Source organism: Aestuariibius violaceus (assembly GCF_040779325.2).
In the GTDB taxonomy this organism is placed as follows: Bacteria; Pseudomonadota; Alphaproteobacteria; order Rhodobacterales; family Rhodobacteraceae; genus Aestuariibius; species Aestuariibius violaceus.
In genome coordinates this window covers 1-53,624 of the sequence record NZ_JBFONT020000012.1, presented here as the reverse complement: position 1 = coordinate 53,624, position 53,624 = coordinate 1, and the positions used below count along the sequence as shown (strand labels likewise).

The 53,624-nt window shown below is 60.0% G+C and carries 62 protein-coding genes and 3 pseudogenes (1 of these 65 running past the window's edge); 26 read left to right on the top strand and 39 right to left on the bottom strand.

Annotation, left to right across the window (positions count from 1 at the left end; all coding sequences use genetic code 11):
* The 14 genes from AADZ90_RS20600 to AADZ90_RS20535 form a co-directional block, all read right to left on the bottom strand.
* Positions 1-681 carry the 5' portion of an amidohydrolase family protein gene (locus AADZ90_RS20600; protein WP_367312427.1) on the bottom strand. Its footprint begins 51 nt before the window's first position, so only the first 681 of its 732 coding nucleotides appear in the window; its start codon is at positions 679-681; the stop codon falls past the left edge of the window.
* Entirely contained in the window at positions 678-1,688 is a 1,011-nt protein-coding gene (locus AADZ90_RS20595) for an ABC transporter ATP-binding protein (RefSeq protein ID WP_367312428.1), read from the bottom strand. The genes AADZ90_RS20600 and AADZ90_RS20595 overlap by 4 nt, the downstream gene beginning before the upstream one ends.
* The gene (locus AADZ90_RS20590) at positions 1,685-2,656 is read right to left on the bottom strand and encodes an ABC transporter ATP-binding protein (protein WP_367312429.1); all 972 of its coding nucleotides are present in this window, start codon (positions 2,654-2,656) and stop codon (positions 1,685-1,687) included. Before AADZ90_RS20590 ends, AADZ90_RS20595 begins: the two co-directional genes overlap by 4 nt.
* A complete protein-coding gene (locus AADZ90_RS20585) occupies positions 2,653-3,666 on the bottom strand; it encodes an ABC transporter permease (RefSeq protein WP_367312430.1) in 1,014 nt (337 codons plus the stop codon). The genes AADZ90_RS20590 and AADZ90_RS20585 overlap by 4 nt, the downstream gene beginning before the upstream one ends.
* Positions 3,663-4,532, bottom strand: a complete 870-nt coding sequence (locus tag AADZ90_RS20580; RefSeq protein WP_367312431.1) for an ABC transporter permease — start codon at positions 4,530-4,532, stop codon at positions 3,663-3,665. The genes AADZ90_RS20585 and AADZ90_RS20580 overlap by 4 nt, the downstream gene beginning before the upstream one ends.
* Positions 4,533-4,595: 63 nt before the next feature.
* Complete coding sequence (locus tag AADZ90_RS20575; RefSeq protein ID WP_367312432.1) at positions 4,596-6,206, bottom strand: ABC transporter substrate-binding protein; 1,611 nt, start codon at positions 6,204-6,206, stop codon at positions 4,596-4,598.
* A gap of 87 nt (positions 6,207-6,293) precedes the next feature.
* Complete coding sequence (gene hpxZ / locus AADZ90_RS20570; protein ID WP_367312433.1) at positions 6,294-6,689, bottom strand: oxalurate catabolism protein HpxZ; 396 nt, start codon at positions 6,687-6,689, stop codon at positions 6,294-6,296.
* The gene (locus tag AADZ90_RS20565; protein ID WP_367312434.1) at positions 6,682-8,067 is read right to left on the bottom strand and encodes an AtzE family amidohydrolase; all 1,386 of its coding nucleotides are present in this window, start codon (positions 8,065-8,067) and stop codon (positions 6,682-6,684) included. Before AADZ90_RS20565 ends, hpxZ begins: the two co-directional genes overlap by 8 nt.
* Positions 8,064-8,282 carry a DUF4089 domain-containing protein gene (locus AADZ90_RS20560; protein WP_367312435.1) on the bottom strand — a complete coding sequence of 73 codons (219 nt, stop codon included), beginning with the start codon at positions 8,280-8,282 and terminating at the stop codon, positions 8,064-8,066. Before AADZ90_RS20560 ends, AADZ90_RS20565 begins: the two co-directional genes overlap by 4 nt.
* Positions 8,283-8,286: 4 nt before the next feature.
* Complete coding sequence (locus tag AADZ90_RS20555) at positions 8,287-10,065, bottom strand: gamma-glutamyltransferase family protein (RefSeq protein WP_367312436.1); 1,779 nt, start codon at positions 10,063-10,065, stop codon at positions 8,287-8,289.
* Positions 10,062-10,772, bottom strand: a complete 711-nt coding sequence (locus tag AADZ90_RS20550) for an SDR family NAD(P)-dependent oxidoreductase (RefSeq protein WP_367312437.1) — start codon at positions 10,770-10,772, stop codon at positions 10,062-10,064. Before AADZ90_RS20550 ends, AADZ90_RS20555 begins: the two co-directional genes overlap by 4 nt.
* Positions 10,772-11,797, bottom strand: a complete 1,026-nt coding sequence (locus AADZ90_RS20545) for an alpha-ketoacid dehydrogenase subunit beta (protein WP_367312438.1) — start codon at positions 11,795-11,797, stop codon at positions 10,772-10,774. The genes AADZ90_RS20550 and AADZ90_RS20545 overlap by 1 nt, the downstream gene beginning before the upstream one ends.
* Positions 11,794-12,765, bottom strand: a complete 972-nt coding sequence (locus AADZ90_RS20540; RefSeq protein ID WP_367312439.1) for a thiamine pyrophosphate-dependent dehydrogenase E1 component subunit alpha — start codon at positions 12,763-12,765, stop codon at positions 11,794-11,796. The genes AADZ90_RS20545 and AADZ90_RS20540 overlap by 4 nt, the downstream gene beginning before the upstream one ends.
* Positions 12,765-13,187 (bottom strand): VOC family protein, encoded by a 423-nt coding sequence (locus tag AADZ90_RS20535; protein WP_367312440.1) that lies wholly within the window; start codon positions 13,185-13,187, stop codon positions 12,765-12,767. The genes AADZ90_RS20540 and AADZ90_RS20535 overlap by 1 nt, the downstream gene beginning before the upstream one ends.
* A gap of 194 nt (positions 13,188-13,381) precedes the next feature.
* Here AADZ90_RS20535 and AADZ90_RS20530 point away from each other — a divergent pair, with 194 nt between their 5' ends.
* Together AADZ90_RS20530 and AADZ90_RS20525 are read left to right on the top strand one after the other, a co-directional pair.
* The gene (locus tag AADZ90_RS20530; RefSeq protein WP_367312441.1) at positions 13,382-14,050 is read left to right on the top strand and encodes a GntR family transcriptional regulator; all 669 of its coding nucleotides are present in this window, start codon (positions 13,382-13,384) and stop codon (positions 14,048-14,050) included.
* A gap of 516 nt (positions 14,051-14,566) precedes the next feature.
* On the top strand, positions 14,567-15,061 hold the full coding sequence (locus AADZ90_RS20525) for a terminase small subunit (protein WP_367312442.1): 495 nt from the start codon (positions 14,567-14,569) through the stop codon (positions 15,059-15,061).
* A 395-nt stretch (positions 15,062-15,456) separates the two neighbouring features.
* On the opposite strand, the gene AADZ90_RS20520 is transcribed toward AADZ90_RS20525, so the two are convergent.
* The 3 genes from AADZ90_RS20520 to AADZ90_RS20510 are packed head-to-tail and all read right to left on the bottom strand — an operon-like array spanning position 15,457 to position 18,464.
* Positions 15,457-16,692 (bottom strand): DUF6522 family protein, encoded by a 1,236-nt coding sequence (locus AADZ90_RS20520; protein WP_367312443.1) that lies wholly within the window; start codon positions 16,690-16,692, stop codon positions 15,457-15,459.
* Positions 16,685-17,851: a P-loop NTPase gene (locus AADZ90_RS20515; RefSeq protein ID WP_367312444.1), complete on the bottom strand. Its 1,167-nt coding sequence runs from the start codon at positions 17,849-17,851 to the stop codon at positions 16,685-16,687. Before AADZ90_RS20515 ends, AADZ90_RS20520 begins: the two co-directional genes overlap by 8 nt.
* Positions 17,838-18,464 (bottom strand): MarR family winged helix-turn-helix transcriptional regulator, encoded by a 627-nt coding sequence (locus AADZ90_RS20510; protein ID WP_411997126.1) that lies wholly within the window; start codon positions 18,462-18,464, stop codon positions 17,838-17,840. The genes AADZ90_RS20515 and AADZ90_RS20510 overlap by 14 nt, the downstream gene beginning before the upstream one ends.
* Before the next feature lie 57 nt (positions 18,465-18,521).
* Here AADZ90_RS20510 and AADZ90_RS20505 point away from each other — a divergent pair, with 57 nt between their 5' ends.
* Positions 18,522-19,382 carry a sigma-70 family RNA polymerase sigma factor gene (locus tag AADZ90_RS20505; protein ID WP_367312446.1) on the top strand — a complete coding sequence of 287 codons (861 nt, stop codon included), beginning with the start codon at positions 18,522-18,524 and terminating at the stop codon, positions 19,380-19,382.
* 38 nt (positions 19,383-19,420) lie between these two features.
* Here AADZ90_RS20505 and AADZ90_RS20500 read toward each other — a convergent pair whose 3' ends face one another.
* From AADZ90_RS20500 to AADZ90_RS20465, 8 genes are all read right to left on the bottom strand, one after another.
* Positions 19,421-20,161 (bottom strand): energy-coupling factor transporter transmembrane component T family protein, encoded by a 741-nt coding sequence (locus tag AADZ90_RS20500; RefSeq protein WP_411997125.1) that lies wholly within the window; start codon positions 20,159-20,161, stop codon positions 19,421-19,423.
* On the bottom strand, positions 20,155-21,750 hold the full coding sequence (locus AADZ90_RS20495; RefSeq protein WP_367312448.1) for an ABC transporter ATP-binding protein: 1,596 nt from the start codon (positions 21,748-21,750) through the stop codon (positions 20,155-20,157). The genes AADZ90_RS20500 and AADZ90_RS20495 overlap by 7 nt, the downstream gene beginning before the upstream one ends.
* Positions 21,719-22,303 carry an ECF transporter S component gene (locus tag AADZ90_RS20490; RefSeq protein WP_367312449.1) on the bottom strand — a complete coding sequence of 195 codons (585 nt, stop codon included), beginning with the start codon at positions 22,301-22,303 and terminating at the stop codon, positions 21,719-21,721. The genes AADZ90_RS20495 and AADZ90_RS20490 overlap by 32 nt, the downstream gene beginning before the upstream one ends.
* Positions 22,304-22,363: 60 nt before the next feature.
* A complete protein-coding gene (locus AADZ90_RS20485; RefSeq protein WP_367312487.1) occupies positions 22,364-22,972 on the bottom strand; it encodes a YkoF family thiamine/hydroxymethylpyrimidine-binding protein in 609 nt (202 codons plus the stop codon).
* Positions 22,973-23,447: 475 nt separating this feature from the next.
* A complete protein-coding gene (locus AADZ90_RS20480; protein WP_367312450.1) occupies positions 23,448-24,068 on the bottom strand; it encodes a LysE family translocator in 621 nt (206 codons plus the stop codon).
* Between the two features lie 17 nt (positions 24,069-24,085).
* Positions 24,086-25,012, bottom strand: coding sequence for a DMT family transporter (locus AADZ90_RS20475; RefSeq protein WP_367312451.1), 927 nt, complete (start codon positions 25,010-25,012; stop codon positions 24,086-24,088).
* Positions 25,013-25,139: 127 nt separating this feature from the next.
* A complete protein-coding gene (locus tag AADZ90_RS20470) occupies positions 25,140-25,601 on the bottom strand; it encodes an MOSC domain-containing protein (protein WP_367312452.1) in 462 nt (153 codons plus the stop codon).
* Positions 25,602-25,611: 10 nt separating this feature from the next.
* Positions 25,612-26,556, bottom strand: a complete 945-nt coding sequence (locus tag AADZ90_RS20465) for a DMT family transporter (RefSeq protein ID WP_367312453.1) — start codon at positions 26,554-26,556, stop codon at positions 25,612-25,614.
* A 97-nt stretch (positions 26,557-26,653) separates the two neighbouring features.
* Here AADZ90_RS20465 and AADZ90_RS20460 point away from each other — a divergent pair.
* The 3 genes and pseudogenes from AADZ90_RS20460 to AADZ90_RS20450 form a co-directional block, all read left to right on the top strand.
* A pseudogene (locus AADZ90_RS20460) lies at positions 26,654-26,836 on the top strand (LysR family transcriptional regulator); the annotation flags it as partial.
* 15 nt (positions 26,837-26,851) lie between these two features.
* Entirely contained in the window at positions 26,852-27,544 is a 693-nt protein-coding gene (locus AADZ90_RS20455) for a LysR substrate-binding domain-containing protein (RefSeq protein ID WP_367312488.1), read from the top strand.
* Between the two features lie 117 nt (positions 27,545-27,661).
* Entirely contained in the window at positions 27,662-28,150 is a 489-nt protein-coding gene (locus tag AADZ90_RS20450) for a GNAT family N-acetyltransferase (protein WP_411997124.1), read from the top strand.
* 140 nt (positions 28,151-28,290) lie between these two features.
* Here AADZ90_RS20450 and AADZ90_RS20445 read toward each other — a convergent pair whose 3' ends face one another.
* The 3 genes from AADZ90_RS20445 to AADZ90_RS20435 form a co-directional block, all read right to left on the bottom strand.
* On the bottom strand, positions 28,291-28,803 hold the full coding sequence (locus AADZ90_RS20445; RefSeq protein WP_367312455.1) for a GIY-YIG nuclease family protein: 513 nt from the start codon (positions 28,801-28,803) through the stop codon (positions 28,291-28,293).
* A 139-nt stretch (positions 28,804-28,942) separates the two neighbouring features.
* Positions 28,943-29,716, bottom strand: coding sequence for a DUF3800 domain-containing protein (locus AADZ90_RS20440; protein WP_367312456.1), 774 nt, complete (start codon positions 29,714-29,716; stop codon positions 28,943-28,945).
* 316 nt (positions 29,717-30,032) lie between these two features.
* Positions 30,033-31,106 carry a GlxA family transcriptional regulator gene (locus AADZ90_RS20435; RefSeq protein WP_411997123.1) on the bottom strand — a complete coding sequence of 358 codons (1,074 nt, stop codon included), beginning with the start codon at positions 31,104-31,106 and terminating at the stop codon, positions 30,033-30,035.
* Between the two features lie 5 nt (positions 31,107-31,111).
* Here AADZ90_RS20435 and AADZ90_RS20430 point away from each other — a divergent pair, with 5 nt between their 5' ends.
* Genes AADZ90_RS20430 through AADZ90_RS20420 form a run of 3 tightly spaced genes read left to right on the top strand, consistent with a single transcriptional unit; the run spans position 31,112 to position 32,213 of the window.
* On the top strand, positions 31,112-31,480 hold the full coding sequence (locus AADZ90_RS20430; protein WP_367312458.1) for a RidA family protein: 369 nt from the start codon (positions 31,112-31,114) through the stop codon (positions 31,478-31,480).
* Positions 31,477-32,079 (top strand): LOG family protein, encoded by a 603-nt coding sequence (locus tag AADZ90_RS20425; RefSeq protein ID WP_367312459.1) that lies wholly within the window; start codon positions 31,477-31,479, stop codon positions 32,077-32,079. The genes AADZ90_RS20430 and AADZ90_RS20425 overlap by 4 nt, the downstream gene beginning before the upstream one ends.
* A complete protein-coding gene (locus tag AADZ90_RS20420; RefSeq protein WP_367312460.1) occupies positions 32,079-32,213 on the top strand; it encodes a hypothetical protein in 135 nt (44 codons plus the stop codon). Before AADZ90_RS20425 ends, AADZ90_RS20420 begins: the two co-directional genes overlap by 1 nt.
* A gap of 68 nt (positions 32,214-32,281) precedes the next feature.
* On the opposite strand, the gene AADZ90_RS20415 is transcribed toward AADZ90_RS20420, so the two are convergent.
* On the bottom strand, positions 32,282-32,779 hold the full coding sequence (locus AADZ90_RS20415) for a DUF2938 domain-containing protein (protein ID WP_367312461.1): 498 nt from the start codon (positions 32,777-32,779) through the stop codon (positions 32,282-32,284).
* Between the two features lie 73 nt (positions 32,780-32,852).
* On the opposite strand from AADZ90_RS20415, the gene AADZ90_RS20410 reads away from it, so the two are divergent.
* Together AADZ90_RS20410 and AADZ90_RS20405 are read left to right on the top strand one after the other, a co-directional pair.
* The gene (locus AADZ90_RS20410) at positions 32,853-33,266 is read left to right on the top strand and encodes a helix-turn-helix domain-containing protein (RefSeq protein WP_367312462.1); all 414 of its coding nucleotides are present in this window, start codon (positions 32,853-32,855) and stop codon (positions 33,264-33,266) included.
* A gap of 151 nt (positions 33,267-33,417) precedes the next feature.
* Positions 33,418-34,314, top strand: a complete 897-nt coding sequence (locus tag AADZ90_RS20405) for an NAD-dependent epimerase/dehydratase family protein (protein ID WP_367312463.1) — start codon at positions 33,418-33,420, stop codon at positions 34,312-34,314.
* 166 nt (positions 34,315-34,480) lie between these two features.
* Here the strand turns inward: AADZ90_RS20405 and AADZ90_RS20400 are convergent, their stop codons facing one another.
* The 3 genes from AADZ90_RS20400 to AADZ90_RS20390 all read right to left on the bottom strand — a co-directional run bounded on the left by AADZ90_RS20400 (position 34,481) and on the right by AADZ90_RS20390 (position 37,089).
* The gene (locus AADZ90_RS20400; RefSeq protein ID WP_367312464.1) at positions 34,481-35,113 is read right to left on the bottom strand and encodes a tyrosine-type recombinase/integrase; all 633 of its coding nucleotides are present in this window, start codon (positions 35,111-35,113) and stop codon (positions 34,481-34,483) included.
* 476 nt (positions 35,114-35,589) lie between these two features.
* Positions 35,590-36,081 (bottom strand): TSUP family transporter, encoded by a 492-nt coding sequence (locus AADZ90_RS20395; protein WP_367312465.1) that lies wholly within the window; start codon positions 36,079-36,081, stop codon positions 35,590-35,592.
* A 117-nt stretch (positions 36,082-36,198) separates the two neighbouring features.
* Complete coding sequence (locus AADZ90_RS20390) at positions 36,199-37,089, bottom strand: LysR family transcriptional regulator (protein WP_367312466.1); 891 nt, start codon at positions 37,087-37,089, stop codon at positions 36,199-36,201.
* A gap of 201 nt (positions 37,090-37,290) precedes the next feature.
* Between AADZ90_RS20390 and AADZ90_RS20385 the strand changes: the two genes are divergently transcribed.
* The 3 genes from AADZ90_RS20385 (at position 37,291) to AADZ90_RS20375 (ending at position 39,746) form a co-directional block, all read left to right on the top strand.
* Positions 37,291-38,094: a DMT family transporter gene (locus AADZ90_RS20385; protein WP_367312467.1), complete on the top strand. Its 804-nt coding sequence runs from the start codon at positions 37,291-37,293 to the stop codon at positions 38,092-38,094.
* Positions 38,087-38,722: a LysE family translocator gene (locus AADZ90_RS20380; protein WP_367312468.1), complete on the top strand. Its 636-nt coding sequence runs from the start codon at positions 38,087-38,089 to the stop codon at positions 38,720-38,722. The genes AADZ90_RS20385 and AADZ90_RS20380 overlap by 8 nt, the downstream gene beginning before the upstream one ends.
* 391 nt (positions 38,723-39,113) lie before the next feature.
* The gene (locus tag AADZ90_RS20375; RefSeq protein WP_367312469.1) at positions 39,114-39,746 is read left to right on the top strand and encodes a LysE family translocator; all 633 of its coding nucleotides are present in this window, start codon (positions 39,114-39,116) and stop codon (positions 39,744-39,746) included.
* 442 nt (positions 39,747-40,188) lie between these two features.
* Here AADZ90_RS20375 and AADZ90_RS20370 read toward each other — a convergent pair whose 3' ends face one another.
* Positions 40,189-40,473, bottom strand: a complete 285-nt coding sequence (locus AADZ90_RS20370; protein WP_411997131.1) for a winged helix-turn-helix transcriptional regulator — start codon at positions 40,471-40,473, stop codon at positions 40,189-40,191.
* A 190-nt stretch (positions 40,474-40,663) separates the two neighbouring features.
* On the opposite strand from AADZ90_RS20370, the gene AADZ90_RS20365 reads away from it, so the two are divergent.
* A complete protein-coding gene (locus AADZ90_RS20365) occupies positions 40,664-40,948 on the top strand; it encodes a CBU_0592 family membrane protein (protein ID WP_367312471.1) in 285 nt (94 codons plus the stop codon).
* A gap of 28 nt (positions 40,949-40,976) precedes the next feature.
* Entirely contained in the window at positions 40,977-41,609 is a 633-nt protein-coding gene (locus tag AADZ90_RS20360; RefSeq protein ID WP_367312472.1) for a LysE family translocator, read from the top strand.
* 310 nt (positions 41,610-41,919) lie between these two features.
* On the opposite strand, the gene AADZ90_RS20355 is transcribed toward AADZ90_RS20360, so the two are convergent.
* Positions 41,920-43,548, bottom strand: coding sequence for a putative ABC exporter domain-containing protein (locus AADZ90_RS20355; RefSeq protein ID WP_367312473.1), 1,629 nt, complete (start codon positions 43,546-43,548; stop codon positions 41,920-41,922).
* A gap of 3 nt (positions 43,549-43,551) precedes the next feature.
* On the bottom strand, positions 43,552-44,304 hold the full coding sequence (locus tag AADZ90_RS20350) for an ABC transporter ATP-binding protein (RefSeq protein WP_367312474.1): 753 nt from the start codon (positions 44,302-44,304) through the stop codon (positions 43,552-43,554).
* Between the two features lie 452 nt (positions 44,305-44,756).
* Between AADZ90_RS20350 and AADZ90_RS20345 the strand changes: the two genes are divergently transcribed.
* Positions 44,757-45,386 carry a glutathione S-transferase family protein gene (locus AADZ90_RS20345; protein WP_367312475.1) on the top strand — a complete coding sequence of 210 codons (630 nt, stop codon included), beginning with the start codon at positions 44,757-44,759 and terminating at the stop codon, positions 45,384-45,386.
* Positions 45,387-45,428: 42 nt separating this feature from the next.
* On the opposite strand, the pseudogene AADZ90_RS20340 reads toward AADZ90_RS20345, so the two are convergent.
* Positions 45,429-45,518, bottom strand: a pseudogene (locus tag AADZ90_RS20340) (transposase); the annotation flags it as partial.
* A 106-nt stretch (positions 45,519-45,624) separates the two neighbouring features.
* Between AADZ90_RS20340 and AADZ90_RS20335 the strand changes: the two are divergent.
* The gene (locus AADZ90_RS20335; protein ID WP_411997122.1) at positions 45,625-46,215 is read left to right on the top strand and encodes a helix-turn-helix domain-containing protein; all 591 of its coding nucleotides are present in this window, start codon (positions 45,625-45,627) and stop codon (positions 46,213-46,215) included.
* Positions 46,216-46,270: 55 nt separating this feature from the next.
* A complete protein-coding gene (locus AADZ90_RS20330) occupies positions 46,271-47,440 on the top strand; it encodes an MFS transporter (RefSeq protein ID WP_367312478.1) in 1,170 nt (389 codons plus the stop codon).
* An 88-nt stretch (positions 47,441-47,528) separates the two neighbouring features.
* Here the strand turns inward: AADZ90_RS20330 and AADZ90_RS20325 are convergent, their stop codons facing one another.
* Positions 47,529-47,855 carry an Lrp/AsnC family transcriptional regulator gene (locus AADZ90_RS20325; protein ID WP_411997130.1) on the bottom strand — a complete coding sequence of 109 codons (327 nt, stop codon included), beginning with the start codon at positions 47,853-47,855 and terminating at the stop codon, positions 47,529-47,531.
* A gap of 6 nt (positions 47,856-47,861) precedes the next feature.
* A pseudogene (locus tag AADZ90_RS20320) lies at positions 47,862-47,990 on the bottom strand (Lrp/AsnC family transcriptional regulator); the annotation flags it as partial.
* A gap of 161 nt (positions 47,991-48,151) precedes the next feature.
* On the opposite strand from AADZ90_RS20320, the gene AADZ90_RS20315 reads away from it, so the two are divergent.
* The 7 genes from AADZ90_RS20315 to AADZ90_RS20285 all read left to right on the top strand — a co-directional run bounded on the left by AADZ90_RS20315 (position 48,152) and on the right by AADZ90_RS20285 (position 53,284).
* Positions 48,152-48,472 (top strand): hypothetical protein, encoded by a 321-nt coding sequence (locus AADZ90_RS20315; protein WP_367312480.1) that lies wholly within the window; start codon positions 48,152-48,154, stop codon positions 48,470-48,472.
* Between the two features lie 101 nt (positions 48,473-48,573).
* A complete protein-coding gene (locus tag AADZ90_RS20310) occupies positions 48,574-49,209 on the top strand; it encodes a class I SAM-dependent methyltransferase (RefSeq protein ID WP_367312481.1) in 636 nt (211 codons plus the stop codon).
* Positions 49,210-49,273: 64 nt separating this feature from the next.
* Complete coding sequence (locus AADZ90_RS20305) at positions 49,274-49,792, top strand: GNAT family N-acetyltransferase (protein ID WP_367312482.1); 519 nt, start codon at positions 49,274-49,276, stop codon at positions 49,790-49,792.
* 234 nt (positions 49,793-50,026) lie between these two features.
* On the top strand, positions 50,027-50,875 hold the full coding sequence (locus tag AADZ90_RS20300; RefSeq protein ID WP_367312483.1) for an alpha/beta fold hydrolase: 849 nt from the start codon (positions 50,027-50,029) through the stop codon (positions 50,873-50,875).
* Complete coding sequence (locus AADZ90_RS20295) at positions 50,872-52,059, top strand: MFS transporter (protein ID WP_367312484.1); 1,188 nt, start codon at positions 50,872-50,874, stop codon at positions 52,057-52,059. Before AADZ90_RS20300 ends, AADZ90_RS20295 begins: the two co-directional genes overlap by 4 nt.
* Positions 52,060-52,521: 462 nt before the next feature.
* Complete coding sequence (locus tag AADZ90_RS20290) at positions 52,522-52,815, top strand: ArsR/SmtB family transcription factor (RefSeq protein ID WP_367312485.1); 294 nt, start codon at positions 52,522-52,524, stop codon at positions 52,813-52,815.
* Positions 52,816-52,819: 4 nt separating this feature from the next.
* Entirely contained in the window at positions 52,820-53,284 is a 465-nt protein-coding gene (locus AADZ90_RS20285) for an SRPBCC domain-containing protein (protein WP_367312486.1), read from the top strand.
* Positions 53,285-53,500: 216 nt separating this feature from the next.
* Here the strand turns inward: AADZ90_RS20285 and AADZ90_RS20280 are convergent, their stop codons facing one another.
* The gene (locus tag AADZ90_RS20280) at positions 53,501-53,623 is read right to left on the bottom strand and encodes an integrase core domain-containing protein (protein ID WP_411997129.1); all 123 of its coding nucleotides are present in this window, start codon (positions 53,621-53,623) and stop codon (positions 53,501-53,503) included.
* Position 53,624 lies beyond the last annotated feature (1 nt).

Sequence of the window (53,624 nt, the reverse complement as noted above, 5' to 3'; positions counted from 1 at the left end):
GGCCGGGTCTTGGACGGATTTGGCGATCTTAAGCCGCTCCATCTCGAAATCGCTGCCCGGCCAGTCGGTGCCCATGATGATCTTTTCCGGGCCGAGATCGCGATATGCCATGCGCACCTCGATCAGCTGGGTAGAGGAGGTTTCAAGGTAGATGTTGGGCGTCCGCTTGGCCACGAGGATCGCCTCACCCACGTTCCAGACGGTGCCCATATGGGCGATCAGGGTCGGGACGGTCGGGTAGTGCTTAGCGATCTCCTCGATCCCCAACGGGTGGATGAAGGCATCGTCGAGCGCGTTGAAGAGAATCATGATCCCCCGCTCGGCGCAGGCTTCGTAGATTGGGTCGAGAAGGCCGTGATCGACGATGTGGTAACCATGCAGAACGGGATGCAGCTTGAGCCCATTGAAGCCGTGCTTGTCGTGGTCGCGGCGGATTTGCTCAGCGGCGTCGGCATCCCGCGCGTTGACCTGGCCGAAGGCGATGATCCGGTCGGGGTACTTGCGGCCCACGCTGGCGGTGTAGTCGTTGTCGATCATCTGGCCGAGCGAACAGCCGACCGCCATGTCGACACCGGCATCGTCCATGTCACGCAGCATCATCTCGACCGAGTAGGTTTCGGCTGTCAGATAGTCGGAATTCTGGCCCGCTTCCCAGATGTTGTTATAGGCGTCGATGATCATGCGCGGAGCGCTCCTTTCGGGGTCTCGTCTTCTGTAAATGGGTTGAAGCAGGACGTCAGGCCGCCCTGAGTTGTGGGTGTGAGGCCTGCCGCCTCCTGCGCGCAGCGATCGAGGGCGCGCGGGCAGCGGCTGCGGAACGGGCAGCCCGTGGGCGGGTCGAGCTGGCTGGGCAGATCGGCGGCCGGGATGCTGGCGGCGGCGCGGATGGTGGCGCGGGAGGCCGCGACATCTGGCTTCGGCTGACTGGCGAGCAGCATAGCGCTGTAGGGATGGGCCGGGGAGGTCGCGAGGGCTGCGGCCTCTCCGATCTCGACGATTTCGCCGAAATACATCACCGCTGTGCGGTCCGCGATGGCCGATACCATGCCGAGATCGTGGGAGATGAAGACAAGCGTCAGCCCGCGTTTGCGCTTGAGATCCATGAGAAGGTTCACGACCTGCGCCTGGATTGACACGTCGAGCGCTGAAATCGGCTCGTCGGCGACGATCAGGTTGGGGTCGGAGGCAAGTACGCGGGCGATGGCGATGCGCTGGCGCTGACCGCCGGAGAAGGCAGACGGGAAGCGGTGCATCGCATCCTTGTCGAGCCCAACATCGGCCAGCAGGGCAGTTGCGCGGGCCTCGCGGTCGGGTTTAGGGACGCCGGTATGCGCGAGAACGTCCATCAGCATCGTGCCGATGCGGTGACTCGGGTTGAGCGAAGAATAGGGATCCTGGAAGACCATCTGGAAGCGGGGGCGGAGCGCGCGCATCTGCCGCGTGCCAAGGGCGGTGAGGTCGGTACCGTTGTGCAGGATCTGCCCGCCCGATGGCTCGACCAGCCTCAGCATGGCGCGGCCGAGCGTCGTCTTGCCCGAGCCGCTTTCGCCGACGATGGCCAGTGTTTCGCCGCGGTGGATGTCCAGATCGGTCGGGTGGAGCGCGGTGATCTCGCGCCGGGTGAGGCCCTGGCGCACCGGGTAGCGCACGGTCAGCCCGCGCAGGGAGAGGATCGGTTCGGTGCTCATGGCCGGTTTTCGGGATGCCAGCAGGCGACGCGCGACGTGCCGAGCGGGGCGAGATCCGGCCGCTCGGCTGTGCAGCGGGGGCTGGCCTTGCGGCAGCGGGGCGCATAGGCACATCCAGTGTCGCCTGAGCCGAGGTTCGGCGGCGCGCCGGGGATCGAGGCGAGCTGTCCGTTCGCATCGGGCGCGGCAGAGGCGGCTGCGATCAGGTCGCGCGTATAGGGGTGGTGAGGCGCTGCGAAGAGCGCTTCGACCGGGGCGGCCTCGACGAGCCGTCCGGCATACATGACAGCGACCCGGTCTGCGACGCCGGCGACCACGCCGAGGTCGTGGGTGATGAGGATCAGCCCCATGTTCCGGGTGGCGACGAGGCCGGTCAGCAGCGCGAGGATCTGCGCCTGGACCGTGACGTCGAGCGCTGTCGTCGGTTCGTCGGCGATCAGAAGAGCCGGGTCGCAGGCCAGCGCCACGGCGATCATCGCCCTTTGCCGCTGGCCGCCCGAGATCTCGTGAGGATAGAGGGCCGCGCGGCGGTCGGGTTCGGGAAGGCCGACCTCTGCCAGAAGCTCGACCGCGCGGGTGCGGGCAGCGCGGCGGGTGGCCTTTCCGTGGACGATCAGGGCTTCGGCGATCTGATCGCCGATCGTCTCGCAGGGATTGAGCGCGCTCATCGCGTCCTGGAAGATCATCGCAATGCCGCGCCCGCGCAACTCCTGCAGGTCGGCGGGCGAGAGTTTCAGCACCTCCCTGCCCTGCAGACCGATCCGGCCCGACAGGTCCGCGCCCGGCCCCTCGTTCAACCGTGCCAGCGCCATGGCTGTCGCCGATTTGCCCGAGCCGCTTTCGCCCACGATGGCCAGCACCTCGCCCGGGGCGACGGAGAACGACACGCCTTTGACTGCCGCCAGCCGGGCGCCGTCGGGACCGAAGGCGACGGAGAGGTCGGCGACATCGAGTAGCTGGGCGGTCATCGTCCCGGCTTCCGTCTGAGGCGTGGATCGGCCCAGCGATAGGCGAGATCGGTGGCGAGGTTCACCAGCACGTAAAAAACGGCGAGGACCAGCGCTGCACCCTGGGCGACCGCATAGTCACGGGTCAGCACCGCGTCGACCATCATCCGGCCGATGCCGGGATATCCGAAGACGACCTCGGCAATGACCGATCCCCCGAGCATGGCGCCGAATTGCAGGCCGATCACGGTCAGGATGCCGAGGGCTGCATTGCGCAGGATATGCCGCAGATAGATCCGGCGGCCGGGCACCCCCTTCATCCGCGCGGTCCGGACGAAATCGAGCTTCGACGTCTCGATGATCCCGCTGCGCGCGAGCCGCATCAGGACCCCGGCAGTGGTCAGGCCCACGGTCAGCGAGGGCAGGATCAGGTGGGTCAGCCACGGCCTGATCAGGTCCGGGCGCCCCTGCAGGATGGCATCGATCAGGACGAAATTCGTGATGGGCTCGTAAGTGACCGAGGACGGGAGCCGCCCAAAGGCGGGCAGCCAGTCGAGCCAGAGGGAGAAGACGAGGATCAGGAGGATGCCGAACCAGAACCACGGCAATGCGAAGAGCGTCATGGCGATGAAACGCAGCGCACCGTCGAGGATCGAGCCGGGGCGGGCGGCGGCGGCCAGCGCCATGCCGAGCCCGGCGATCAGCATGACGATGAGGGAGGCTACTGCCAGCTCGATGGTGACCGGCAGCGTCTCCCACACCATGACGGACACGTCCTTGCCGGTGATAAAGGACCGCCCGAGATCGAGCCGGATCAGCTCGCTCATGTAGATCAGGTATTGCTCCCATAGCGAGCGGTCGAGCCCGAGCTGGGCGATCAGCTGATCGCGCAGACCAGCGGTCGAGAATTGCGAGGCCAGCATATCGACGGTCGAGCCGGGCAAGGCGCGCAGGGTGAGGAAGACAAGTGTCGCGACCGCGAAAAGGGTGACGGGCAGGAAGGCGAGCCGGCGGAGGATTTCGCCCGTCATCGGCGCCCTCCGGAGCGGTCGCTATCGGCCAGCTGGTCGCCGCAGAAGGATACGGCGAGAGCGAAGACCGCGATGAGGAGGCCCGGCAGGATGGTCTGTTCCGGGGCGATAAAGATCAGTTCTTGCCCCTCGCGGACCATGTAGCCGAGGTCGGGCGCCGGTGGGCGGAGGCCGAGGCCGAGATAGGAGAGCGCAGCGGCGGTGAGTGCGGCGAGGGCGACGACCGACGTGGCCTGTACCAGCAATGGCCGCAGGATGTTCGGTGCGACCTCGCGGATCATTACGTGAAGTGGTGTGAAACCCGCGGCCCGGGCCGCCATGACGTAGTCGCGCGCCGCCTCGCCGCTGGCGAGTGCCCGGGCGAGGCGCGCGAAGATCGGAAGCTGCGAGACGGCAACAGCCAGCGTGAGGTTCAAGAGCGACGGACCCAGCGCGGCCAAAACGAGGATCGCGGCGAGGATCAACGGGAAGGACATCAGGATGTCGATCAGGCGCATCATGACCCAATCGGCTCGCCCGCCATTGACGCCCGAGATCAGGCCGTAGGCGCCGCCGATAAGCATCGCGAGCGTCACCGCACCGAGCGACACGACAAGCATCGGGCGCAACCCGTAGAGAAGCCGCGACAACTGATCCCGCCCGAACCCGTCGGTGCCGAGAGCGTGCCCCTCCGAAAATAGAGCCAGCATCGGCGGACCGACATTGGAGATCGGATTATATGGAGCAAGAAGGGGGGCTAGGAGTGCCGCGAAGATGAAGAGACTGGCGACGACCCAAGGCAGCGCCGCAAGAGCTGCCGATACCAGACGCAAGACGCCCGCGCCGCCTGGGCGCATTGTCAGCTCCTTGCCGGTTTGGTCGGCCATGGTCGTGTCGTCCTTCGGTCGCCCGGGCGTGACGGGCGCCCGAGCCTTCATTCATGGTAGGCCTCAGCCGGTGAATTCCGACCCTTCGAGGAACGTCCGGTAGGTGCCGAGCGCGTTGGCGTTGACGCCTAAGACGTTCGTGGTCACGGCGACGGGCAGAAAGGTGTTCACGACCGCGGCGACGGGCATCATCTCATCGGCCATATAGTCGTTGATCTCGACATAGAGCTGGCCGCGTGCTTCGGGGTCGCCCTCGGCATTGGCTGCGGTGATCAACTCGTCGAGGCGGGCCTGTTCGGGGAGGCCGCTTTGGGCGGTGATGCTGTCGGCCCCGGCCGTGCCCGTCATGAAGAGCGGCGAGAAGCGTCCGTCGGGATCAGGGAAGAAGGCCGAGCGCTGGAGGAAAGCAAGTTCGTGCGCCTCTGGGTCGAAAAGACGCCCGTTGAAGGTGCCGCCGTCGAGATATTCCGTCGTCACGTTCAGCCCGATGCCGTTCAGGCTGCGCTCCACGACCTGCCCTAGACGAGGCCAGAAGCCACTGTTTTCCGAAATCAGGCTGAGTTCGGCGCCGATGGCTCCGGCCTCTTCCAGCAGGGCGCGCGCAGCGTCGGGATCATAGTCCGAATGGCGCTGATGATCGGGCGCGTACCCTTGTTCGGCGGCGGGCGTGATGTATCCCGGCACCTCGGCCTTGCCGAAGAACGCCTCCTGCACGATCGCCTCGCGGTCGATCCCGAGATTGATCGCGCGGCGCACCCGGATGTCGTCGAGCGGGGCGACGCCGCAATTCATCGCCAGCATGGCCGAGATGAAGGCCGCCGATTGCTCGATCCGGATCTGCTCCATCGCTTCCAGCCGGTCGACGTTGGAATGCGGGATCAGGTTGGTGACGTTCAGATCGCCACCCGCGAGCGCCGTCATCTGCGCCACCGCCTCGGGGATCACCTGCATCACGATGCGCGGAACGGTCGGCGTGCCCTTGTAGAAGTTGTCGAATGCCTCCATCACCACACGTTCGTTCGGCGTCACCGAGGCGATGCGGTACGGCCCGCAGGAGGCGAAGTTGAGCCCGATCTCCTGCCCGTGCTCCTCCAGCGCGGTGGGCGAAATGATCACCATGTCGGGCCGCGAGAGGCGCCCGAGGATCGCGGCATCCGGTGCCGCGAGGTTGATGCGGAACGTCATCTCGTCCGGCGTTTCGAAGCCCAGCACGTTGGGTCCGCCAAGATTGTCGAGCGCGAAGGACAGTTCGGGCCGGGTCGGGTCGCTTTCGTCAAACATCCGCTGGAACGTCCGCAACACGGCGGCGGCGTCGATCGCGGCGCCGTCGTGGAACGTTAGCCCCGGACGGATCGCGAAGTCATAGACCCTCCCGTCTTCCGAGACGGTCCAGCCTTCGGCGATGGCGGGCTGTGGCAGCGGGTCGGAGAAATCCATATGGGTCAGACCGCGTGCGACCGTGTCCATCACGTGCACGGTGTCGCCGAAGCCGACCCAGGTATGCGGCTCGAAATTGCCGACGAGGCCGGGTAGCGCGAAGACGAGCGTGTCGCCGCCTGCCTGAGCCTCCAGTTTCCATGGCAGCATCGCCATCGCGCCGCTCACGCCCAGAAGTTGGCCAAAGTTCCGGCGGCTGATCGCCATGGGCGGGTTGAAGTCTGTGGTCCCGGTCATGTCAGTCATCCCTGTTGGTGGATGTGGTTGTTTCCCTCCCGTGATGCGGCCCTTAGCGGGCCGTTCTTCGTCGTGCGCGGGTTGCGATCATACCGTCTCTCCCAAAAGGCTGACGTGGGCCGAGACGATGCGCCAGCCGTCGGGTGTGCGTAGAAGCGTCTTGGTTTCGCGCCCTGTGCGTTCATGACCTTCGCGCTGGTATTCGGTATTGGCCGTCGCGAAGTCGCGGCCATAGGTGGTGATCGTGGTGCGCATGAGCGCCCGTTTGAACGGCCCGGTCTCGCGCGCGTGGCGGAAGGTTGAGATCTCGTCCGAACCGTAGAGGTTTTCGCCGACACCGTAGCGCGTGGTTTCTGGCGCGTTCCAAAAGAGCTCTTCCAACACCGGGACGTCGTTTGCCGTCAGCGCTGCCTCGTAGCGGTCGAAGACGCCTTGCACTTCGGCAACGATTTCGGGGATGTTGATCGGGTAGACCTCAGGCATGGATCGCCTCCGGCATCTGGGGTGCCATGCCGAACCCGGCCTGTTCGAGACGCCGCGCGGCACGCAGGACCGTTGCTTCCTCAAACGGGCGGCCAATGATCTGGACGCCCACGGGCAGGCCGCTTGTCGCCCCTTTCTGGCCCAGCACGGCGATGGGAACGCCCGTCAGGGTCAGCGCCTGCGTGAACATGCCGATCGCAAGCCGGATCGGCAGGGTCACGCCGGCAACCTCCCATTCGGCCGTGCCGAGCGGGCAGGCGGGACACGGCGTGGCCGGGGCCAGAAGGATGTCGTGATCGCGCATCAGCGCGGCAAGCTGCCGGGTCACGCGGCGGCGTAGCTTCTGGGCCCGGGCTGTCCAGGCGGCAGGCACCAGGGCGCCCGCGCGCAACCTGTCCCGCACAAGTGGGCCGAAGCGGTCGGGATGCGTGATGAGGCCGGGCAGATGATGCTGGCCGCCTTCGGCCGTCGTTAGGATAAAGCTCGCCGCGCGCGCAGCTTCGGCAAGATCCAGCGTGATGGGGCCGCGAGCCTCCAACGCCTGCGCCGCCATGTCCGTCACCGTCCGGACATCCGGGTGCAGGGGAGCGTCGAAATACCCGTTGAGGCGGGCGGTCCGGATCGTCATGGAGGTGTCGACCCCTGGGGCGGCAGGCTCCAGCGGGCGCGGGGCCTGCACCGGGTCGTTGTGATCCCGGGCCTGCAGCGCGTCGTAAGCCAGTGCCAGATCGTGGATATCGGTCGCAAAGAGCCCGACGTGATCGAGGCTGCGGACGAAGGGCGTTACGCCGCTGCGGGAGAGGCGGCCATAGGTGGGCTTGAGCCCGGCCACGCCGGACAGCGCGGTGGGCACCCGGACCGATCCGTTCGTGTCGGTGCCGAGGGCGAGCGGCACCGCGCCCGCCGCCACGAGGGCCGAGGAACCTGACGATGACCCACCGGCGCTCAACGCCGGATCGCGGGGGTTGCGCGTGTCGCCGTCATGGGCGTTTTCCCCGGCAAAGCCGTAGGCGAGTTCATCCATGTTGGTGCTGGCGATCAGGATTGCGCCCGCCGCTTCCAACGACCGGATCGCGAAGGCGTCCCTGTCCGCCGGGGCGTTCCTCCCGGTCGCGCGAGAGCCCGCGCGCGTGATCTGGCCCGCGACGTCGAACAGGTTCTTCACAGCGAAAGGTACGCCTGCGAGAGGTCCCGGATCTTTTCCGGTGCCGACTTGCCGGTCGATGTCCTCGGCGCGGGCGCGGGCCCGGTCGGCGTGCAGATGCGTCACTGCGTTGAGGTCACGGCAGTTTTCCAGTGCCGCAAGCGTTCGCGCGATCGTCTCGGCAGCTGTCACGCGGCCAGCCCTCACCTGCGAGGCGATCGTTGCGACGCTCATGCCTCGTCCTCCCCGGCGCGGAAGACGGGCGCGGGTTCCTCGCTGTCGAGCCCGGGAATACCCGCCAGCAGCTGAGCGAATCCTGCAGTGCGTTCGAGATTCAGCGCGACCTCTGCGATATCGCTTTCAGGGATCGGCAGGCCGATGGCCCGCGCCGCGTCCCGCGCGTAGGCGGTCGCGTCGAAGCCGGGGGGTGGGGGCAAGAAGGTTCGCATGGGCCTACCGCCCTGCCGCATAAGTGCTGCGCCGCAGATCTGCGGCTGCGACGAGCGTCGGTGCGCTCTCCTCACTCAGAACGCGGGAGCCGGCGATGGAGACGCCGCCTGCGTCGAACTCGAAATCGGGCCAGTCGTGGATGACGTGGCCTTTCGCGGCCAAGGCGGCGCGGGTCCCGGCGGAGATGCGTCCCTCGACCGCCAGCCGTCTTGGGAAAGCCGGGTGCGGGTAGAACGATCCGGGGTGCGAGAACGTCGCCACGCGCGGCGTCTCCACCGCCTGCTGGGGTGTCATCCCGTAGACGAGCATGTCCACAAGGCTTTGCGTCATCGCCTGCACGATCATGTCGCCCCCGGGACAGCCGATGGCAAGCGCCTCGCCCGTTGTGTCGTTGACGGCAATGGCAGGGGCGGGGGTGAGCCGGGGCCGCTTGCCCGGGGCGATGGCGGCGGGGTGGTCACGCTCCAGCCGGCTCTGCACGCCGCGGGGGGAGACGAAGAAGCCAAGGCCCGGGGCGATCGGCGCGCCGTCGATTGTGTCGCTTGGCATCGAGGAAAAGACGTTCCCCGCCGCGTCCGCTGCGGCCACGTAGGTCGTGTCGAAGCGGCCTTGCCCCGGCATCGCTTCAGCAGCTGCGCCAGGCAGGGCGATATCGGGTCGGATCGCGGCGCGCAGGGCGGCGATGCGATCCTCCGATAGAAGCTCGGAGATTTCGATACCGGCAAAGGCGGGGTCGGTGTAGTGCCGCTCCCGTTCGGCGAAGCCTTGTTTGAGCGCCTCGGCGACGAAATGCAGGTGGCTGGAGGACCCCTGTTCGAGAGTGTCGAGCGGCAGCTTGTCGAGGATCGCAAGCGCCTGCAGCATCACCGGACCTTGCGAGACGATGCCTGGTGTGGCGATGCGCCAGCCGTGAAAGGCGACCTCTGGCGCCGTGGCGATGGGACTTTGATAGCCGGCCAGGTCATCGGCGGTCAGCCACCCGCCGGTCGCGCGGTGGAAAGCCAGCAATTCCCGTGCGATTTCCCCCTCGTAGAAAAGGGCGCGGGCTGCGGCGATGCCAGCCTCGCGCGAGCCGGTGTCGCAGGCGGCCAGGCGGGCGAGCGTCCGCCCGAGATCGGTCTGGACGAGCCATTCGCCGGGCCGGGGCGGGCGGCCCTTGGGCCAGTAGACGGCGCGAGATGTCTCGTAGCCGGAAAAGCCGTTGCCGAGCAGTTCGAACGCCTTGGCCGTTCGCAGGCCGAGCGGGAAGCCGCGCTGTGCGTAGTCGATGGCGGGGGCGATGACGTCAGCCAACCGCCAGGTTCCGAAGCGCGCGAGCGCCGTGCACCAGGCGTCGAAAGCCGCAGGGACGACCCCGACGGGGGAGCCGAGCGGCATCTGTCCCTCGTGCCGGGCGAGGAAGGCATCCAGGGTCACCTCCTGCCCCCAGGGGCCGACACCGTCGATGACGTGGATCTCGGCACGGCCGGCCATTCGGATCAGCGTCGGCGCCACGCCGCCGAGGTTGCACATGTCGACCTGCACCACGTTGGACAGCAACCCGCCGGCGACGCCGGCATCAATGGCGGTACCGCCCTGCGCCATGACCTCGGCCATGACCTGCGCAACGATGGGATGTCCGGCAGAGACGACGAAATCGCGGCCGACGATGGTCGGGCGCAGGGATTCCGGGGGCGGAAAGAGGGCGGGCGTCGGAGAGCCCGCGTTGCGCATGCCCCCCGTCTGGTCCTTGCCGGGGCGGATCGGAGCCTCCGCGTTCATGTCAGCTGGCGCCTCCGTCATGTCAGAAGATATCCGGCATCGACCGGCAGGGTGGCGCCGGTCACGCCCGAGAAACCGTCCTCGCACATTGCCAGGCAGACCCGGGCGACCTCGACGGGGTCGAGAATGCGTCGGGCAGCGCCGGTGCGTGCGAAGCTATCCCAGACCTCGGCCTCGTCCCGGCCTTCGGCTTTGGCGATGCCTTGGGCCACCTGGCGCAGCATCGGCGTGTCGACATTGCCCGGGGCAACGGCGTTGACGCGGATATTGGCGGGCACGAGTTCTGCCGCGATGCTTTCGACCATCCCGATGAGCCCGGCCTTGGATGCGGAATAGGCCGAGGCATTCCCCTCACCGCGGAGACCAGCTGCGGACGAGACAAAGACCATCGCCCCCCCTTGCCCGGCCATGGCGCGGGCGAAGGCCGAGGCTGCGTGCGCCGCCCCGTCGAGGTTCACTGCCATGATCCGCCGCCAAGTCGTGAAATCCGTTTCGGCGATGGGCATCGTGGCAACTGCGCCTGCGGCATAGATCATCGCATCGACCGGCTTGATGTCGTTGGCAAACCGGGCCACTGCCGCGGCATCGGTCACATCGAGCGTCTGCTGCGTGTCACTCGGGACCAGATCGGCGCCGATCGACTCCCACCCGGCCGCAGCGAAGGCCAGCATGCAGGCCGCACCGATACCGCCACCGGCGCCGAGCACGGCTGCGCGCCGCACCGCCATCACGCTGCTTTCGCCATTTGGCGGAGCTTTTCCGCGATCATCTCAGGGCCGGGCACCACCGCCTTTTCGAGCGTGATCGCGGCAGGGATGGGCACATCCGGCACGGCCAGGCGTTCGACCTGCCGCAAGGCCGAGAGCCCCAGCGTCTTCAGAACCCTCAGGGACAACTCCGCCGACAGACCGAAGCTCAGATAATCCTCGTCGACGACCAACAGGCGCCCCGTGCCAGCTGCGCTTTCTGCCACGGTCGCGGTGTCGAGCGGCACGACACTGCGCAGGTCGATCACCTCGACCGAGATGCCATCGCCCGCCAGATCCTCGGCTGCGGCCAGCGCGTGTTCGACAGTGGCCGACAGCGTGGCGAGCGTCACATCGGTTCCCTTGCGCACCACGGCGGCTTTGCCGATGGGCAGAGTGTAGGCGCCGTCCGGCACGTCGGGGTGGTGGCGGAAATCGCGACCCTTTCTGAGAAGAAGAGCCTTGTGTTCGATGAAGACCACCGGATCGTCGCTGCGCAACGCCGCCGCCATGAGGCCCTTGTGGTCATGCGGGTTACAGGGCGCCACCACCTTGAACCCGGGCAGATGCGCGATCAGACCCCAGAGACATTGGGAATGCTGTGCTGCCGAACCGATACAGCCGCCCGCCGTCTTGAACACCATGGGCATACGCTGCCGACCCCCGGACATGTAAGGGATCTTGGCCGCGGCGTTGTACATCTGTTCCAGACAAACTCCGACAAAGTCGACGAACATAATCTCGATCAGCGGGCGCATCCCGGCCTGCGCGAGGCCGACGCCCATGCCCGTGAACCCCATCTCGGCGATGGGTGCGTCCATCACCCGGTCTTCGCCGAAGCGGTCTTGCAGGCCGCGCGTCGCGCCAAAGACGCCGCCGGCGCGGCCGATATCCTCGCCGATGCAGAGGATCGTCGGGTCGCGCTCCATCTCTAGTGCGATGGCCTCTGCGATGGTGGCAGGCAGCGGCATCGCCAGCCGGTCGTTTGCAAGGGTCGTGGCGGTCATGCCGGCACCGTTTCGACAAACCGGTTTTCCAGCACACCGGCCGGATCCGGCAGGGGCATCTCGAGCACCTCGTCCAAAAGCGCCTTCATCGCTGTTTTCTCTTCGGCCTGGATCGCGTCGAGCGTGGCCTCTTCGGCCAGCCCTGCCTTTGTCAGGCGCGCTCGGTAGAGCGTGATCGGATCGAAGGTCTGGCGGAGATGCTGGCGCTCTTCCCGGCTGCGGTATCCTTCGGGGTCGCCCTCGAAATGCCCGCGGAAGCGGTGGCATGTGGCCTCTACTAACACGGGGCCGTTGCCTGCGCGCGCATGGTCCATGGCCGTCGCGAAGCTCTCGGCCACCGCGTCGACATCCGTGCCGTCCACGTGAATGCCGAGGGCCGAATAGGCGACGGCACGTTCGGCGACAGTCTTTGTCGGCGATATGTCGTCGAACTGCACCGAGATGGCGAGCGCGTTGTTCTCCACCAGCACGACCATCGGCAGCTTGCGGGCGCCTGCCATCACCATCGCTTCGTGGAATCCTCCGGTATGGGAGCCGCCGTCGCCGGTCATCCCCACGGCCACCGTATCTTCACCGCGCATCCGGAACGCATGGGCATAGCCGAGCGCCACCGGAAGCGACGCCCCGACGATGCCGGTCGCCGAGAAGTTCGTCTTCGGGTCGAAGGGGTGCATATGGCCGCCCCGCCCGCGGCAAAGCCCAGCCTCACGTTCGCAGATCTCCGCCAGAAGCGCCCGGCGGTCGACGCCCTTGGCCAGGCCGTGATAGTGGTTGCGATGAGTCGAAACGACGGCGTCTTGGGGCCGCAGACCTTCAACCATGCCGGCGCCGATCGCCTCTTGGCCCAGTCCGACGTGCAATTCGCCATGGATCGCCTTGCGCCGGAGCGCGTCCAGGCAGGCCTCGTCGAAGGAGCGCATGGCGGTCATGGTCCGAAAGCGAGACAGTGCGGCGGCGCTGTCGATCATCAGAACAACTCCTCAAGTTCGAAGACGGACCCGCCCGGTTCCCTACAATAGACCGATCGGCCCTCCGCGAAGGTCACAACCTCGCCCAGCGGCGCGGCGCCCTCGGCTTCGGCCGAGGCGATGGCCTTTGTCAGGTTGGGGACCTGAAAGGCGACATGGGCCAGCGGGGTTGGTCCGGCGGCGGCACCCGGCTGACCTTCGATCGCGATCAGTTCGAGCACTTCATGCCGTGTCCCGTGGGTTAATTGCGCCAGTCTGGCCGAGACTCGCGAGCTTCCCACCATGCGCGCGAAGGCGTCCCCGAGGTCGGTACCAAGCAGCGTGGGTGCGAACCCAAAGGCCGCGCCATAGAAGGCGACCGACCGGTCAAGGTCGTCAACGCAAACCGAGAAATGCAAGATAGCAGCGTTCTTGACCGGCACGTTCCACCCAAAATGACTCTATATTGGATACAATTATCTTTGTAGCCACAGAGTCAATTGTCAATTCTTGGTTTCGGTGGCACGATGCCCATGTGTTTCGAGCGGTGCGCGGTGCTGCCGTTTGCATGATCGTTGGACGTGTTTTGTATAACTGCCCATAAGGCGGGCAGCGCGAGAACATCGGGGGACCTGTGATGGACCTTTCGCCAGACAGAACGCAGCGGGAGCAGGGGCAGAGCGCCCAGGCGCAGGCCTATGCCTACCTGCTGGCCGAGATCCGGTCCGGGCGGCTGGAAGGCGGAACGCACGTAGTGGCCGACCGTATCGCGTCGACCCTCGGGATCAGCCGGATGCCGGTGCGAGAGGCAATCCGCCAATTGTCGAGCGAAGGGTTCATGACGATCCGCTCGAACCGGGGGGCGGTCGTCACTGCGCTGGGCACCGAAGAGATCGGCGAACTCTATGAGATGCGCGCGGTGCTGGAAGGCTTCGCCATGCGGCTGGTGACGACGCACATCGACCGGCAGGGCCTCGACGAAGCCGATATCGCGCTGACCCGTCTCGACCGTGCGCGCGAGAACGTCGATTGGTTCATCACCGCCCACGACCAGTTCCACGATGCCTTTCTGGACTATTGCCCCCGCCCGCGGCTGGTGGCCGAGATCAGGCGGATCCGCCGCGCAACGGAGCCGTATCTGCGTATGACGCTCAAGGTTAGTTCTACCGCGGGCCAGAACACCACGGACGAGCACAGGGAGCTTCTATCCGCGATCCGCTCCGGCAATCCCAGCATAGCGGAAACGGCCATGCGCGAGCATGTCCTGCGGACCGATGTCGAGGAGTTGGTGTTCCGCGGCGCTTAGAGAGGCTCCGAACGTGTTAGTTATGTGGCAGCTTAAATTAGAGCGACGTGCATCCGCTTCCTTGTGGAGGAGCAGCCTCCGTGGGGCGGCGATGCGTGGGCGTGGTCAGCAAGGCGATACTTATGTTCGCCGCGCTTGTAGAAGATTGCATCAACTTTTCAGCCCAGCAGGGGCACCAGGACCCCCACATGCTTCTCCGATGTGTAATCGGCCGCAAAGTTCACCAAAACCGAAAACAGCAGACCTTCGTGTCCGCCGACTGAACGGCAGTGGTGTCCCGCGGAGCCCTCCTCGGCCAACGCCTTAATGTTGCAGGAGCAGCGAATGGGCGGTTCGGTGAAGCTGCGCCGCGGCATCGAAACAGATCTGAATGGCGCCTAGGAGCCAAACTCCAATAATTGACCTGTTGCACCCCACGTGTTTGACATTTGGTATCTATGCACTTGCACTCGGAGGAGAGATCGTGCCGAACCGTTTGCTCTGCTAAACGGGAAATACTCACATCGGAGCAACCTGTTGGCCACTGAAAGTGAAACCGATCTGACACCTAAGCAGGAGCTGTTCGCACATCTCTATGTCGAGACGGGGAACGCGGCGGAGGCGTACCGGACGGCCTATCAGACGGATCCGAACGCGCGGGATGCCTGGATCTATGTCGAGGCATCGCGGCTCATCGACTACCCTAAGATTACCCTAAGGATTGAGGCGCTGAGGGCAGCCGCGCTTAAGCGGCATGCCTTCACTCTGACCCAGGCTTCCGAGCAGCTGGAAGCGGCCCGGCAGATGGCTATGCAGGAAGGGCAGGCGGGGGCGGCCGTGTCGGCCATCACCAGCCGCGCCAAGCTATTTGGCTTGGATAAGCCGCAACGGATTGACCTCACCTCGAGTGACGGCTCGATGAGCTCTGCGGAAGGGAGCGCTGTCGATGTCATCGCTGAGCGTCTCGCGCGCATCGCTGCCGCCAATGGAGAGGAAGAGGGTCTTGGCGAACCTGACGGAGGCGCGGGTTGAGGAACTGCTCTGGGGCTGGCGCTTCTGGGCCCGGCCCGCGCTGCCGGCCCGCGGCGGATCTCAATCCACATCGCAGGGCGTCGCTCCGACAAGGCCCGCGGGTGCAGATCTTCATGGTTCGCGTCAGCACCTACTACTCCGCGATGTCTTCCAGCCAGAGTCCTGGCGTTTCCTTGAAAAACCGCTTCATCGGCGTGATCCAGTAGAGGTTATGCGCGAGGATGATCTGAACATCACGCGGTAGCAGGGAAGTCCGCTACGCGGACGGAAGCTGATTTTCGCTGTCTTTGCGCCGATGGCCGCTTTCAGCACTACTGCAACCGGAGAAAGCAACAACGGGGGGCTTTGCAAGCTTCTCCTTCCGTTCGCCCTTCGCGGGGACACCCGAATACTGCCTACTCTGCGATAGTCTCATACACGCGGCGCAGTTCTCTGGCGTGGTGGTCTGCCTCGCTTTCGTCATCCTGCGGTCCGCGGGACAGAGCGCAAGCGAGGTCAAAATAGCCTTTGCCGGGAAGCATGTCGCGTCCGCGATTGACCGCGCGGGCGGCGATAAAGGGACGGTCCGCTTCAGCGTCCTCCCGCATCGTGGTTTCCAGCGCCCGCGTAACTTTCGTGATGGAGCCTGGGGCCCAGAGACCGAGCGCGCGCGCCAAGGCACCGTAGGTGATCGGCACTTCGTCTTCGGTGAGACCTTCCAGATAGGTGCGGATGCGCTTCGCCAGATCCGTCTCCTTGCTTACGGCCGCATCGACCACGCGCGGTGGCGGGATCTCGCGGGCCGCGCCGGTGGCGTCGACTTCCGCGGCCCAGGCGCGGGTCGAGGTGCGCAGGATGACCCGGGTCTTGCCGCTATCGGCGCCTTCGCCCGTTTCTGTCACGCCGACGACGTCTCCCCGACGCAGCCCGACACGAAGGGTTTCGGCAGTGATACCCAGCCTTGGGGCCAGATAGTCGGGGTCCACGATGATCTGTCCGTCCTCACATCCGATGACACCCTCTGGGATCGGGCGGTTCAGCACCGGTGAGTGGCTATCATCGCGGGCATAAAAGGGGTTCTCTCCCGCCGCATGGTCGGTGACATCGACGATCTTGTCGATCTGCGGTAAGGCGGCACGCAACATGCGTTCCACACCTTCGCGAAGCGTGGCCGCAGAGGCGGCGCAGCCCTGGCAGCCGCCGGACATGCCCAGGTAGACGGTGCCGCCCTCGACCTTCTCCACCGATATATGACCGCCATGTGCGGCGACCGCTGGATTGACCTGCTGGTTCAGCAGATCTTCAACCGCGCCGAGAAGCTCTTGGTCAGGTGTGGTCTCAACAGCTTTGTTCTGCCCGAGCGGTGCGTCGGTTTCGTCGAGTACCTTCCGGATCGCTCCGGCGACGGCAGGTTTCAACCTGTTCCATTCCGCCTCTGGATGCTTCTTCACCCAGATTGTCGCACCGCTGACCTCGACCTGGACGACACCATCCAGCGCGAAAAGCGCGCGCGCCAGAGGGGCATCACTTGTGACTTCGAACCGGGCGGATGGCCCCCCTTGGATCGGCGTGTCGAGGACAAAGCCCACGACATCGACATCGTAGGCCGAGGATTGCGCCCGGATGCGGCGGCGGGTGGCGGTGTCAGACATCCTCCAACTCCGTCGGGACCATCGCCTGAAGTGCCTTGAACGTATAGATACCCGTGTCATGGCCGTCGCTGAAAGCCATGCCAAGCGCGTAGTTGCCGACGCTCCAGATACGGGTCAGGCGGATGTCCAGCGGCACGTCTTCAGGGTTCAGCAGCCGCTTGCCGCTCATCTCCTCTCGGCATTGCGCGCATTGGCAGGCGAGGCGCAGATCGCGGTCGGTTAGACGTCGGTCTGTGCCGTCGGCCCACCGCAGAAACAGCGCGCCATCCGAATGGTCCAGCGCGGCGAGACGGTCGCTCGGCCCACCCTTGGTGATCGATGCAGGTGCTGGTTTTCCCGTGCCCTCGGCAAGCGTCCAGGCAAAGGGCGACGCGATCCCGGCGACGTCACCGCCCGTTCCGGCCAAGGTGGCCGCGATACTCCGATATGCCAACGCCGCAGGGCTTTCCGGCGCGGCGCGTATCAGCGGTCGGCCTTCGTCACCACAATCGACCACGGTCGGGTCGAGCGGAACCTCGCCAAGGAAATCCACATCAAGCTCCTGCGCAATCGCCTCTCCGCCGCCCCTATGGAAGATATGGGTGACCGTGCCGCATTCCGGGCACGTGAAGCCGCTCATGTTCTCGATCACGCCGAGGATCGGCACCATTACCTGTTCCATCATGCGCAAACCGCGGCGCGCGATCTTGAGGCTGACATCCTGTGGCGTGCTGACAACCACAGCGCCCGAGAGCGGAAAGGCCTGCGCCAAGGTGAGCTGAATGTCGCCCGTGCCCGGCGGCAGGTCCAGCAGCAAGACGTCAAGCGCGCCCCAATCCACCTGGCGCACGAACATCTGCAAGTATTTCGTCACCATCGGTCCGCGCAGGATCGCCGGGCTGTCATCGTCGGACAACATGGCCATCGACATCACCTTCACACCATGAGCTTCTGCCGGCACGACTTTCTGGTCGGGCGACATCGCCGGCTTTTCGGATGCGATGCCCAACATGCGTGGGATCGACGGACCATAGATGTCGGCATCGACCACGCCAACACGCAAACCGGCATCCGCCATGGCTACAGCGATGTTTGCCGTGACGGTGGATTTGCCAACGCCGCCCTTGCCGCTGCTGATCGCGATCATGCGAGGGCTTGCGGAGGTTTCAGCCTGCGTCATGTCGGTCTCCTTGGCTCGGTGGCTCGCGTGTAGGGATATAGCTCGCGCAGAGCTTCGGGATGTCCACGACCGTCAGTTCTTCTGCCATGCAGGCGCAATAGGCCGTATCGCCGGACCGCGCGAAATGGGTGCAATCCTTGCACGTCCCAAACGCGGGAAGGTCCCGCTGCATAGCAAGCGTTGAGGCAAGACGAGACAGCGTCTTCAGGAAGCTGTCGCGTTCAGTGGCCGCAAGGCCGTCGATCACGTCAATCAGGTCTCGCAACGGGTCATTCGCAAGCATTGTCTGTCCATGATCTGTCAGGTCAAAAGAGACGCTGCGGCGGTCCCGGTCGGATCGCGTCCCCACAATCAAACCCTTGCGCTCCAATGACTTGACCATCTGCGATGCCGTGCCCCGGGTCGTTGCCTGGAAACTGGCAAAGCCGGAGGGTGTGCGCGTACTGCCGTTGGCACGGGCGAAAAAACGCAGGCAGGTCCACTGTGCGGCCGTCAGTCCAGAGCCGGCATCTTCGCTCCGCGCCGCACGCCCGATATGAACGAGCATTTCCGCGATCCGATCAGGTGTTTGTGGCTCATCAATCATGTCAAAGTAATATCGAAGCGAAATCACTTTGACAATCTTTGAGCTAAAGAATTAGTATCGATTCAAAACTAAATGAGCTTAGCCATGAATAAGCCTGTCACGAATCTCATCCACGGTGCCCGACGCGTCCGTAGCTCGGGGATGCTATCCGCTGAAAAGGAGCGGGCATTGATTTGCGCCTGGCAGGCGTATGGCGACCGACGCGCACGCGATTATCTGATCCACGCATTCGCCCCATTGGCGGCCTCGGTCGCGAAGCGCCTGAAGCTCGGGGCTGGTGAGGCCGATCCGGACTTGATGCAACAGGCCCAGATCGGGCTGATGAAAGCCGCCGATCGCTTTGATCCGGATCGCGGGTTTCGTTTCTCGACCTATGCTGTTTGGTGGGCACGCGCGGAGGTTCAGGACTTCATGCGTGCGAACACCTCCGCCGTTAGGCGCCCGAACTCCGCGTTGACACGGGCGGCAGCCGCACAAATCGCTGCTATCGACGCCGAAGTAGCGGCCGATCCCGGCATGGATCAGGCGGTTGCGGACATGAAGCTTGCTGACGCGTTGGGTGTGGACCTGCAGCAGGCGGCGTCCTTGCGCGAACAGGTTACAGGCGTCGACATTTCGCTGAATGCACATGTCCAGGGATCGGATGGCATGGATCGCATGGCTCTGCTCGCGGATCCATCCAGTATCGATGGACCTGCGGCTCTGAGAAAGCTGGAAACCGCAGGGCTGAGGAAGGTGCTCGCCGCAGCCCTTAATACGTTGCCGGATCGCGAACGTGACATCATCATTGCGACACAGGTGACCGATCCTCCGGCGACGCTGCAAGATCTCGGGACGCGATACGGTATTTCGAGGGAAAGGGTGCGCCAGCTGCGTGAACGGGGCTTCGAGCGGTTGCGTGCGGCCTTGCGACAGCGCGATCTTGGACTCGAAAGCTTCCTCTGAATGGCTAATTTTCCATGAGTGGAAGGCTCGTGGTAAGCTCATCCAGCTGGCATGAGTATGATCGTAGACGTTGCGATGAGAACACCAAACCCGAAGAAGAATAAGGCCCAGTCGGTTCGCCTGATTGATGGTTGAGGCAGGTTTGTACGGGCCCGGCCCGGCTGCAGCCCCCGCGCCTCGAAAGACAACGCGGCGCGGGTGGCGCGGCGGATCGCATAAGCCAGAAGAGGGATCGCCAAGGACAGCGCTTCTCCAGGGTTCGGAAAGCGCCGCAGTGGCCGACCCAACCGGATCGCGCGCGCCATGCGCAGTTGCAGCATCTCGGCGCGAAGATCAGGTACCATATGCATAGCCTGCATCAGGGCAAACACCATTGACGTGGGCAGTCGCAAATATTGCATCAAGGCGCGCACGAACTGTCCGGGGTCGGTCGTCAGGGCGAAGACGGCCGAGGTCATACCGCAGGCCATTACACGAAAGAAGAGCACGAGCCCAGGAGCCACGTCTGTCGCGCCACTTTGCTCCTGCGCCATCTGAACCGCGAAACCCGACTCGGCGCGGAACAGGACCGAGGTCGTGAAAAAGCCGAAGCCGAACAGCGCAAAGGGCACCATCAGGAACAGCAACCGCGGCAACGGGATACGCGCGTCAAACAGCAGCAGGAGCGTGGCCGCGGCGAACAGCGCGATCTGGAAGGACAGGCGGAAAACGATCAACGAAGCGACGATCCATGCAAGGCAAAGCGCGAGCTTCGGCAGCGGGTGTGCGCTTTTCAGCATGCTGTCTCCAGCCAGTTCAGGATGAGCGCGGATTCCGGCGGCAGTAGCCCCGCACCCGCCAGCAGCGCCGTGTCGCGCATCAACTCGGGGCAAGCGCCGTCGAATTGCACGGCGCCCCGGTTCAGGAGCAAAGCGCGGTCGGCGACCGACACGGCGAAATCCATGTCATGGGTGATCACCGCGATGCCATGACCCTCATGCGCAAGCGCCCTGATCCGCTGGCCGAGCGCGGCTTCCGCTGCGCCGTCGAGACCAGCCGTTGGTTCGTCGAGGATAAGTACCGGCCATCTGTCGGTTTCGGCAAGGAGCGCAAGTGACAAGCGGCGTTTCTGGCCCTGCGACAAGGTAAACGGGTGCTGTTCGGCAACCTGCTCCAGGCCCCAAAGGTCAAGGATCTGGGCCACGCGCTCCGACGCATGGCCCAGCCCCTCGATCTCCGCACGCACCGATCCCTGGTTGAAATGCGCTTCAGGGTTCTGAAAGGCCACCGCACCCGGTACCCCCGTGCGTCGACCTGCGCGGGGCGGTATCAAGCCCGACAGGCAGGCGGCCAGCGTGGATTTGCCCGCGCCGTTTGGTCCGAGAATGGCAAGGACCTCACCCGCCCGCAGGGACAGCGACACGTCGCGCAGCACAACAGGTCCGAAGGGCGGGGCACAATCGGCCCCCTCCAGCGTGGCAAGGATCTCTCCAGTCAGGATCGGCGTCGGCAAGACCGCGTCGCGCAACCTGCGGGCTTGAGCGGATGGGAAGCGGGCCAGGGCGTCCTGCAAGGTCATGTGAGGATCGATCAAGTCGGGCGCGGCCAGATACAGGCGCGTGGCAAGCGGTAGTGCAATGCCCGCCTGGGCCAATGCGACCCCGTGGTTTCGCAACATATCGCGCGGCGCGCCTTCGGCAATCACACGCCCGCCCTGGCCCAAAGCCACACAGCGGTCGATCCGGTCCAGGATCGGACCCGGCTTGTGTTCCACGACTATTGTGGTGCTGCCCGGCGCCAGCAAGAGATCAGCCATGCGCCGAGCGACCATCGGCGCGATACTGGCCGCAGGTTCGTCGGCGAGCGTAACCGGCGCGCCCTGCGCGAGAAGTGCCGCTAATGCCACCATCTGCCGCTCTCCCCCCGAGAGCGTCGTGATGCGCCGGTTCGCCCAGATTTGCGGAATGCCCGCACGGATCATACTGTCGGCGACGATCCCCGGAATGCGATCCGAACCGACAGCCTGGTTCTCCGGCGCGAAGGCGATCTCATCGCGCACGGTGAAACCGGCCAATGTCAGCGCGGCATCTTGAAACAGGTGGCCGCAGGTATCGGCCCAATCCGCTGGTGCACGACTATCGACGGGGCACCCGTCAAGTAGGAGCTCGCCCGTCCGCGTGCCGGGTATTGCGCGCGGAAACAGCCCGGTTGCGGCGTGCAGCAGCGTAGACTTGCCCGCGCCAGATGCTCCGAGCAACAGAACCCGTTCACCTCGCTCCACGGCAAATGACACTGGACCGACTGCATCAGAGATCGCCCCGTCATGGCGCAGCGTAACGCGGTCGTAGGACAGCGCATCAGGCACGGGCAGCGCGGGCGTCTCGGTCAATCGCAAGTCCGGACAGGACGCCTGTGCGATAGAGCGCCTTGACGATGTAATGCCCCAGTAGCCCGGCCAGCAACGCGCCGGAGGCTAGCCGCAGTGCGAACATCACGACAAGAAGTCCCGGCGCCAGACTGCCGTAGTCGAACCGGATCCATGTGTAAGCGAAGGAGAACACGGCCGCGCCCATCCCCGCCGCCATAAGAACTGGCAGCGAGTACCGCCGCCAGCGGGTTGCGGCAAAGACGGCTTCAGCGCCCGCACCCTGCACCAGCCCGGTGAGCAGCAGCAAAAGCCCCGCCGGACTGCCAAGCAGCACCTGTACGGCGGCCGCCATGACCTCCGAGACAAGTGCTGCGCCCGGTTTGCGAATGATCGCTGCTGCGATGATCGAAACGATGAACCAGAAGCCCATCACAACGTCCATTGTCACTGCTCCGAAGATTGCTTGCAGCACAAGCCAAACTTGGACCCAGCCCAGATAAAGCACGCCGAAAACGGCCCCAAGCACCGAGATGATGAGAGTCTCGCGAAGAGTCCAGGCGGATCGATTGGGCATAACAGCCTCCTGTACGAATTGGATTGAGGGGATTGGTCACCTCCTAGCGCGACCAATCGATCAGCGGTCGCTCGGCGAGTTGGCTGATACCGTCACGTCCATGGCGAGATGGCCCGTGTCAAAGCCGAAGCCAGTGAAGGCCTGGCCCAGGGTTTCGAAGACAGGACCCGCATCGCCGCGCAGCGCGGTGCAGAAGTTCTTGGAGCGATCATACGTCCCGGAGTTTTTCAGAAACTCAATGCACCCGTAGATTTCGTCCATGTGATGCCCAATGCCGAGCGGGTAGAGCGAAAACTGGGCGGCAATGTCCAGCTCCAGGATCGGTGCGGCAGCGACCCTGTCACGACCTGCCGCCACGAGATCCGCCAGACTCATACCGCGCGGTCCCCCCGCAACCGGTGTGCAAATCGGATCGTCAGGCTCACCCGGACATCCGCGGGACACCGTGGCATGCATCGTGGTGTGGATGCCGGACCGCGCTGTGGCACAAAACAGATCGCGCATTGCCGGAAAGAGAACCTCCGGCGGCCCCACGATGAGCGTCGACAGAGAATCGGTCTCCAGCCGCAGCTGATCGCGCCACGGATCAAGAGCTTCGATTGCGTTGAGAATGATGCCGACGAAATCGTCCGACATCGGATACAATGAGACTTGTGCCCCTGAGAACATGTTCACCTCGCTCCGCTGGCATTACCCAGATCAGCTCAAGGGATCGAGGACTTGCGCCCTGCATCTCAGCCCCGGCACTACGGAGCACCCCTGTGTAAGATCATGGTTTCAGGGCGCGCGGGAAACATCAAGCAGGTTTCCCAACCGCAGGCCTACGCTCGCCGGTTCGCTGCCTTCGATGCTGCACAAGAGACGGTTGGGAGACTTCTAAGGAAGTTGGATAGCACTTGACTGAGTGCGTGCAGATACTTCGTGCGGAACCCACAGGGTCGGCAAAGTACTTGCCCAAGAAAATGACTGCAAAGCGCGCTATTCCGGTCGTCAAGGCGCAGTGCAGCACCTAGCAAAGTGGGCCGCGAGCGCCTGACCTTGGTTGCTGGATTGACTACATGCCGCAACCTACCGGAGGTCCGAAATGAGCCCATTCCAACCAATGCTGCGAGATGCACAGATGGCTGCTTCTGCGATCCCGCAGTTATCTGCTATCCCACGCCAGACGTAGACCAAGGAAAAACAAAACGCCGCCGCAAAGCTGATCAACATACTTTGAAACCGACATGTATCGGGTCTGAACACGCGATGCTGAGAAGCTAATAGCGATCAAGACGTGCCACGAGAGCGACATAGCTGCGATAGCTGCGACGAGCAGAACCAAGACCCAAATCGGCATGTCTGGCGTGAGAAACGCGGCAAACACACTGGCATAATAAGCGGCGGATTTCGGATTGGTCATATTAACAAGTAATCCGCGCCAGAACCCGCGCGCTCCGCTTGTGGTATCAGTTGTCTGGTTTGCGTTTGGCTGAAAGCCTTTGGAGCGCAAGAGCTTGATACCCAAGTAGATCAGATATGCGATGCCCAGAACTTTCAGCACGAAACCTAGCATCGGCAACGCTTCAAACACCGAGGCAATGCCAAGCGCCGCCGCCCCGGCCCACGCAAGTGACCCCATTGCAATGCCGCAAGCGGTCCAGACGGCATGACGGCGCGATTTGGACACCGCTGCGGAGGATGTCAGCACGAAATTCGGGCCTGGGCTGATGAGTGCGAGAAAGTCAACAAACAGAATCGCGGCAATGATAGGTAGAAACTCCATAGTCTTCTCTCACAATGCTATTTTGAGCCTGAGCTTAACACTGCTCCGGCGATTGCAAAGAGAGCCCCAATGAGCGTTGCGACGGTCACAACACCGAGGCCGAATGTGGCAAGCAACATCATGGCAACCAATGGCGTCAGAAACGCCAAGCTAGAGATGGTTGCGGCAGAGCCTTCCCGCGTGGCCTTGTCCCAGAAGATATTCGCAACGGTGAATGGGCCAATTCCCATCAGAACGATAGCAAGCCATTGACCATTGGTCGGCCAATAGGCCGGTTCAAGAATGAAATGCGCAGCTAGCGCGGCAATACTGGCCAGCCCGAGTGAGGGGCCGACGACATTCGTTTCGACTTGTGCGAGTGAGCGGCCCACCGAATAGATTGCAAACGTAAGCGCACCACATGCACCAAGGAGCACACCGATCAGATCAAGGCCACCGCCCATCTGCGGAGACAATGCCACAGCAACACCCATAAATCCGCAGGCGATACCTAAAGTCTGAAGCAAGGTCGGTGCGCGCCGGTGCAAAGCAGACGCCAGCCCGACGAGAAAGACTGGCCAAAGATAGTGCACCACGTTGGCCTCCGCAGGGCCGATCCGGGCGATTGCCGCCAGATAGAATGCATTGTTGCCCATCAGACCGATTGCTACGAATGCCAGCGTTTTGAATGGTACAGTCGCGAAGGAGGTGAGCGCCCTCTGCTTAGTAGCCAGCACAAATGAAAAAAGAAAGCCAATCAATGCCGATGCGCCGAGAACCAGTAAAGGAGGTGCCGGATAGGCGACTGTGGCGAGCGCAGGCCAGCTCGCCCAAAGCACCACGGCTCCGCCGACAAGGGCGTATGTCCTGGCCTTAGGCCCACCGGAGAAGGTCGAACGCGCCCACACTTTGAACTGGCCAAACCCGCGTTGGTGCGTGGCAGTTAGCGTGCCGTCGATCTGCATATTAGTGATATCCTGTCACAGTTTTCAGAACGATGCAGCCTGAAGAGAAATTGTGCAATCGGTCAGACTGCATGGAAACCGACACTCGGGCGAATGCAGCGAAAGGCAACTTCGTCCCGCACCCCGGTCAATCAGGTCGAATGATATCTTCAACCGAGATACTGCCGCCACGAACGATTGAGCAATTCAAGCCAGACTGGTGGTGCAGCAGATCACAGACTTTCTTGTCCGCTACCAGATCGAGGTATCGGCAGGGCGTGTTCAAACGGCCTCCCAGCAATAGACTGTCGCCGACATGAAAGCGCTGTCCGACGAGGTGGTTCAAGGGAACACCGGAAACCGTCAGGTTCCGCCTGTGCTCATCCGCATGAAGCGTCACCCCATGGTCGCGTTCCAATGCGACAAGGGTTTCGTTCTCGATCAAAGTGACTTCGCGGATATCCGGAAACTCCGAATACTTGCCCTTGCCCGTCGCGTAGTGATCTCCTTCGAGGCCGAGCCCTTCGATCAGTTTGATGCTGTCATGGGCTACCATCGGTGCACGGCCTTCCACAGCGGTGTGGATGCTGAGCAGCGTTCCTTGCCACATTGAATTCTCCTCAAATCCCGCCATCCGGCAACCTGTCCAGCTTGGATGCCCGCGCATTCGGTGGCTGGACGAGAACCGCAATGCCCGCCACGATGATGAGCGCGATACCCGCAACAGTCCAGAGGTCCGGCACCTCTCGAAAGAATACGAAGCCCCAGAATGCCGCGAAGATCAGATAGGCATAGTCGAAGGTCGCAATGACCTGTGGACGCGGGGACTGATAGGCCTTCGCCAACCCCAGGCTGACGCCGACGATTAGCAAAGCCATGATGCAAAGAATGCCGATTGTCCTGATGTCGAAGGATGACCAGATCCCGAACAGGAAAGGATAGAAGGCCGCATGACTGGACGGCGCTGCCCAAAACCAAAGACTTGCCAGGCTTCCGAAAAGGATGAGCGCAAGATTCAGGCTTATGGCCAGTGACGCCGGGGCCTCATGCGCGCATTTGGCCCGTGTCAGAACTGCAGCGACAGCGTAGAGAAATGCGGCAATCACCGGGATGAGGGACAAAACGGTAAAGTCTGCCCCGTTGGGGCGCACGACGAACAGGACGCCGAGGAAGCCAAGAGCGACGGCACCCCATTGGACCGCCGTGACAGTCTCCCTCAGAAAGATCGCCGACAGCAGCACAATGAAGAGCGGACCAGTGTAGAGCGATGCGGCGACGACCGCCAGATCAAGCAACGGGATCGCGGCATAGATTGCCAGATACATCGCCACCAAAGCGAAGCTACGCAGGGTGACCCAGCCTACGGCTTTGGGCCAGACCTGACCTTTGGCGAGCATAACCAAAACCGGCAAGGCAAGTAAGGACCGGCACACGTAGATTTGCCACAGCGTCATGTCCGCGCTGGCGAACTTCACGAAGGCATCTGTCAGCGCCATCGCGAAGACGGTCAACAGGATTGTGAGTATGCCCGATTTGAGGGACGGGCTGGCTGCCGGACTGATCATTGTGTGCGCGCTTTCCTGAACGGACACAAATGATACGGGACTTGGTTTGTGTGACTATGGTGTATAATCTAAGCAATATGGTTAGAAAATATACACAATGAATCGCGCCGACCTTCATAGCCTCAGAACTTTTCTGGCCATCGCGGACAGTGGCACCTTGAGGTCAGCCGCCGATACCCTCGGCGTGAACCCGTCCGCCGTATCCCAGCAATTGAAGACCTTCGAAGACAGCCTTGGGACGGCCCTCTTTGTCAGGAACACGCGATCAGTGGCGCTAACTGACGCAGGCCGCGCGTTGCACGACCGGACCCACAACTTGTTCGCTGAAATTGATGCGGCTTTGACAGCCACCCGCAGCGCGGCAGGAACCACATCAGGGCAGTTGCGCATCACTCTCCCCTACCGCGCCTGGCAATTGATCATCGCCCCCCGGCTTGCGGGCTTCAGGGACACCTACCCCGAGATCGAACTGGACTTGTCCGTTGATGAAGAACTGACAGACATCGTTGCGGGAGGGTTTCATGCTGGTATCAGGCTGGGAGACTATCTGGCGGACGAAATGATCGCAGTCGCGCTCACCGCGCCGCAGGCCGCGACATACGTCGCGGCCGGGGATTACCTCGCCCGGCGGGGCACGCCCCAAACCCCGGCAGACCTACTGCATCACGACTGCATCCGATACCGTCAGATCAGCACAGGGCGGATCGCGCCTTGGCGGTTCGTTGTGGACGGAGCCGATACAGAGGTGGAAGTGACCGGCAATCTGGTCTTCAACGATCTGAGATCGGTCGTGGATGCGGCCAGTCGAGGGCTCGGGATCGGGTGGTCGCTTCGTGCAGGCGTAGCGGGACAGATCGAATCCGGGGATCTGGTCGAAGTCCTGGCCGATCACACACCGGATCGGCCGCGCTTCTATTTGTACTATCCAAAGCAGCTGAAAAGCTTGAATCGATTGCGGGCCTTTATCGACCACTTTGCGATTGGCTGAAAATTGCCTCACACGCCCGGCGGTGACAATAACGTTCGAGTTTTGGCACATCCTGCACGGCGGGAAGGTCTGTGACGAGCCCACACCTACCGTGAAGCGATGTGCTAAAGTGTCGGAATGACAACCGCCAGAGAATACGATTTCCGCAAAGTGACGATGGACGATATGCCCATGCTGTTGGAATGGCAGGCGCAGCCACATGTCCGCGAATGGTGGGATTCAGACGAACAGTATGACCAGGAAGAGCTAGACGATCCTCGTGTGTCGCGTTGGATCGTCTTGGTTGATGGAAGTCCATTTGCCTTCATGCAGGATTACTCCGTCCACGGGTGGGAAGAGCATCACTTCGCACATCTTCCAAAGGGCACGCGGGGGATCGATCAGTACATCGGCGATCCCGCGATGATCGGAGTTGGGCATGGGACGGCTTTCATCGGCGCAAGAATGGGCGTTCTCTATGACAGCGGTGCGCCGGTGATCGCGACCGACCCTCACCCTGACAATGAACGGGCGATTGCAGTTTACAGCAAGCTGGGATTCGAACCGTCAGGGCAGCCTCAAGAAACGCAATGGGGGCGCATACTGCCGATGCTGGCAAGGCCTTAATCTCGAAGGCGCGAACGACCGCTTCGTCCCCCCAGTCCCGACCTTCAACTGCCCACGAATTTCGCTCCAGCAGCGAATGGCGGTTATGCGGGTTGCAGGCGCAGAAAGAGTGATCGGTCTCGAGTGACCGGTTTGGGCCGTCAGGCATCAAGTCGCTTCAGGTAGGTTTCCTGCTCTTCGTACTCTATCTGTGTCCACTCGTCGGCGTCTTGAAATGATGGATAAGCGGTATTTCGCTTCGGTCCGATCGATCGAATGAGTAAGGCTTCGAGATCGCCGATTGTGGTGTTGGTATCGTCCGTCAAATCTTCTGAAGGCTTATCTAATTCTAAGATACCGGTTTTCGGATTCGGCCCGCCTATAGGATGAAAACCGAACCAAGAGAAACGATCCCACCTATCAGCCAAATGGTCATCCAAGTGATCCTTGAGGCGTTTCCCAAGACCTTGAGCTCTTGTCAGACCGACGTAAGAAGGACCGTATTCGTCATAAAGGATATAAATTCCCTGCTGAAATCGGAAGTCAGCAATCTGAATGGTGCCTCGATTAGCACCTTTCCTGCCTAGAAGGCGAAAACTGTTTCTATACCCTTTTCCAGGATTCCAGTCGATCTCGCTTTGCCTCCAAAACAACCCGAAGCTCGTGACTTTCATGAAACTAACTCTCCCTCGAAGCACAGACCACTAAGGTGAGGGGTACCAGCAACTCCAAACATGTGTCAAAACCGGCGTCCGCTTTGGTGAAGCTGCATTGCAGCAACGCTGATCATCGCAGACGGCGACTTTGGGCCGCCTAATGGATGCACCCCAGATAATTTTCCCCAAATCGCCCCATGGCTGCGGCAGCGATCTCTTCACTGACACTTTCGTCTATAAATAGTCCCCAACGATAGACATCGACGTTTGCCAGATCGAAATCATCCTTTGGGTTTGGTTTGTTTTGGCTCAGGAAGCCATAACGTATTCCAGCCCACATCTCAAAACCAAGCTCAATCTCCATGCCATGATAGACGCTGTCTCTGGGCTCGTCGACGATAATCATCTTCGTGATGTGCCCCAGTGTTTCCAGTAACATCGTGCTGCATGTATGGGCGACAATGTCGGCAAGCTGAATGCCAAGCAGAGTTCGCGAGTCCTGTTCGAAATGGAACTCGCAGTCAGCGAGCGCGCCATCATCTCTTGCCAACTCGGCGGCAGCATTGGTCGAGTGAAATAACCCTTCATCGAAGAAGATTTGATGCCGCTTCCCGGCAAGTTCGGGATGGTCAAGCGCATTGCCTAGAAGCTTCAGAGCCGCTGGTCCCAGCTTCTTGTCACCATTAACGACGCAGACGGCTATTCTGCAGCGTCTGCCAATGTTGGCTTTCAAAGCACTCCGTAGCTCTTGGAGTCTGTGATTTCCTTTCATTTTTGCCGAGGATTTGAACTCGAACGAAGACGGATCAAACCCGTATTTCAAGTATGTCGACCTCATTTCTTCTGTTGGATCGTCACTACAAATGACGAACGCGGCTAGAGAGAAGCCAAAGCAATGGTGTTTGCTGTCATCCAGATACAAATAGGCCATGCGTAGAAGGTAGTGGACGGCGGCCGTGGCGGGAAGTGCTGGAAACTACGTAACCCACCCCCTCTGCCAAGCCTCCTTGTCCTGGACATTTGAGCATGGGCGGGCAATGTCTGCTCTGACGGGCACTCGGTGAGTTCGCCTATCCCGCGATTTTGCTGGTGCAGCGAATGACCGGAAAGCGGGCTGCAACTGCAGCATCAAAGCACAGCGGGGAGAGTCCGCTCTGGGCCGGCCTACCCATACTGCGCTACCGGAACGGGGAACTTTCTGCGAGTGATCTAACGGCGGCAAAGAGCTCAAAATTATTAATACTGCGCTATGCGCGAATGTTGGCTTTGCCAAAGCGGTCTCGATACTGCGTCGGCAGCACGCCGAGCCTTCTGACGAAGCTTCGTCGCATCTTCTGCTCAGTTGTGAACCCTGACAGATAAGCAATCTCCTTGATTGGCTTAATGCTTCCCTCCAAATATGAACGCGCGAGCGCAAGACGACGTTCTTCGACGAATTGGGAGGGCGTCTTGCCAAACTCATGCATGAAATCGCGATGCATTGTGCGTTCTGTAGTTCCGGCAAGTTTTGCCATCCTTTTCACGCCCCATGGCGCAGTCGGGTCTTGTTCGATGTGACTGTATAGCTCGCCCAAGCGCTTGCTGGATGCCGCCTGCGCTTTGAGAGGCGCGGAGTATTGCGACTGCCCGCCTTGCCGCTTCATGAAGACGACCATTTCACGGGCGACACTGAGTGCGACACGCCGTCCATGATCTGCCTCTACAAGCGAAAGGGCGAGATCAATACCTGCCGTCACTCCCGCCGAACAGTGAAACTTGCCATCATGTGTGAAAATCTCGTCCAGATGCCACTCAACTTTCGGAAACTGCTGAAGAGCGAGGTCGACACGCTCCCAGTGCGTCGTGGCCTTTCTGTTATCCAAGAGCCCGGCGGACGCAGTAAGTAGACTGCCTGAGCAGATCGAAACGAAGCGCTCCACGTCCTGTTCAATCTCGGTCAGGAATTCCCGCAATGATGCATCGAATAGTCGCTGGTCAACGCCGGGGCCACCGGGAACAACGAAGATATCCGCCCCATGACGTCCGGCAAACGAAGCCTGCGCGGTGAGCGACAATCCGGTATCCGTCCGAATGTCATTGCCGTCTTCTGTGACGATGGAAATCGCATATGCCGTTCGACCCAAGATCTTGTTCGTGGATGCGAACACTTGAGCCGGGCCTGCAACATCCATGAGGAGAACATCGTTGAAGCCCAGGATCAGGACGGATTGAAGGCGCTTTGTCTGATTTTGAAGGTTTTCGGTCATTTCCGACATCAGCCATGGCGCGTAGCTTGTGTCAACCGAAAGCCGCAAAGCGAGAAAGCCATATGTCACGAACATTTATCATGGACGTTCCCGGTGTCCCTGCATCGCCGTCCCCAATCTCTAACGCAGTGGTCGTGGGCAACACGTGCCATATCTCGGGTCAGTTGGCCATTTATGAAGATGGTTATCGGCCAGGCAGCCCGAAACAAGAGGCGGATCGCGCCTTTGATCTGGTGTTCAAGACTGCGGAAGCTGCAGGCTTTAATTTCGACGAAATTGTCTATGTCGATATCGCATTTGCCGACCTTGAACGCGACCTGCCGGAGGTGAATGAAGTCTGCCGGGCGCGGTTTTTGCAGTTCCCGGCAAGGACCATCTATCAGGCAGCAAAATTGCCCTTCGGCGCAAAGATCAAGATACAGGCAATCGCCATGAAAGACGCTTCATGATGGCGGGTGGGCCTCTCTTTCAGAACAAGAGTATTGCTGTGTTCTGCGGTTCAGCGTCCGGGAAGCACTATGATTATCAATCCGGTGCCTTCGACACGGGCCACGCGCTGGCAAGCGACGGTCACAGGATCGTATACGGTGGCGGACATGTAGGGGTTATGGGGGCATTGGCGGACGGGTGCATTGACGCTGGCGGACACATCACCGGTGTTATGCCACGCGCGCTTGTCGATCGCGAAATCGCTCACAAGGGTCTGAGCGAGTTGCGCATCGTAGCGGACATGCATGAACGCAAGGCGGAAATGGCAGATCGGGCGGATGCATTCGTTGTTCTACCCGGCGGCAGCGGCACATTGGAGGAGTTCTTTGAGCAATGGACATGGGGCCAGATCGGCTATCACGAAAAGCCTATCGGCTTGCTGAACCTGAACGGCTACTTTGATCCGCTCCTCGCCATGCTCGATCAAATGGTTCATTGCGGCTTCCTTTCAGAGCCTCACCGGGAAATGCTTTTCGATGGTTCAGATATCAGCACGCTTCTGAAGGATTTTGCATGTTACAATCACCCTCCCGTCAAAGGTTACAAGAGCAATAGGTAATGGAGGTAAATAGCCACACCGCCGAAATGGTCGAAGCCGCCGTCAGCAAGCGGGCGCTTGTGCGCTGTGGTGTGATCCAGGTCGTGGCGGTTCAAGGTGACTTTTCGGCGGGCAACCTGAAGGCCACCCACTGATAGGCCCGGCGCTTCGCGCGGACCTGCATTACATCCCCGGAGTTTGCTAAATGGAGCGTTGGGCAGTGTTATGGCATCAGTTGAGACCACACTGACCCCGCACAATAGATTCCGATGCCAAAGGACAGATGCGCAAGCAGGCTCCGTTGCCTTGCAACCCATGGCGATGGGACCTTCGAAGCAGCGACGCCAAATCCAAATGCAGGCTGCATGATGAAAAACGGAGCGGAGAGGCTCAGCAGACTTATCACAAGCGGATTCAACAAATTCGGGGCGATGTACCAGTCAGCTCCCATCAGGGCGAGCATCAGGAAAACAAAGTAGATGCCGATACCGTAGTGGACCAGCCAACCAATGGCTCGTTCATGGCGTTGTGGAGGCGATTGTAAAATAGTGTTGTGAAAGAATTGACCCCTCGATAGGCCAATGATCCACCTTCCAACCAGGGCGTAGTTCAAGCTCGGTATCTTAAGCAATCGCCATTGGAGCCACGCAATGGCATCCATGAACGCCGTCGCACCGATGCCGATGACAACCACAGCAACTGCCACATCTACCGTATTCACATCACATCCCTATTTCTTGCGCCAAACGGCGACGGAACATACATTGCCACTTCAAGTCGACTTGAGGTCAAGTATGAAAACCATCGATATTGTTGAACTTTCCCATCGAACCGGACTGCCCGCATCAACCCTTCGGTACTACGAGGAACGGTCCTTGATCAGCTCGATAGGGCGCAAAGGTCTTCGGCGGTTGTTCGACGCGACTGTCTTCCAGCGCCTTGCGCTCGTAGCACTTGGGCGGTCGGCGGGTTTTTCCCTGTCAGAGATTGAAGCATTTTTCTCATCTGATGGTTCAGCCTCCATCGACCGTAAATTGCTGCATGAGAAAGCTGCGGAGATTGATCACCAAATACAGATGCTGCAACAAGTCCGAGATGGGCTGCTTCATGTCGCAGAATGCCCAGAACCAAGCCACTTGGAGTGTTCCAGATTTCAAAAAATGATGCATATCGCCGCAAAGAAGCAAGCGCGCGCGGCGAAGCGTTGACCATTTTACACGTGTTCTAATAGCCGTTGCCATCCCATTCTGACCGATGCCGCGGTGAGTACAAAAGTCTCCCTTGGCGACATAGGTGCTTGACCTCAACCTTGGTTGAGGTTGTAGCCATGCGTTTTGCATGCGGCTGGGAGGTTGATTGATGCAGGTATTTGTCTTGGGTGGCACGGGAACGATTGGAACTGCTGTTGTGGCGGAACTGGTGCGCCGAAACCACAAGGTCTTGGCTTTGAGCCGTTCGGCAAGGTCTGACGAACTGCTTATCTCTGCTGGGGCGAAACCGTTCAGAGGCGATCTTTCCGACCCAGAACACTGGGCGGATGTGGCTATCTCATCCGATGCGATCATACAGGCTGCAGCGACGTTTGATGAAGATATGGGAGATGTGGACGCCAAGGCTATGAAAGCCGTGATTCATGCATCTGAAACACGGACCGAACCGACGCGGCTGATCTATACTGGGGGATGCTGGCTCTACGGTGAAACCGGCGACTACATAGCGGCGGAAGACCGACCATTTGACCCGCTGCCTTTGTTCTCTTGGATGGTGACACACGCCCAAGCGCTACTAGACGCGCCTAAGCTGCGCACGGCGGTCGTCCATCCGGCAATGGTCTATGACATGCGTGATGGTGGGGTATTCGATCGCTTTTTGTCAGCCGCAAAGGCTGGGCAATGCATTGAAATCTGGGGGAGTGCGGCCACGCGCTGGCCCCTGATCGAGAGCCGTGATCTGGCCCGAGGCTATTGCGACCTTTTAGAACGCTCTGACCTTGTAGGATATTTCAATGCGGCTGCCGAAGTAGGTGTCGCCGTAGGCAGGGTCGCTTCGGTTATCTCCAAAGCCTATGGGTCTCCAACAGAAATTATCACCCGTACGGTTGATGAGGCCGTGAAGGAGCACGGTGCGTGGGCGAAAGGCCCAACTCTCGATCAACAAATGTCGGCGCGGAAGTTGCAGTCAGCTGTTGGCTGGCGACCGCAAGTCACTGACTTCGCCGAAGCAACCTCCCGGTGGATAGCGGACCTTCAGTCCTAATTGGTGTAAGGCAGTTTTGTTTGAGGTTTGTGGCTGCTGTTACCGACATCGAGGCACGCAAATTCTCGCGTGCGCAGCGAATGACCGGTGTAGTGAAGCCGCAATACAGCGCTTGATGCTGGGATGAAGGTCCGCATTGGGCCGCTTTTTTGGCGGCCCCGCAGTTCTAGATTTCAATGGCTTCCGCGATAGCTAATGCATCCTCAAGTTCGACGCCCAGATACCTGACCGTGCTATCCATCTTGGTATGACCAAGCAGAAGCTGAACGGCTCTGAGATTTCCCGTCTTCTTGTAGATTTGCGTAACCTTGGTACGTCGCATTGAATGGGTTCCGTATGCCGTCGCTTCTAGGCCGATCGATGTGACCCAATCGCGAACGATCCGCGCGTACTGGCGGGTCGAGATGTGCAGGCGCTCATGGAAGCGGCCTGGCCAAAGATACTCTGAACCGACCATGAGCTCATCTTCCATCCACTTCTCGACAGACGCTCTTGTTCCTTCGGATATCTCGAAGCGTACAGGTTTCTGTGTCTTGCTCTGCAGGACCGATGCTCGTTCCTTGATTTGACCGGACGCCATGACATCGACAACTTTCATCCTAACGAGATCACAACCTCGCAGCTTGCTGTCGATGGCCATATTGAACAACGCGAGGTCGCGATGGTTCTCGGCCAATTCAAGTCGGACGCGGATTGCCCAAACATGCTTTGGCTTCAGTGGTCGCTTCTGACCGACAATGCGTCCCTTGTTCCAGGCTGGGCGAAGCGCACGAATTGCAGGTAAGTTTGGTGTTTCCATAACTGATCCTCCGATCCGCCATTCCCTCCCAAAACGACAACCCGACGTTGACCAAAGCAACATATCACAGGATGCTGCAAGCGCTCCTGTGGCAGCTTGGAGGCCTTTTTACCGAATGCTGCAAGGCGTACGAATATCGGCTTGCGGAAGCTACAGCTCCAACTCATCGGTGACCGGGTCGTGCCAGGCTTTGGAGGCCGTTTCGTTAAAGACCGTTTTCGAACACTCGTAAGTCAAAGAGTCCGCGCCAAAAGCGCTACTGCCGAAACCGTCGCAAGGCCGAGTGCCCAGGGACGAATAGCTCCGCGCTCAAACCGTGTCGCCAAAGGTCGGGACACCCATAGGGCCAGCGGCACCAGTGGTGCGAGCGATGCCGCGAACGCAAGTTGTGGAAGCGACAGAACGCCCGCGATGGAAAGGGCGATAATCGCAACCAGCGTGCCAAACCCGTAGAACGCGTTCTGGGTTGCCGCCGCTCAGCGCGTTTCGACATTTGCATAGAGGATCGCCATGGGTGGCGCGCCAATACCCGTCAGAGTGCCCATAACGCCTCCGACGCCACCGGCAACGAACAGCGATCCTCCCGATATTGGCACGGTCAGACCGAGAACGGTGAGTGCGACCGCGAAGAGAACGGCGAAGCCGACGATGATGGCCAATGCATCCGTGCCGACAACGGCAGCGGCAATGTAGGCAGCAATGCTCGCACCTAGGATGCGACCCGCGAAGCCTGGCGGCAGATCTCGCCATTGCACCGCATCACGGGCATTCAGAAGCGAGCCTGCGCCGATAAGGAAACCGACGAGCACGACGGTTCCAGGCAGCCATTCCGGGGCCACCAGCGCCATAACCGGGGCCGCAAACATCCCGTAGCCCGCACCTGACAAACGCTGAACCACCGTTCCGAGAAAGACCGTGACAGCGCACACTAACCACGGGGTGAGCTCGGGCAGGAGTGTAGCTGGCATATCTGGAAACTCTTCTTTCTTTCTGGGCCTGTGGTGCGGTTTGATCAGCGCAAGCCTTGATTCAAACAGTACGAAGTAGCAGCACTTTCGCCGCGTGTTTTTCAGCCGCCGTAGCCATCACGCACTCAATTCTTCTTCTAGCCATGCGATAAGCTGACCGGCGTTCGGATGTGGCTCGTGCGATGTGCCACGGTAGACCGAAATCTCCGTTGGACGCTCGACTTTCTCTTTGCACGGCCGAACGAGCTTGCCTTCGGCGATCATGCCCTCGGTGGTCCTGCGCCATCCAAGTGCGATGCCTTGCCCTGCGACAGCAGCTTGTAAGGCGAGGGGGTAGCTGTCGAAGGACAGATATCGGGGGCGATTTACTATCTCGATGCCCACGGACGTGAACCAGTCATCCCAGACCATCCAGTCCTGCGGTGCGACGGCGTGTGCCAGGAGCGGGAACGACACGATCTTTCGTGGATCAAGAGGCAGCGTTTCCTCAGTAACGAGCGGTGGGGCGCAGACCGGAAAGATGTCGTCGGCTGCGGTGAAGGCCAGACGAGCCGATCCCGATGCTCGGCCGGAGGTTTGCATAGCCACGTCGAACGCTTCGGGGGTCTCCGTCAGCGGATTAAGGCTGCTGACGACGCGCAGCTCGACGCCTGGATGGCGTTCGTGGAATCCCGATAGGCGCGGCATCAGCCAGTAGAACGCCTCGCAAAGCTGACAGTGCAGGATCAGCTCGTCTGAGCGCCGCCGACCTTGCAAAGCGGCCAGCTCAGCCGTGATGTCCGACAGCGCAGCGCTCACCACCCGCCCCAGCCGACGCCCGGCATCGGTCAGGAACACCGCCCGGTTGCGCCGCTCAAAGAGGCTGACCCCCAGCTCGCGCTCCAATGCGGCGATCTGCTTGCTCACCGCCGTCTGGGTCATCCCGAGCTCGGTAGCGGCCATGGAAAAGCTCTCAAGGCGGGCGGCGGCCTCGAACGGTCTCAGGCGGTTTAGCGGGGGAAGGGCCATCTAACGAATATCTATTCCTCTGGCTCATGCGAATGAGCGAAAAACTCCTTTTTCATGATTGAAGATACATGCTTCTTCGGCGCTGTCTAAGCCATTGTCGGAGACCCTGTAATCATGTCGAACGCCAGGATCGCTGTCCTCGCTATAATCCTGTCCGTTGCCGCGCTTTCGCTTGGGGATGCCGTCATCAAGGCGACAGGCTTGTCGCTGCCGCTCTGGCAGATGTTCATCCTCCGCTCGTCCATCGTCGTGCCTGTCCTATTGTGGTTCGCGCGCCGCAAAGGTCCGATTGCCGTTACAAATATCGGTTGGGCCACCCTACGGAGCACGCTGCTAGTTTTGATGTGGCTCAGTTACTATTCGGCGCTGCCGCTCATGCCGCTGTCACTTGCGGCGGCAGCCTACTACACCGGTCCTCTTTTCATCGTCGCCCTCGCCGCTGCTGTCAGCCGCATATGGCCGTCCGGCCGCGCGATCCTTGCCATCGCGGCGGGCTTTGTTGGTGTTCTACTTGTCATCCGGCCTGACACATCGGGTGTGGCCCTCGGCACGCTGCTACCAGTCGCGGCGGCCTTTCTCTACGCCTGTGCAATGGTTCTGACCTCCGCCAAATGCCGCGAGGATGATCCGTTTGTCCTGGCTCTCGCCTTGAACATCACCTTTATCGTTAGTGGAGCCATGCTTGGCCTGTTCTCTGGGCAGGATGGATCGTTCATCTTCGGCCCTTGGCAAGCGATCGATCTCCAGCTCCTTACGACCGTTGCAGCACTCGCCGTTCTGATCCTGATCGGCAGCGTCGGCGCGGCCATCGCCTATCAGAAAGGGCCACCCAACACTGTGGCCGCCTTCGATTACAGTTATCTCGTTTTCAGCTTGGTCTGGGGTGGTTTGTTTTTCGCCGAGTTCCCCAACATGATCGGACTGGTTGGCGTGTTGATCATCGCCGCCGCCGGACTTTTGGCCCTCCCGGTGTCACGCCAAGAAAAGGTGAAAGTGAATGAGTGATACGACAGCGCTTCTTCTTGTTTGTGGTAGCATTCTTGCGGGGACAATCATTCCAGGGCCGAGTTTCATCGTCGTCAGCCGAATGGCGCTGAAAAGCCGCCGTCAAGGGCTGCTCGCCGCATTCGGTGTCGCGGTGGCCAGTATTGCGTTCGCTGGTCTCGCGCTTGGAGGTTTCCTGGTTGTCCTCGCCCAGGTGCCATCCCTCTACCTCGCCCTGAAGATCGCGGGAGGCACTTATCTTTGCTACCTCGGGTGGCGCTTTTGGCGCAGAGCGTCCGATGCAACCGCAGAAGATGGCGTAGCGACCAGCCAAAATATGACCGCGTTCCAAGCGGTCAGTCTGGGTGCTTTGACGCAAGGCAGCAACCCCAAAGCCGCTCTGGTCTACGCCTCGACCTTTGCTGCGTTTCTTCCCCCTCAGACAGGAACGTTGACTGGCCTCTTCGTGCTTGTGATCGTCTTCTGTATCTCTGCAGGTTGGTATGGTGCTGTTGCACTCACGTCCTCAATCGAGCCGGTCGCAAAACGCTACGACCGCGCGCGTTCCGGTGTGGATAGGTTTGCCGGTGCCCTGATCGGAACAATGGGACTGGTGATTGTCTTTCGGAGCGTCACAGTTCGGCCCTAGTCAGTCGCTCCAGAGCTTCTCCGCACCACAGAATGTGCCAAAACTCGGCCGTTTCTGGCACTGGCGGAAAGGACCGTTATTGACGCTGCCAAATTCTCAAAGCAGCCCTTGGCGCAGCCGCAGCTAATTGGTGCTTCGTCCCGCCCTTGATCACTGCCGATATCTAGCAGTTGCAGCGAATGGCGGCTATACGGGCGCGACTGCAGCATTGCGGCAAAGTGGCGAATGTCTCTTAGGGGCCGTCATTATCCAAGGAGGCAGAGCCAACAGATCAGATTCTGCACTGCCTCCGACGGCGGTAGAGAGCCCCATTGTGACCGATGCTGCACAGTCAACGAACGGCAGCTCATTCGTGATTGATGCTTTATAGTTCAATCTCTAGGATCAAGAAATGATTGACCCTATTTCATTTCTGCTTTTCACAAGTGCTAGCACCATCGCTCTCGCAATTCCGGGCCCAACAATCGCGCTGGTTATCACTAGATCACTGTCTGACGGACGACACGTCTCAGTACCACTTGCTATCGGCATAGGGCTTGGCACACTCGTAGGATCAACTGCTGCGATTGCCGGGGCCGGAGCGATCCTCACTGCCTCTGCTTCGGCGTTTACTGCCATAAAATTTATCGGTGCGGCATATATCATTTATCTCGGGATCAAGCTCTTCACTGCTGAACCGACACCCCTAGATATTGCTGTTCAAAAGAAGCGCAGCTCGACTTTGCACGGTCTACGAGATGGTTTCTTCGTCACATCACTTAACCCAAAGAGCATTGCTTTCTCGGCTGCTTTCATCCCTCAATTCATCGGACCAGACAGTAGCTATTTATGGCAGGCAACTATTTTGGTGATAACCTTTTCAGCCTTAGCAACGCTGAATGGGTTAGCGTTTGCATTTGGAACAGATGTCTTGCGCCGCTTTGTCCGGCGGTTATCAGTTCTTCGTTGGATGAACCGGGTTGGTGGTAGTTTCTTGGTCGCCTCTGGAGTGGCTGGACTATTTCTCAAACGCCCCACTGTTTAAGGATTTGCAGTAGGGCTTGCCTGTGCATGGCAGTTCTCGAAACCTGACATTCCGCCAATCAAACCCAATGGCAACTTCGTCCCGCGGTCCCGACCTTCAACTGCCCACGAATTTCGCTCCAGCAGCGAATGGCGGTTATGCGGGTTGCAGGCGCAGAAAGAGTGATCGGTCTCGAGTGACCGGTTTGGGCCGTCTTTGGTGGCGGATCTCGTTGAGCAAGTCGGTGATGCTGCGTCAGCTGCGATGGCCGCGAAGAGCCCTTGGTGCAGAACGCTGCGTCGCGAATGGACGGCGGCTTCGGCGAGTACCGCTGCAAACGCGGCATAGCGTTCCTTATGAGCCTAAACGCGCAGTGCATGACGTTTAAGATCCGTTTCGAAGCTATTTGGAGCGCTAAGTGATTTTCGTTACCTCCGAGAAAGGTTCACTTCAATGGCATGGGTCAACAGTCCCGATCCGGTAGCCGCGCGGCCCATTCGGTGGCAAGATCGGTAAGCGGGACAAGCTGTTCGTAAATGCTGCGCCCGATGGGCGTGACGGCGTAGCCACCTTCCTCCCGAGTCACGAGACCAGCCGCGCGCAGTTCCTTCAAGCGTTGATTCAGAACTGCCGGAGAGATCGTCTCGCAGGCTTCCAGCAAACCCCTGAATGTCGTCGGACCAATCTCTGAGAGGACCCAGACAACTCCCATTGCCCACCGCCGCCCAAGAAGGTCTAGGAGGGCCATCACGGGCGCGCCGCTGCGCGAGCCTCGAACCGGCTGCCCCGGTCGCGGTATCTTGACCATGCGCTCTGCTTTCCATAGCACTATCGCTGAACACTATTGATTCCATAGCACCAAGCCTTGCCGCGATCCATAGCGGGCGCGGTCAATCGGTGCAGCATGCCCAAGGGGGCTCAAAGGGAGATTTCCTCGCATGAACTTCGATCTTGGCTTCGTCGACCTCATCGGATCGTTCGGCACCGTCATGGTGGTCACAGCCTACTTTTTAACGCAGGCCCGGCTTCTTGACGCGGCTCGATGGGAGTTCCCCACGATCAACCTCGTGGGCTCTCTGCTAATTTCCCTGTCCCTGTACTATAATTTCAACCTCGCGTCGGTGGTCATGGAGTTCTTCTGGATCGTCATAAGCATTTTCGGCATCTGGCAATCGCTCCGCAGCCATAGAGGTGGAATGGACGATGGCGGTTCGGCTCGATGATTTCACGGAGAGCTAGCGGAGACGCCAGGTGACCGCTCAGGAATGGCTTCTTTTCATTCTTACAGTGTTGGGGGTTTCGCTCATCCCTGGTCCGAGCACTTTGCTGGCGTTTGCTGATGGAGCACGGTTCGGAGCCGACCGTGCGGTCGCCACGGCGCTCGGCAATGCTTGCGCGTCCACACTCCAAGCGGCGGCGGCCTCGGTCGGACTCGGTGCGATCATCGTGGGCTCAGCCTTGCTGTTCTCGATCGTGAAGTATGCAGGTGCCGCCTATCTGGTCTATATCGGCATTCGCATGTGGCGGGCCGCACACGTTCCCATTGTGCTCGGCGCAGGCACGACGCGGCCCTCGCGGACTGCCACTGCCCTCTTTCGCGGTGGTTTCGCAGTCGCTATTGCCAACCCTAAAGCCATCGCTTTCTTCACGGCTCTCTTCCGCCAGTTCCTTTCCCACGAAGGTGGCACTGTCACGCAACTGGCCGGAATGACGGCCATCTGTGGAGCCGGCGCTTTTCTTGTCGCGATGACCTACTCAGTGTTTGGAGATCGTGTTCGCCAGCTCGAACTCTCGCAAGGGCTGATGATAGGGCTGCAGCGAAGCGTGGGCGGTATGTTCTTTTTGAGTGGAGTCGGCATCGCTTTCGCAAGGACCGAGGAATAGATCCCTTAATTCCCGGGAGAAGCAATGTCGCACTCCGGACTTTCGTGCTATCGCAGCGAATTCACAGTTTGTCCCGCAAACGGTGATTTTATCAAACCGACGAACTCGCAGGCGCAGCGATTGGCCGGTCTGGAGAATCCGGTGTTTTTCATGAACGTAACTAAAGTGGGCCGCAATTCTCGATAAAGCTTCTTTTAATGTCTATGCACCTTGCTTCCAGGTCTCAGGCCAACCCCCCCCCATTCGGATGGATAGGATAGACCTCATAGATCCACCTTGTCGTCTTAACTGGAGTTCCTCTTTCTTTGCCTTAGTCGATGGTTTCTGCGACCGCGAAGCGCCGGAAAGCATATTGCAGTGCGAACAATGTCAGAAGTCCGATCAACATCAGTGTAAGCCAGCTGGCCAATCCCGGCAGAACCAATGTGGTTCCCATCATTTTGAATGTGACCAGCCCCACGGCACCTGATGCCGCCATAGCAGCGAAAACGAAAACCGTCTTCGCGATAAACTCGACAATTGAGCGACCAAGAAATTCGAAGTCTGCCCGTCCCATCGCAACGAGCTTTGTCGGGAACAGAAGATGGACCGTGTTCTCGACTGCATAGATAAGAAACGTCAACGGTAGCGCGAAAGCCGCTAATACCAGTGCAACTTGTGTCGTGACCCTCTCCTCGAAGACAAGTGCGCTCGCTATAATTGTCAAAGCAATGAAATAGGCCAGCAGTGTCTGAACCACGAGTTGGCCTGTGCAAATGCGCCAGGGAGCGATGGGCAGTGTCTTATAGATTTCCATCCGACTCAGGTCGCCGCGAAAGTCGCAGATCAGATTGCGAGGTAGGATGAATGCGATGAACACATAGATAATCATCAAAGTCTGTGCCTCCGTGATCGGCGCGCCGAGCGCCAAGGAAATCGGCGCAATACACGCGGCGAGACAAACAAATACCAGGATAAGCCTGAACGAATTCCGCAACGCATTGAGGGCCTGCCGCGCGGCAATGGGCCCCAAGCCGCCTAGAATTGGTGCACGACGGACCGAGCGCACTTCGGTCCGTTCGGTCGCCCAGAAAGAGCCACCTTGTTTGATGCGCTCCCATCGGTTGCTCAGGCGGGCGTTCTCCGCGAGGGAGCGGTCGGTCGTGCGCGCATCGAGCACGATAACAGCGCGCAGCAGCGCCGCATTGATGACGACCGCGACAAGAGCCCAAAGGGCCAGATGTGAAACCGATGGCGCCACGAAAAGTTCGGCGAACACGATGTAGGGGATCAAGATTATGGTTCCGATCCATGAGTATCGAAACTCGGACAAAAGGTCGATTATCCCACGGTCGGGCATGGCCCATGCGTAAAGCAAGGTTGCCGCTGCGGTTATGCAAAGCAATGCCGTTGCGGGCCATCGTATCCTTGCGAGCCTACTGCCGTCGAGCGCATGCCCGGTCATACTGATGACGGCGCTGTTCAGCTGAACGAACACAAGCGTCAGCAGCGTGGCGATAAAGACAGACAGGGCCGATCCTATTTGCGGCGGTGCAATGAGCGTAACGAACACGCTGCTCAAGGTGACGCCAGCGACATAGGCCGCGAACTTATAGAGGATCAGATCCCGTCGGCGGAACGGCCCGGTAAAGAGAAAATTGACCTCATTCGGCGAGAAATGAAACGTAGGCCCGGTCGTCATCAATACGGTGAGCAGCGACAGCCCAAGCATGCTGAACGGCATGAAGGTAATGATCTGCTCGCCGAACGCCTGCCGGTCCAGAGCCGCGGATGCAAAGACGCTCGTGCCCGAGGAACCGTTCGAAACGATCAGGAACCAAATGACCGCCCCGAAGGCAAGGGTGAAAAGCAGGCCGCGCACGCTTGCCAACTGGAGCAAGCGCTGGCGCAGACCGCCACGCAGTCGCAACATGAGAAGTCGGCAAAGAGCAGCATCCATCTCTTAGACCACCGCTGTCTCTGAGCCCTGGTCTGCCGCTTGCGTGATTGAGAAATACACTTCTTCAAGGGCGGAAGTGCTGTCCGTATGGCCAACCTCGCTCAGCAGGTCTTCCATGGGGCCAAATCGGCGGCACTCGCCAAGGTTCAGCACCATGATATGTGTACACAGGTTCTCGAACAGGCTCAAAAGATGCGAGCTTATAATAATGGCCGCGCCAGCCCGTGCGCGGTCGCGGATTGCTTGTTGAATCCCCCGGATGCCTTGGGGATCCAGCCCCGTCAGGGGTTCATCGAACAGGAGCACTTTTGGGTCGTGCAAAAAGGCACAGGCGATCGCCACCTTTTGCCGCATACCGCGCGACAAGTTGTGGACGAGCGTATTGCGCTTGTGTGTGAGTTCGAATGACGCAAGGAGCGCTTCGGCATCCTTTTCGAAGTCTGCGAGTTTGTAAGCAGCCGCCGTGAAAGCCAGGTGTTCCCAAACGGTCATGGTGTCAAAGAGCCGTGGATCGTCAGGGATATAGCCGAGGTTCTGTTTGGCTGCGATGGGCGCTTGGACAACGTCATGGCCAGCAACCATGAGGCTCCCTGAGCTGGGCGGGATAATCCCGCACAATGTACGCAAGGTCGTTGTTTTGCCCGCCCCATTTGGCCCGAGCAATCCAAGGATTTGGCCTGGTTCGACCGAAAAGCTGAGGTTTTTTACGGCAGTGAAGCCTTTGTACTGCTTGCTGAAGTTCGTGACTTTAATCATGCGCTCTTTGCTCAACATTTTCCGATTTGCCGCCAGCTTGCCGGGCTGGAATGCTCTCCAATACCACGCAATTGATCGATGTTTTGCACCGATTCATGTCAAATCTAAGTTCAAAACCGTTGCTCCAGACGACTACTGTGTCCAGATCAGAGCGAAGGTCGGAAAGTCCACATTCTGGTGAGCTAAACCTACCTCAAAGTTCGCGCTCGCAGCGAATGGCTGGAAAGCGGGCTCGAGCGCAGCGTAGCCGGATGCCGCCGAATGTCTCTCATGGGCCGTCCCCTTCTGAGAGGGGGTGTCTGGTGGCGTCGTGCGCACTTGCTCCGATGGCGGCAGCAAGCCCAGCCTGGCCGTTGTTCGGGATCGAGTAACGGGCCATTTTTTTGGTTATTGTGACCCACTCAGTTGTGCTGCTTCTATGAAGCAGATGGCATCGACGGGGCAAAGCAGTCATGAATGAACGTTTGCAATTCTACTATGCGCAGGACACCTGCTCACTGGCCTCCCACGTCGCTTTGGAAGACGCCGAAGCGTTGTATGACCTGCATCGGTTATCGATCGAACAGGGCGAACATAACTCCGGCTCTTACCTTGAAATCAATCCGAAGGGGCGGGTACCGGCCTTGGTCACGCCATCGGGTGTTCTGACCGAAACCCCCGCAATCCTTGTTTATATTTCGCAACTCTTTCCTGATGCACAGCTAGCGCCTGTTGGCGATCCGTATCAATTTGCGAGACTTCAAGAATTCAATAGTTTCATGGCATCCACGTTGCACGTTGCCCATGCCCATCGTATGCGCGGGCATAGGTGGGTCGACGATGAAGCGGCGATTGAGGCGATGCAACGTAAGGTTCCGGTTACTGTTGCGGCAGCCTATTCACATATTGAGGATTTCTACCTAGACGGACCGTTCGTGCTCGGCCAACACTACTCTGTGGCCGATCCGTATCTTTTTACCTTTGCTCAGTGGATGGAACCGGACGGTGTCGATCCTCTTCAGTTTCCCAAGGTGGCGGAACATCGAGAAATGATGGCCCAACGTCCAACCGTGCGACGAGCGCTGGAAGCTGAGGCGGCCTAGAGGTCCGGATGGTTCTGTGTTGCGCGAGTTCGAGACGATCTAGATCTTGCGGAAGTAACGATCGCCCTTCTTCGTGATCCGGCCGAGCGTCTCCCTTCCGCCGCTAGATTTGTTGAGCGGGGTTAGGCCTAACTAAACCGCGCTCACCTAGGTTTCCCATAGAGGAAAGGAACTGACCGTCGTTCCCGGCAGACCTTTGCGGGTGTGGTGGTGGTGGAACCTACCCATCACCTTGGGCTTGGAGAAACACTTCGATGGTAATACTTCTTTGAATATGGATGACGTTTTGAACCCTCTGTTCCCGGCATTCGCGAAGCGGCTGAAGCGGCAAAGGATAGCGAGCGGGATCAAACAGGAGGCCCTGGCACATGCGCTTGAGGTCAATCAAACGACCGTCTCGCGTTGGGAAAACGGAATACAAACTCCAGATGCTGATATGCAGAGACAGGCATTTGAATGTCTCTCCGCCAAGTGCACCAACGATGCTGCGCTGAGGCGGCTGGTCGAAGGCGCGTCGTTTTGTGTCCACCTTGTGGATGAGGCTAGCCATGAGTGCCTAGCCTATTCCAAAAGCCGAGCAAAAGACTGGAATTCAACCGATCGCGGTATGGTTGGTGTTTCCTTGTGGCGTTTTGCAACCGAGGAAATCCGCCGTGCCGAAAACGAACTCGAAGCCAAGGGTTGGTGGGACCAGGAACACCCGCAACCTCAGTTCCTGGTGACGTCAGAGGCGATCTACCCGGAATTGAAGATCAGCGCAGGCGGAATGCTTTGGGAACGAATGTACCTCGCTGACGGGCGACCCGCACGTCTGGTCACCGGGCTTTAGCCCCTCGCATTTTTTATGCGTGGCCCGGTCTCTGCCCGTCGGGTAGCTGGGGGGCATGAACGCACGGGTTTCAAAGCCTCTTCTGATCCTTCTGCTCTGGTTTGCGGGCCTGGGCGCGGCTGCACAATTTGCGAAGATTGCAGTGCCCTTTGGTCTTTTCCGCCAAACGTATCCAGACCTCGGCACGGAACTGGGTTGGCTTTTGTCTCTTGTGAGCTTGGTGGGCGCGATACTGGGTGTTGTCGCCGGCAGCGTCGTAGGGCAGTTCGGGCCCAAGCGCATACTTGTATACGGTCTCGCGCTCGGAGCGTTGATGTCATTTTGGCAGGCCTTGCTTCCGTCCTTTCCTTCAATGCTGATCAGCAGGATTATTGAGGGCACGTCGCATCTTGCGGTCGTGGTCGCTGCGCCAACCTTGATCGCGCAGATCAGCGACCGGAGATATGTCGGCGCGGCCATGACGCTATGGAGCACGTTTTTCGGCGTTTCGTTTGCAATCGTCGCCTGGGGAATAATGCCCTTTGTCGGCGCAGGCGGCTTGGCCTTGCTCCTTGCGGGACATGGCACGTTCTTGTTGGCGATTGGTATTCTCGCATCGGTGTTCCTGCCGAACACGAAGACCCCGCAGCCCGCTCCGGGAGTGCGCAGCGCCAGTATCCTGGTCGCCCATCGTCGTGCTTATGCATCGCCATTCATAGCCGCACCGGGTGCTGGCTGGCTTGCCTATACACTGACCTTCGTGTCGCTTCTGGCGCTGCTGCCAGAACGACTGGAACAGGAAAACGCCGCGCAAGTCGCCGGAATGATGCCGATGGCCAGCATCGCGGTTTCCTTGCTGGTCGTGCCGTTATTACTGCGCAGAGCTGGCAGCGTGGCGATCATTGTGGCGGGATTTGCCCTCGCGTGCGCCCTGGTATTGCTCAACATGTTTGTGGGGTTCGGGGCAGGATTTGCGATTGCGCTTTTCGCCGTTCTTGGCCTCGTTCAGGGGGCGAGCTTTACTGCGGTTCCAGAGTTGAACAATGACATTGAACATCAGGCGCTCGCCTATGGCCTCATGGCTCAATTGGGCAACACGGGCAACCTGCTGGGCACGCCGCTCTTGCTGTTCGTATCAGGCAGGTTCGGCGATCCTGAAATGCAGCTGTGTGTCGCTTTTCTCTTTTTGTCCGGGATCGCCCTCCATGCCATCTTGGCCTTCCGGCGAACCTCAAGGATGAGTTGATCCCGCGATCAAACCGGTAAGCCTTCGATGAGGCGCTCGACTGACCGATCTGAGTTCATATATGGTCGGCCCCTCGTCAGTCCTTGATCTACACCGGCGCCAGTTTCAACGGTTGTGACGTACAAACCGCGCGCAGGGAAAAATTTGACCTAATCTGCTCGACAGCGTCGATCGTCAGAATGTTCTCAGTCAACAGCCGTTCGTAAGCGGTCAGATCGGAAACGACGATCTCGGCCAGGAAATCCGCATTGCCGGAAACCATGTGACAGGCGACAAGGCCCGGGATCCCCGAAAGGCTTTCTGCGACAAGCGCGGCGTTCTGCCGGGAGTGACGCGCTACAGTGATTTCTACGAACACGGTCAGCGCTAGCCCTACCGCTTCACGGTCAATGATAGCTTTGTAGCCAGCGATCACACCCTGTCCTTCTAACAATTTGACCCGTCTCAAGCACGGCGAGGGAGACAGGCCGACGCGATCGGCTAGTTCGGCATTGCTCAGTCGCCCCTCAGTCTGAAGTGTCGATATGATTCGCCTATCGATATCATCCATGTTGGCATATTATGCCAAATGGTACCGCACTCAACACTACTCGTGCCAATATTTGATATGCCCGATTTGTCTTTGGCAGGACATGCGGCCAGTTCCAGTGATATCGCAGACGTCATCGAGACGGGCTTGGAGCCAGTTCAATCACAAAGATGGAGACGCGTATGATCAGACGCATCTGGCATGGCTATGCCACGCACGAAAACGCAGACCGCTACCAGGGAGTCGTCACCGGCGAGGTCATTCCCGGCATTCTGGCGATGAAAGTCCCCGGCTTTCAGAGCATCGAACTGTTGCGGAGGGCCCGGGAGGAAGACGTGGAGTTCATCACGATCATGCGGTTCCGAGATCTCGATGCCGTGAAGGGTTTTGTCGGCGAAGACTATGAGAGGTCTCACGTACCAACACGAGCCCAGAAGGTACTGGCGCACTACGATACGCGCGCGCAGCACTACGACACTCTGCTGGTCGAGGAGGTGCGATAGCCGCCACGACTTAGAACCGAAGTGCCTTCGGGCGGGTCGAGGCTGGCACAGAGCAGCCAATCCGATGATCACGCCTTAAGAAAACCATCCCTGGAGTTTCCATGTCCGTTCAACAGAACAACCCGCTTCGCGGCCGTCTCAACGCGTGGTTCCTGGCTGCTGTCGATAGCTACGTGAACCGCCTTCTGCACGCGAAGAAATCCGCTCTTTTTGCCGACCTATCGGGGACCGTCGTCGAGATAGGACCTGGCGTTGGTGCGAACTTGACGTATCTGGCTGGTGCGCATCGCGTCATCGGCATCGAGCCCAACGCCCAGATGCGCCCAATTTTGGAACGGCGGGCGGCACGGCGCGGCGTAAACCTTGAGATCCTCCCGGTTGGCGCAGAAGCTACGGGGTTGCCCGAAGCATCGGTGGACTTCGTCGTCTGCACACTCGTTTTGTGCACTGTTGGTGAGCCGCGCAGGGTCCTCGAAGAAACTCGTCGGATACTCAAACCGGGTGGGAAGTTTCTGTTTGTGGAACATGTAGAAGCGCCGCATGGATCAATGTTGAGACGCTTGCAAAGGTTACTGCGGCGGCCTTGGCGTTATGTGTTCGAGGGGTGTTGTCTGGACCAGGATACGGCGTCGCTGATCCGTGCCGTTGGCTTCTCAAACTGCGAAATCGATCAGTATCGGCTGAAAAGCCCATTTGTTCCGGTGAATGAGCAAATTGCGGGCGTCGCCATTGTCTAACAGCAGAGTATGACTTTGCGGAGCGTTGGCTCGTCGACTGATCACGAAGTCCGTGGCGACGCACATGGAATACATCGACCCAGTTGAGGAATTGGATATGACGTTTGAAATCAGACCTTTTGATGAGCGCTATACCGAAGAGTTACTCGATCTCAGCCTCCAAGCCTGGGCACCCGTTTTCGAAGCGATGGCGAAGACCAACGACGAATTCGTTCTGGACGCGTTTTATCCTAATGGATGGGAGGTGCGCCAAGTCGCGGACATAAAGGCGCTCCTGAAGGATGCGACCTGCGACGTGTGGACCGCACATGCGAATGACAGCCTAGTGGGCTTCGTCGGTCTGCAGGCCCATCCAGAGGACATGATGGGGGAAATCCACATTGTCGCGGTGGCGCCCGAACATCAGCGGCGCGGGGTCGCAACGGCGTTGATGTCATTCGCCACCGACGAGTTCAGACGCGCAGGATTGAAGATGGTGATGGTAGAGACCGGTGGTGATCCCGGGCACGAGGCTTCGCGCGCTGCATACGAGAGCTTCGGATTCCGCCGCTGGCCGGTCGCGCGCTACTTCAAGGAGCTGTGATGTTGAGCCTTGCGCCCTTATAACTTGGCTTCGCCTGCGGATAGGCAACAACCGGACGAGGCACCATCCCGTGATGAATGGTCTGCTGCCACTTTAGAACCAGGTGCCTTCTCACTTCTTCCGCACTGCCGATTCAGGCCAGAAGCGCTTGGTTCCGCCAGTTCCACGCTTACAGCCGCTGTATCGTAGCACTAACCCGCGCGATCCCGGGTCCAAACTCCGAAAGAAAGAGCGATGAACATTACAACCGAAAGGGGCGAGTTCCCTTGTCTCGATCTGGGAGACGGCCATCCCGTTCTTTTCGTTCACGGCGCGGCGAGCGACCACCGAACATGGTCGCCTGTCGTCGAAGCGCTTGGGGACCAGTTTCGCTGCGTCGCACCCACTTTGCGCTGGTTTGGCAAGCACTCCTGGCGAGAGGACGGGCCATCTTTCCCCGAAGCTACGCATGCGGTCGATCTCGTCTCAATTCTGACGACGATCGATGCGGGTCCGGCCTATGTCGTCGGTTGGTCCTACGGAGCGAACGTTGCCCTGCGTATCGTGGCCGCCCGTCCCGATCTCGTCTCTGGTGTCCTGATCTACGAACCGAGCGCACCTTGGCTGGTATCCAGTCCCGACGATGCGGCAATGCTCAACGAGGACGCCCTAGAGGTGTTCGCTCCCGTCATGGCGGCACTTGCGGCCGGGGACACAAAGCGATCAGTCGAACACCTTGTAGCCGCCTCCGGAGGGGGCCGTCGGTTCGCTCTCCTGCCGCCCAACTTGCAAGCTTGGGCACTCGAAAACGCACATACTATGCCACATCTGGTAGGAGCCAAGACTAGCGGCGACGCCGAAGCGCCTGAGTTGGCCAATCTCGCACGGTCGGGAGTGCCTATCTCAGTTGCCTGGGGTGCATGTTCGCGACCAATGTGGGCGGTTCCGTCCCGTGCGGCGGCGGGCTGTCTTAATGGCAACCACCGCGAGATCGCAGGAGCGGACCACCTCTGGCCCGTATCCGACCCGACCAGCTTTGCAGACTTGGTTGTGTCGTGCTTGACTGATGCCAAACTGCCGTCGCGTGCACACAGCACCCCATGAAACAGAACAGCTCGTTCCTGCCCCTCCTCGTGGTATCGCGCGTCTGCGCAACGGCTGTGTTCATGACATACGCTGCCTGCCTCGTGACCTTGATGGAAGCCTGGGACATGACGGCGGCCCAAGCGGGGGCCGTTCAGGCTGGGTTCACTGCGGCGTTTGCGGTGTCGCTCCTGGTCGCGTCGCTCGCCTGCGACCGATTGGGGCCGAAGTTTGTTTACAGAGTCTCGACCGTACTTGTTGCACTGACGGCTCTTGCCTTTGCCGTTTATGCGCGCTCCCAAGCGTCCGCATTGCTCCTGGTCTCCTTGATCGGTCTCGCTCAAGGCGGAACCTACACGCCGGCATTGATGCTCGCTTCGGCCAACGTACCGGCAGCGCGCAAGTCATCGGCGATGGGATGGGTCCTATCCGGCATGTCGGCGGGCTATGTCATTTCGATCATCGGTGCGAGCACTATGCTGGAGTGGTTCGACTACAGAGCCGCTTTCCTGCTAACTGCCTTAGTATCCGTTCTGGGCGTGCCGTTCGGTCACCTGGCAACCGCTCGTGTTGAAGAGCCAATCAGAACCGCTTTACCCGCAGCCGTACCGTTCTCCGCCTTCGCCAAACGTCAAACGGTGCTGCTTACGATCGGCTATGTCGGGCATTGCTGGGAGTTGTTTGGCGCCTGGGCCTGGGTTCCTGCCTTTGTCGCATCGTCGCTCCTACTCGCGGGAGAGACATCCTTCACCGAGATCGGCATCTGGACGGCCTGCGCTTTACACCTGACTGGGTTTTTCTCGTCCATTCTTTCGGGCTATGCATCGGACCGTTTCGGCGCACGCAGCGTGCTGATTGGGTTTGCTTTTCTCGGGATGCTCTGTTCATTCATCTTGGGTTGGCTGCCGGCAATCGGTCCGATTGCCCTGATGATCGTCGTCGCGATCTATGGCTTTGTCATCATAGGAGACTCCGCGGTCTTGTCCGCGGCAATGACGGACACGGTGCCTGCTCACAAGCTTGGTGCGGCGTTGGGTGTACGATCCGTACTGGGCATTGGCAGCGGGGCATTGGCCCCGATCAGCTTCGGGATCACTCTGGATGTCTTGCCGGAGACTCTGCAATGGCCCGGTGCATTCGCCGTGCTTGGCCTTGGCGGATTTGTGGCCTTAATCTGCGCACTGTTACTAAGGAAAGCTGACTGAGGCTTCAACTGTCGTGCTGTTATGGCGGCGAAGTTGCTTCCCACGTCAGACACATAACTGGGGATACGTTGTTGCCTTGCCAAAACCCGTATTGCCCTTTGGAATTGATGCCGGGCCAACAGGGAAAAAGATGGTCATTCGACTATGCTTTTCCGAGTGACTTCCATGGGAGTGATCATTCTCGCGCTTATCGTTACCGAGATTCGAAAAGATTGAAGACACTCGATGAATATCCGCTATGCGGGCGCACACGCAGCATACATGACCCGTGCTGAAGGTCGGCCTTGGGCCGTTCCGCGCAGGGCAGGCCCATGAACCGATTGCTGCGCACGCTTCGACGGCAGCAGTGAGCCCGAACTGACTGATGCTGCGCTCCGTCCCAACGGCCGGCTTGTGTAGGCGGCGCAGCCTTCTCCAACTTTTATGCTTGTGGGTTATATAGGGACATGCTTATCATAAGATATGCCTTATGAAGATGAGTTGAAATCACTTTCGCACCCTGTTCGCCAGAACGTCATCGACGAACTTGCACGACAGCCGCTGTCAGTACGCGAGCTGACTATGAGGATTGATGTGTCGCAACCTGTAATGTCACAGCACCTCAAAGTTCTGAAAGACGCGGACATCATTCGCGTTCGTCCGGAAGGGACTCGCAACATCTATTTCATCAACAAACAGAAACTAAACGAGATGCGAGCATTCTGGACAGCTCATTGGTCAGATTTGTTAGTCTCAATCAACGAACAAGAAGAGTAGTCACATGCCGCTTGACCCGATCAAAGTCGTCACCACGATCAAACGCAATCCGCAGGAAGCCTTCGATGCTTTTGTGTCCAAGGTATCCCTTTGGTGGCCACTAGAAACACATTCAGTCAGCCCATATCTTGGCGAACCTGTCCCCGAGATTGTCGTCATTGAGCGCCACGAGGGCGGCCAAGTCTTTGAGATTTCCGCAAAGGGGGAGCGGAGAGCTTGGGGCACGATCCTTGCCTACGAAGAAGGAAAGCACATTTCATTTAGCTGGCATCCCGGACTTTCAGAGGCTGAGGCAACAACAGTTTCGGTAGAGTTTGAATCGGCAGACGACGGTAGCACCGTAATCACCTTGGTCCATACTGGTTGGGAAGCAAGAGGCGACCAAGCTGTCGAAATGAGAGGTAACTATCTATCGGGTTGGGCTGACATCATGCAAAATCGGTTCACTGGCTTCACGAAGTCCCTCTAACACTAAAGCGCGGAGTTGTTACTGAAGCAGTCATTGAGAAAGCCGCAGCATAGGTCCGCTTAGTCCCGCAGGCCGTGAGCGCGATCGCCCGCAGATTTTGCTCTCGCAGCGAATCACCGCAAAGCGGGCTGCGACTGTAGCATCTTTTGCTCGAGACGGACGGCAGCATAGTCCCGATTCTGTGTAAAAACAACGTGTTGCGCGTGCAGAAAGTGTCTAGCCCCCTGTATCTGGGCCACTGATTTGGGCTCTCTCTAATATAGTTTGTGGAACCGGTGTGCGCATATTGAGCGCCTGATGAGGACGCGTGTGATTGTACTGTTTGAGCCAGTGATCGATG

What these genes read in the sequence shown, in the direction of transcription:
- AADZ90_RS20595 (WP_367312428.1), bottom strand. Translation starts at nt 1,688, where the DNA reads ATGAGCACCGAACCGATCCTCTCCCTGCGCGGGCTGACCGTGCGCTAC.
- AADZ90_RS20590 (WP_367312429.1), bottom strand. Translation starts at nt 2,656, where the DNA reads ATGACCGCCCAGCTACTCGATGTCGCCGACCTCTCCGTCGCCTTCGGT.
- AADZ90_RS20585 (WP_367312430.1), bottom strand. Translation starts at nt 3,666, where the DNA reads ATGACGGGCGAAATCCTCCGCCGGCTCGCCTTCCTGCCCGTCACCCTT.
- AADZ90_RS20580 (WP_367312431.1), bottom strand. Translation starts at nt 4,532, where the DNA reads ATGGCCGACCAAACCGGCAAGGAGCTGACAATGCGCCCAGGCGGCGCG.
- AADZ90_RS20575 (WP_367312432.1), bottom strand. Translation starts at nt 6,206, where the DNA reads ATGACCGGGACCACAGACTTCAACCCGCCCATGGCGATCAGCCGCCGG.
- hpxZ (WP_367312433.1), bottom strand. Translation starts at nt 6,689, where the DNA reads ATGCCTGAGGTCTACCCGATCAACATCCCCGAAATCGTTGCCGAAGTG.
- AADZ90_RS20565 (WP_367312434.1), bottom strand. Translation starts at nt 8,067, where the DNA reads ATGAGCGTCGCAACGATCGCCTCGCAGGTGAGGGCTGGCCGCGTGACA.
- AADZ90_RS20560 (WP_367312435.1), bottom strand. Translation starts at nt 8,282, where the DNA reads ATGCGAACCTTCTTGCCCCCACCCCCCGGCTTCGACGCGACCGCCTAC.
- AADZ90_RS20555 (WP_367312436.1), bottom strand. Translation starts at nt 10,065, where the DNA reads ATGACGGAGGCGCCAGCTGACATGAACGCGGAGGCTCCGATCCGCCCC.
- AADZ90_RS20550 (WP_367312437.1), bottom strand. Translation starts at nt 10,772, where the DNA reads ATGGCGGTGCGGCGCGCAGCCGTGCTCGGCGCCGGTGGCGGTATCGGT.
- AADZ90_RS20545 (WP_367312438.1), bottom strand. Translation starts at nt 11,797, where the DNA reads ATGACCGCCACGACCCTTGCAAACGACCGGCTGGCGATGCCGCTGCCT.
- AADZ90_RS20540 (WP_367312439.1), bottom strand. Translation starts at nt 12,765, where the DNA reads ATGATCGACAGCGCCGCCGCACTGTCTCGCTTTCGGACCATGACCGCC.
- AADZ90_RS20530 (WP_367312441.1), top strand. Translation starts at nt 13,382, where the DNA reads ATGGACCTTTCGCCAGACAGAACGCAGCGGGAGCAGGGGCAGAGCGCC.
- AADZ90_RS20520 (WP_367312443.1), bottom strand. Translation starts at nt 16,692, where the DNA reads ATGTCTGACACCGCCACCCGCCGCCGCATCCGGGCGCAATCCTCGGCC.
- AADZ90_RS20515 (WP_367312444.1), bottom strand. Translation starts at nt 17,851, where the DNA reads ATGACGCAGGCTGAAACCTCCGCAAGCCCTCGCATGATCGCGATCAGC.
- AADZ90_RS20505 (WP_367312446.1), top strand. Translation starts at nt 18,522, where the DNA reads ATGAATAAGCCTGTCACGAATCTCATCCACGGTGCCCGACGCGTCCGT.
- AADZ90_RS20500 (WP_411997125.1), bottom strand. Translation starts at nt 20,161, where the DNA reads ATGCTGAAAAGCGCACACCCGCTGCCGAAGCTCGCGCTTTGCCTTGCA.
- AADZ90_RS20490 (WP_367312449.1), bottom strand. Translation starts at nt 22,303, where the DNA reads ATGCCCAATCGATCCGCCTGGACTCTTCGCGAGACTCTCATCATCTCG.
- AADZ90_RS20485 (WP_367312487.1), bottom strand. Translation starts at nt 22,972, where the DNA reads ATGTTCTCAGGGGCACAAGTCTCATTGTATCCGATGTCGGACGATTTC.
- AADZ90_RS20480 (WP_367312450.1), bottom strand. Translation starts at nt 24,068, where the DNA reads ATGGAGTTTCTACCTATCATTGCCGCGATTCTGTTTGTTGACTTTCTC.
- AADZ90_RS20475 (WP_367312451.1), bottom strand. Translation starts at nt 25,012, where the DNA reads ATGCAGATCGACGGCACGCTAACTGCCACGCACCAACGCGGGTTTGGC.
- AADZ90_RS20470 (WP_367312452.1), bottom strand. Translation starts at nt 25,601, where the DNA reads ATGTGGCAAGGAACGCTGCTCAGCATCCACACCGCTGTGGAAGGCCGT.
- AADZ90_RS20465 (WP_367312453.1), bottom strand. Translation starts at nt 26,556, where the DNA reads ATGATCAGTCCGGCAGCCAGCCCGTCCCTCAAATCGGGCATACTCACA.
- AADZ90_RS20450 (WP_411997124.1), top strand. Translation starts at nt 27,662, where the DNA reads ATGACAACCGCCAGAGAATACGATTTCCGCAAAGTGACGATGGACGAT.
- AADZ90_RS20445 (WP_367312455.1), bottom strand. Translation starts at nt 28,803, where the DNA reads ATGAAAGTCACGAGCTTCGGGTTGTTTTGGAGGCAAAGCGAGATCGAC.
- AADZ90_RS20440 (WP_367312456.1), bottom strand. Translation starts at nt 29,716, where the DNA reads ATGGCCTATTTGTATCTGGATGACAGCAAACACCATTGCTTTGGCTTC.
- AADZ90_RS20435 (WP_411997123.1), bottom strand. Translation starts at nt 31,106, where the DNA reads ATGTTCGTGACATATGGCTTTCTCGCTTTGCGGCTTTCGGTTGACACA.
- AADZ90_RS20430 (WP_367312458.1), top strand. Translation starts at nt 31,112, where the DNA reads ATGGACGTTCCCGGTGTCCCTGCATCGCCGTCCCCAATCTCTAACGCA.
- AADZ90_RS20425 (WP_367312459.1), top strand. Translation starts at nt 31,477, where the DNA reads ATGATGGCGGGTGGGCCTCTCTTTCAGAACAAGAGTATTGCTGTGTTC.
- AADZ90_RS20420 (WP_367312460.1), top strand. Translation starts at nt 32,079, where the DNA reads ATGGAGGTAAATAGCCACACCGCCGAAATGGTCGAAGCCGCCGTCAGC.
- AADZ90_RS20410 (WP_367312462.1), top strand. Translation starts at nt 32,853, where the DNA reads ATGAAAACCATCGATATTGTTGAACTTTCCCATCGAACCGGACTGCCC.
- AADZ90_RS20405 (WP_367312463.1), top strand. Translation starts at nt 33,418, where the DNA reads ATGCAGGTATTTGTCTTGGGTGGCACGGGAACGATTGGAACTGCTGTT.
- AADZ90_RS20400 (WP_367312464.1), bottom strand. Translation starts at nt 35,113, where the DNA reads ATGGAAACACCAAACTTACCTGCAATTCGTGCGCTTCGCCCAGCCTGG.
- AADZ90_RS20395 (WP_367312465.1), bottom strand. Translation starts at nt 36,081, where the DNA reads ATGCCAGCTACACTCCTGCCCGAGCTCACCCCGTGGTTAGTGTGCGCT.
- AADZ90_RS20390 (WP_367312466.1), bottom strand. Translation starts at nt 37,089, where the DNA reads ATGGCCCTTCCCCCGCTAAACCGCCTGAGACCGTTCGAGGCCGCCGCC.
- AADZ90_RS20380 (WP_367312468.1), top strand. Translation starts at nt 38,087, where the DNA reads ATGAGTGATACGACAGCGCTTCTTCTTGTTTGTGGTAGCATTCTTGCG.
- AADZ90_RS20375 (WP_367312469.1), top strand. Translation starts at nt 39,114, where the DNA reads ATGATTGACCCTATTTCATTTCTGCTTTTCACAAGTGCTAGCACCATC.
- AADZ90_RS20370 (WP_411997131.1), bottom strand. Translation starts at nt 40,473, where the DNA reads ATGGCCCTCCTAGACCTTCTTGGGCGGCGGTGGGCAATGGGAGTTGTC.
- AADZ90_RS20365 (WP_367312471.1), top strand. Translation starts at nt 40,664, where the DNA reads ATGAACTTCGATCTTGGCTTCGTCGACCTCATCGGATCGTTCGGCACC.
- AADZ90_RS20355 (WP_367312473.1), bottom strand. Translation starts at nt 43,548, where the DNA reads ATGGATGCTGCTCTTTGCCGACTTCTCATGTTGCGACTGCGTGGCGGT.
- AADZ90_RS20350 (WP_367312474.1), bottom strand. Translation starts at nt 44,304, where the DNA reads ATGATTAAAGTCACGAACTTCAGCAAGCAGTACAAAGGCTTCACTGCC.
- AADZ90_RS20345 (WP_367312475.1), top strand. Translation starts at nt 44,757, where the DNA reads ATGAATGAACGTTTGCAATTCTACTATGCGCAGGACACCTGCTCACTG.
- AADZ90_RS20330 (WP_367312478.1), top strand. Translation starts at nt 46,271, where the DNA reads ATGAACGCACGGGTTTCAAAGCCTCTTCTGATCCTTCTGCTCTGGTTT.
- AADZ90_RS20315 (WP_367312480.1), top strand. Translation starts at nt 48,152, where the DNA reads ATGATCAGACGCATCTGGCATGGCTATGCCACGCACGAAAACGCAGAC.
- AADZ90_RS20310 (WP_367312481.1), top strand. Translation starts at nt 48,574, where the DNA reads ATGTCCGTTCAACAGAACAACCCGCTTCGCGGCCGTCTCAACGCGTGG.
- AADZ90_RS20305 (WP_367312482.1), top strand. Translation starts at nt 49,274, where the DNA reads ATGGAATACATCGACCCAGTTGAGGAATTGGATATGACGTTTGAAATC.
- AADZ90_RS20300 (WP_367312483.1), top strand. Translation starts at nt 50,027, where the DNA reads ATGAACATTACAACCGAAAGGGGCGAGTTCCCTTGTCTCGATCTGGGA.
- AADZ90_RS20295 (WP_367312484.1), top strand. Translation starts at nt 50,872, where the DNA reads ATGAAACAGAACAGCTCGTTCCTGCCCCTCCTCGTGGTATCGCGCGTC.
- AADZ90_RS20290 (WP_367312485.1), top strand. Translation starts at nt 52,522, where the DNA reads ATGCCTTATGAAGATGAGTTGAAATCACTTTCGCACCCTGTTCGCCAG.
- AADZ90_RS20285 (WP_367312486.1), top strand. Translation starts at nt 52,820, where the DNA reads ATGCCGCTTGACCCGATCAAAGTCGTCACCACGATCAAACGCAATCCG.